The organism is Actinomycetota bacterium (assembly GCA_040754375.1).
In the GTDB taxonomy this organism is placed as follows: Bacteria; Actinomycetota; Acidimicrobiia; order Acidimicrobiales; family AC-14; genus JBFMCT01.
Map to the genome: position 1 here is coordinate 1 of JBFMCT010000007.1, position 57,671 is coordinate 57,671.

Here is a 57,671-nt window from a genome sequence, read left to right on the forward strand (position 1 = left end):
CCCGCCCGCCGGCCCGTCCCCAGCCCCGCCCGCCGGCCCGGGCCCGGCAGGCCCGTCGGGCGACACGGCTGCGGCGGCCTGGTGGGCCAGGTCGGCCAGGGCGTCGTCGAGGCCGGTGTGGTCGTCGGGGGTGGGCCACGTGCGGACGAGGTCCCGCTGGCGGGGACCGCCCAGCAGGCCGACGGCCGACAGCACACCAGCCCGGGGCGGCACGACCACGGCTCGCATGCCGAGGGCGGCGGCCACCGCGCAGGCGTGCAGCGGCCCCGCGCCCCCGAACGCCACCAGGGCGAGGCCGGTCGGGTCGACCCCCCGCTCGACCGTGACCCGGCGCACGGCCCGTTCCATGCTGGCGTCGACCACGTCCACCACCCCCGAGGCGGTGACGCCCGCCCGGGCCAGGGCCCGTTCGGCGGCGGCCACGTCGAGCCGGCCCAGGCCGGCGAAGGCGGCGCCTGCCGGCACCCGGCCGAGCACGAGGTCGGCGTCGGTGACGGTGGCGTCTGTGCCACCGCGCCCGTAGCAGGCGGGGCCGGGGTCGGCTCCCGCGCTCTGGGGCCCGACGGCCAGCGCGCCACCGGGGTCGATGCGGGCGATCGACCCGCCGCCCGCCCCGATAATGTGGATGTCGAGGGCGGGCAGGCGCAGTGGGAACCCGGCGGCCAGGCGTCCCGGCGCGGGCTCCGGCACGCCGCCCTGCACGAGGCACACGTCGGTGCTCGTGCCGCCCATGTCGAAGGTGACGGCGTCGGGGAACCCGGCCGCGGACGCGGCCGCCGCCCCCGCCAGCACGCCGCCCGCCGGTCCGGAGAGCACCAGGGCCACCGGCAGGTCGGCGGCCTCGGCCGCCGGCACCAGCCCGCCGGCAGACGTCATGACCAGGACCTCGTCGGCCAGTTCCTCCAGGGACCGTACGTAGGCCCGGCACAGGGGCCGCAGGTAGGCGTTGACGACGGTCGTGACCGTCCGTTCGTACTCCCGGAACTCGGGGGCCACCTGGTGCGAGCACGTCACGTCGGACGCGCCGGCCGCGGCTAGGGCTGCGGCCACTGTCTTCTCATGGATAGGGACCAGGTCGGCGTGCAGCAGGCAGACGGCCACCGCGTCCACCCCCGGGGGCACGGGCGGCAGCGAGCCCAGGTCGACCGCCACGAGCTCGTGCCCGGCGGCGTCGAGCCGGCCCACCACTTCCAGCCGGTCGCGGCGGGCCACCAGCGGCTCGGGCCGGTCGGCGAACGGGTCGTAGAGCGAGGGCCTGTCCTGGCGGCCGATCTCGATCACGTCGGTCAACCCGGCGTTGGTGAACAGCGCCACCCGTGCCCCTCGCCGCTCGAGCAGGGCGTTGGTCGCCACCGTCGTGCCGTGGGCCACTACGGCCGGGCGGCCAGGCCCGGCCAGTTCGCCCAGGCCGGCGGCCACCGCCCGGGCCGGGGCTTCCGGGGTCGACAGCACCTTGGCCGTCCGGCCGTCCTCACCCACAAGGTCGGTGAAGGTGCCGCCCGTGTCCACTCCGCAACGCATCAGGAGGGGACACTATTGGTCGTGACCGACCCCGCCCCTGGTGGCCCCTCCCACGGCCCCCCCGGCGGCCGAGCTGGCGCCCACCGGGCGCCGCCGCCCACGCCCGTGGGCCCGTCGCGCTGGGCCCTGCCCAGCCCGGACCAGGCCTCCGAGGACGGGGTGGTCGGCGTGGGTGGGGACCTGGCCCCCGAGACGCTGGTGGACGCCTACCGGCGGGGCATGTTCCCGTGGCCCCACCCGGGCATGCCGCTGCCGTGGTTCTCGCCCGACCCCCGGGCCGTGGTCCGCCCCCACCGGGTGACGGTGGCCAAGTCCCTGCGCCAGCGCCTGCGCCGGTGCGGTTGGACGACGACCGTCGACGCCGACTTCGACGAGGTCGTAGCCGCCTGCGCACTGCGGCCGGGCGAGGGTACGTGGGTCAACCGGCCCATGCGCCAGGCCTACGGCCGCCTCCACCGTCTGGGGTGGGCCCACAGCCTCGAGGTCTGGGACGGGGAGCGCCTGGTGGGCGGCTTGTACGGGGTGCGGGTCGGCGCTTGCTTCACCGGCGAGTCGATGTTCCACCGGGCCACCGACGCCTCCAAGGCCGCGCTCGTCGACCTGTGCGCCCGCTGGGCCGAGGCCGGCGGTGAACTGGTCGACGTGCAACTGCCCACCGCTCACCTGGAGTCGATGGGCGCGGTCGCCGTCGACCGGGCGGACTTCCTGGCCGAGCTGGCCGAGGCCCGCCTGCGGACCGTGTGCATGGTCGTCGACCGGCTGGCGGTCGGCCGGCTGGTTCCTCCCCGGCCCGCGGGCTGACGACCATCACCTGGCCGTGGCCTGGCCCGTCGCCGCCTCGACGGGCTGGCCGTCCGCGGGCTGGTGCCTCCCCGGCCCGCGGGCTGGAGCCTCCCCGGCCCGCGGGCTGACGACCATCACCTGGCCGTGGCCTGGCCCGTCGCCGCCTCGACCGGCTGGCCGTCAGCGGGCTGGTTCCTCCCCGGCCCGTGGGCTGACGACCATCACCTGTTCCTCGCCTAGGGCGTCCTGGAGCGATCTCACCTGGCGGCCCACGACGGGGTCTTGGCCGTCCCACACCACCAGGGCCTCGTCGGAGTTGCGGGCCAGCCAGGCGTCGCGCCGGCGCAGGGCGGCACCCGCCTTCTCCCGGTCGGCGGGCGGGCGGGCCCCCAGCACGACCTGGCCCTTGGCCGCCCCCAGCAGGCCGGCGTAGCGCCGCCGGCTGGTAGCCGGCCAGGGCGAGTCGGGCTCGGGGTAGGGGAGGACAGCCACGTAGGGCACGCCCTCGCCGCCAGCGGCCTCGGCCGCCAGCTGTTCGGTGCCCAGGCCCAGGCCGGTCAGCACGACCAGGTCGGGGTGGACCTGCTGGTAGGCGGCCAGCAGCTCGGCCAGCCGGGCGCGGACGGCGCCCGCCACCGGGTTGTCGTCGCCCCAACCACCCAGCTCAGGAGGCTTGTGCCCGGTGACGACGAGCCGGAAGCCCTCGGGTACCCCGGCGTCTCGGCTCCCCCCGCCCGGCCCGGGCGCGTCGGCCGGGCCGAGGGTGGAGGGCGGCCCGTCACCGGTGCGACCCGCTTGCGCCCGGGCGGCCTCCACGGCCAGGCGGTCGACCAGGTCGTTGCCGGGGTCGCCGCCGTGGCCCTTGACCCACCGCCAACGGACGCGGCCCGGGTCGGCCCGCACGAGGCCCACCAGCGGTTCCCACAGGTCCCGGTTGGCCACGGGCTGGCGCGCCTTGTTGGTCCACCCGCGGGCCAGCCATCCCTCCCACCACCGGTCGCGGAAGCAGTTCACCACGTAAGTCGAGTCGCTCACGATCTCCAGGGGGCCGTCGAACGCCCTCACGGCCTCGAGCGCGGCCTTGATCTCCATGCGCTGGTTGGTGGTGTGGGGCTCGGCCCCGCTCTCGAACCGCCCCCCCGGCTCGGCCCACGCCCACCCCCCGGGCCCCGGGTTCCCCAGGCACGCGCCATCGGTGTAGACGGACCTCATCGCGCCCATCCTCCTACGCCATTCGAGCGGTGGCGCTCGCGTGAGCCTGGCTGTGGCGCAGGTGGTAGACGATGACCAGGCTCGAGACGGCGGCCCAGGCACACCACAGCGACACGAAGCCGGTGATGGTGGTGATCGCCAGCACGACCACGGCCACCAGGTTGACCGCCCCGTAGATCACCATCAGCCGGTGGCTGGAGGCCAGGAAGGTCCCCAAGGTCACGACCACGTAGACAGCGGTGAGCACGCCCCCGTGGAACAGGCGGGCCTCGTAGCTGAGGTGGTCACCGTGGTCCACGGCCGTCACCGGCCCCGTGAACACACCCCCCAGCAGGATCACGGCCACGAACGCCCCCACGATCCCCATGCGCTCCATCAGCCGCTGGCGGTCAGGGCGGGGCTCGATGGCTCTCACCGCGCGCGGGACGAGTAGGGGTAGCCCGAAGGCGATTACCAGGTAGGTGTAGACCGCGGCCTGGAACACCGACTCGGCCACCCGGCCCTCCACCCCCCACCACACGAAGACCTCGACGAGCTGGTGGAAGGCCAGGACGACGGGCAGCGACGCCAGGGCCAAGTGGGACGGCTCGCGCACGTGGCGCAGCCCGTCCACGGCGATGGCGCCGATGACGACGGCCATGGCCGCGTCGGCCTCGGCCGAGAAGCACACCTGCCGTCAGGCCTCCGCCAGCGGGCGGAACCGAAGGCTGGCCATCACCCCATCTTGCTACCCTTCGGGGCCGGCTCGGGCACTTGCCGCCGCCGGTGGTCACCAGCGGCGCGGCACACGCCGGCGGGAGTGCAAGCATGGAGCTGTGGAACCAGTGATCATCGACGGCTTCGCGCAGCAACTGCCCGACATCGACCCGGCCGAGACTGCGGAGTGGGTGGACTCGCTCGACGCCGTGATCGGGGCCCGGGGCCCCACGAGGGCCCGGTTCCTGCTCATGAAGCTCATGGAGCGGTCCCGGGAGGCGGGCGTTGGCTTCCCGGCGGCCGTGTCGACCCCTTATCTCAACTCCATCCCCCCCGAGCGGGAGGCGTGGTTCCCGGGCGACGAGGACACCGAGCGCCGCATCCGGGCCTTCATCCGCTGGAACGCGGCGGTCATGGTCACCCGGGCCAACAGCCGGGCCGAGGGGATCGGCGGCCACCTGGCCACGTACGCGTCGTCGGCGTCGCTCTACGAGGTCGGGTTCAACCACTTCTTCCGGGGCAAGGCCGACGGCCAGCCCGGTGACCAGGTCTTCTTCCAGGGCCATGCCGCTCCCGGGATCTACGCCCGTGCATTCCTCGAGCGCCGCCTCGACGAGGCCCAGCTCGACCACTTCCGCCAGGAGATCGCCGGGGCGCTGGCCGGGGTCGGGGGCCTGTCCAGCTACCCCCACCCGCGGCTCATGCCCGACTTCTGGGAGTTCCCGACGGTCTCGATGGGCCTGGGCCCGATCACCGCCATCTACCAGGCCCGGTTCAACCGCTACCTGCTCAACCGCCAGCTCGCCGACACCAGCCGCTCGCGGGTGTGGTGCTTCGTGGGCGACGGCGAGTGCGACGAACCCGAGACGCTGGGCGCGCTCACGCTGGCCTCGCGCGAGCAGCTCGACAACCTGATCTTCGTGGTGAACTGCAACCTCCAGCGCCTCGACGGCCCGGTGAGGGGCAACGGCAAGATCATCCAGGAGCTCGAGGCCGTGTTCCGGGGTGCAGGCTGGAACGTGCTCAAGGTCGTGTGGGGCTCGAAGTGGGACCAGCTCCTGGCCCAGGACGTCGACGGCGTCCTGCTCAACAAGATGAACACGACCCTCGACGGCGAGTACCAGAAGTACTCGGTCGAGTCCGGGGCCTACATCCGGGAGCACTTCTTCGGGCCCGACCCCCGCCTGCGGGCCATGGTCGAGGGGCTCACCGACGACGAGCTGCGCACCCTGCCTCGCGGCGGTCACGACTACCGCAAGCTCTACTCCGCCTACAAGGCGGCCGTCGCCCACCAGGGGGCCCCGACGGTCATCCTGGCCAAGACGATCAAGGGTTGGGCGCTCGGGCCCGATTTCGAGGCCCGCAACGCCACCCACCAGATCAAGAAGATGTCGAAGAAGGAGCTGTTGGTCTTCCGCGACCGTTTGTTCCTCCACGAGGAGATCCCCGACAACGCTCTCGACGCCGACCAGCCGCCTTACTACCGGCCGTCCCCGGGGTCCCCCGAGCACGAGTACATGATGGAGCGGCGCCAGGCCCTGGCCGGCTCCCTTCCCCACCGCGTCGTGCGGGCCAAGCCTCTGCCCCTGCCCAAGGCGACGGTGTTCGACGACTTGCGCAAGGGCTCGGGCAAGCGGCAGTTCTCGACCACGATGGCCTTCGCCAACCTCCTGCGCGGGCTGTTGCGCGACAAAGGGCTGGGGCCGCGGGTCGTGCCCATCATCCCCGACGAGGCCCGCACCTTCGGGATGGACGCCCTGTTCCCCGAGGTCAAGATCTACGCCCCGTTCGGCCAGCTCTACGACCCCGTCGACTCGCACCTGCCCCTCTCCTACAAGGAGTCGGCGATGGGCCAGATCCTCGAGGAGGGCATCACCGAGGCGGGCTCCATGGCCAGCTTCACGGCCGCCGGCACGGCCTACGCCACCCACGGGGTGACCATGGTGCCCTTCTACACGTTCTATTCGATGTTCGGGTTCCAGCGCATCGGCGACCTGATCTGGGCGTTCGGCGACATCCGGGGCAAGGGCTTCTTGTGCGGGGCCACGGCGGGGCGCACGACCCTCAAGGGCGAGGGCCTCCAGCACGCCGACGGCCACAGCCTGGTGCTGGCGTCCACCGTCCCCAACATCGCGGCCTACGACCCGGCCTTCGCCTATGAGCTGGCGACCATCGTGGAGGACGGCCTGCGCCGCATGTACGGCCCCGAGCCCGAGGACGTCTTCTACTACGTCACCCTCTACAACGAGAACTACACGATGCCGTCGATGCCCGAGGGCGCGGCCGAGGGGATCGTTAGGGGCCTCTACCGGTTCGCCCCGGCGCCTGAGGGGCCGTCGCGGCGGGCGACGGTCATCTTCTCGGGATCGGCCCAGGGGGCGGCCCGGGAGGCCCAACGCCTGCTGGCCGAGCGCCACGACGTGGCCGCCGAGCTGTGGAGCGCCACGTCGTTCAAGGCCCTGCGGGAGGACGCCCTGGCGGCCGAGCGATGGAACCGCCTGCACCCGTTGGAGGCCCCCCGGGTGCCCTACGTGACCGAGGTGCTGTCTTCCGCCGAGGGACCGTTCGTGGCCGTGACCGACTTCATGAAGGCGGTCCCCGACCAGGTGGCCCGCTGGGTCCCCGGCCCCTTCGTCCCCCTGGGCACCGACGGGTTCGGACGGTCCGACACCCGGACACAGCTGCGCCGCCACTTCGAGACCGACGCCCCCCACGTGGTGGTCGCTGTCCTCCAGTCGTTGGCCAACGCCCACGAGGCCAAGGCCGACGAAGTGGCCGACGCCATCGCCGCCTACGGTCTCGACCCCGAGGCCCCCGACCCCCGGGTGGCCTGACCGCGGCCGCCACGGTCGGCCTACGATCCTGGGGTGCCCGCACCGAAGAAGACCGCCGTAGTGCTCCCGCTGTCCGGTGACCCCGAGGCCGACGAACTGCTGTCGGCCGACCCGCTGGCCCTGCTGATCGGCATGCTGCTCGACCAGCAGGTCCCCATGGAACGGGCCTTCCACAGCCCCTACGACCTCAAGCGGAGGATGGGCGGCCGGCTCGACGTGAACGAGATCGCGTCAATGGCCCCCGACGAGCTCTCCGCGCTCTTTGCCGAGCGCCCGGCCCTGCACCGGTTCCCCGGTTCGATGGCGGGCCGCACCCAGGAGCTGGCCCGCCACCTGATCGAGCACCACGGAGGACAGGCGGCGGCGGTGTGGACCTCGGCGGCCACCGGCCAGGAGCTGTTGTCCAACGTCAAGGCCTTGCCCGGGTTCGGGGAGCAGAAGGCCCGGATATTCGTGGCCCTGCTGGCCAAACGGCTGGGCGTCAAGCCTCCGGGCTGGGAAGAGGTGGCCGGCCCGTTCGGCCAACCGGGCTGGTTCTCGGTGGCCGACATCGACGGCCCGGAGGCCCTGGCCCGGGTGCGCGAGCACAAGAAGGCCATGAAGGCCGAGGCCAAGGCCCGCAAATAGGCGTACCGGGCACGTGCCCCCGCCGCTCGATCGCCAGCGAGCCGGGTGGCGATGGGGGAGCAGCGCCCGGCGGCGCGCCCGGGGCGAGAGCTCCGAGCGGCAGCCGTTCGTGGCCCCACGGAGCCACGGGAGCGAGCCGAGTACGGTCTCGGCCATGTTGGTGACGGCCAACGGGGCGCCCGTCGAGCTGCCGCAGGGGGCGACGGTCGTCGATCTACTCCACCACCTGGGCCTGGGCCGGCGCTGGGTGGTCGTCGAACGCAACGGGGAGCCCGTGCCTCGGGCCGACATGGCTTCGACCGTCCTCGACGCCGGCGACCGCCTGGAGCTGGTGAGGGCCGTGGCCGGCGGTTGATGGCCAACGCCCTGCTGGCGGGCCGCCGCCTCTACCTCTGCACGTCCGACCGCCCCGACCTTGCCCAGTTCTTGGAGGCGTGCATCGACGGCGGGGTCGACGTCGTCCAGTTGCGGGACAAGCTCCTGGAGGCCCGGCCTCTGCTCCGGCGGGCCCGGCTGGCGGCCCTGGTATGTCGCGACCGGGGTGTGCCCTTCATCCTCAACGACCGTCCCGACCTTGCGCTGGAGGCCGGCGCCGACGGCGTGCACGTCGGCCAGGACGACGCCCCGCCCGGGCTGGCTCGACGCATCCTGGGGACGGGCGCCATCGTCGGTCTGTCGACTCACGCGCCCGCCGAGCTCGACGCCGCCGGCCCCGAGCCCGTCGACTACGTGTCGGCCGGGCCGGTGGCGCCCACCCCGACCAAGCCGGGGCGCGACGGCACGGGCCTCGACTACCTGGCTTACGCGGCCGCCCGCTCCCGGCGCCCGTGGTTCGTCACCGGCGGGGTCACGCCCGAGACCGTCGGGGACATGGTGGCGGTCGGGGCCGAACGCTTCGTGGTCGTCCGGTGGCTGACCCAGGCCCACGACCCGCGCCGGGCGGCCTCGGCCCTGCGTGCCGCCATCGACGAGGCCCTCGCCGCCGCCCACTGACCCCAGGCCGTGTGCGGCCGCCCGCCGCGCACCGCTGCCCATCCCCGCCGGCCGCCGGCCCAGCCCTCGCCGCCGCCCGACCCAGGCCAGCCGCCGGCGCAGCCGCCCGACCCAGGCCGCCGGCCGCCGGCCCAGCCCTCGCCGCCGCCCACTGACCCCAGGCCGTGTGCGGCCGCCCGCCGCGCACCGCTGCTCATCCCCGCCGGCCGCCGCCCCAGCCCTCGCCGCCGCCCGACCCAGGCCGTGTGCAGCCGCCCGCCGCTGGCTGACTGCCGGCCCACCCAGCGACCACCCGTCGCCTTCAGGTGGCCCGCTGGCGGTCCATCCACCCGATCACGAAGGCCACCGCCCGGGGGTCGTGGCGCAGGCGATGGCCGGCCCCGTAGACGAGGCGCAACTCGGCGCTGGGACCGGCGGCCGTGGCCAGGGTGCGGGCGTCCTGGGATGGGACCCGGTCGTCGTCGGTGCCGTGCACGAGCAGGAGGGGCCGCGGCGGCACCTGGTCGACCACGTCGAGGGCCCGGACCTCGGCCAGTTCCCGGCCCCAGGCGTCCACGTCGGGTGGGAAGGCCCGGTTGGGGATGACCCCGATCTGGCGGGCCTGGTCCAGGAACCGGCGGGGGTGGGCGGCCCACACGTCGAAGGTGGCGGGCGCGGCCAAGGCGGCCACCCCCCGCACCCTCTCGTCCTCGGCGGCCTGGACGATGGCCAGCGCCCCCCCGGTGCTCGATCCCGCCAGCCAGATGCCGCTGACCTCCTCTGCCTGCAGGTGGTCGATCGCCGCCGCCAGGTCGGCCAGCCAGCCCCGCAGGGAGAAGTTGCCGGCCGAGCGGCCCGCGCCTCGGAAGTTGAAGGTCAGCACCGCCCAGCCCGTCTCGGCCGACAGGTGTTCGGCGAACGACGGGTAGGTCTTGCCCGAGGTGGCCGCTCCGCCCGGCCCGCTGGGGAAGCCGTGGCATAGCACCAGCCCGGGCGGCCGCCGCCCGCCTCCGGCCGAGGGCATCACCAGGTGGCCAGCCAGGGGCAGGCCCTCGGAGTCGATCGTCACCTCAGTCAACGCCGCCCTACCCCTCATGATCGGTGTGACGCGACGAAGGGGCGCGCCACGCGCCCCTTCGTCGTCAAGAGCTGGATAAGGAACCCAAGGGCCGAGGACTGCTCCGGGCGGGACCATCTCCCGGCTCGCTTCCCTTGGTGGTGGCTGGCGGGATTCACCAGCCCGGCCCAGCTGCCAGCTAGTGGTCAGCCACCTCCGGGGTCCCAGGACAACTATCGATCAGCTGGACCACCTCCTTTCTCCGGTACCGGATATGAAAGCACAACCGGCGGGCGAAGTGGGGTGATTTCCGGCTTAGCGAGAGCTGGTGGAGGGCCGGTCAGGGCTCCGGGCCGGGGTCGGTGAGGGGGCCGACGGCGCCGATGTCGGTGAGGTAGCCCATCTGGGCCTCCAGCACGGCGTTGACCTGGGCGGCCGTGTAGCCCGTGCCCGCGTCGGCTGACCGCTTCATCACGAAGCTGGCCGACTCCGCCCCGGTCACGACCACGGGGCCGTCGAGGTGGGGCCCGCTGCCGTTGCCGGCCACGCCCTTGAGCCGGAAGTACTCCAGGTGCCAGTCGATGATCTGGCGCACGTCGTCGGGGGAGAGCACGGCCGCCACATCGTCGCTCACGTGGTCGCAGACCCAGGCCACGGCGTCATCGAAGTTGAAGGTGCGCTCTACGGGCACGGCCGCCAGCCGGCGGGCTTCGCGCCCGATGACCACGGCGGCGATGGCGAACACGGCCAGGGCGGCCACGACGACCAGCAGGATCCCCACGGCCCGAGACTACCGAGGGCGTGAGCGCGGGCAATACTCGGGCCATGGCTGACGGTCTGCACTACGAGGACGAGAACCTGGCGGTGACCAAGGTGGTGGTCGGGCCCATGGACAACAACGTCTTCGTTGCCCGGTGCCGGCACACCGGCGAGTCGGTGCTGATCGACGCGGCCAACGAGGCCGACCGGGTGCTCGAGCTGTGCCGGCGCCTGAACGTGGGCAAGGTGCTCGAGACCCATGGCCACGCCGACCACATCGGGGCCGTACCCGCCGTCCGGGAGGCGGGCTACGACGTGTGGGTGATGGCCGGCGATGCGGCCATGCTGCCCGGCTACGACCACCTGATCGAGGACGGGCAGGTGATCGAGGCCGGCCGCCTACGTCTGCACTGCCTGCACACGCCGGGCCACACACCCGGGTCGGTCTGCTTCCTGGTCGAGGGCTCGCCGGTGTTGTTCGCGGGCGACACGCTCTTCCCCGGGGGGCCGGGGGCGACGCGGGGACCGCTGGGCGACTTCCCGACGATCCTGCGCTCGATCGAGACGAGGCTCTTCACCCTGCCGGACGACACGGTCGTCATGCCCGGCCATGGGCTCGACACCACGATCGGTAAGGAAAAGCCGCACCTTCAGGAGTGGGCCGAGCGCGGTTGGTGACAACTCGGTGCCGTGGCTCTCAATAGGTGTGACGAACACCTATTGAGAGCTGCCCACCAGGGTGGGAGCATCTGAACGCCCGGGGGGGCAAGGCTGTGCCAATCGGCGCCCGACGCGCCGGCGGGGCTCTCGTGGGCTGGTCCGATCGACCACCGAGGGGAGAAGGCGTGGATCGTGTTACGGCACCGGCCACCCGTTCAGGCGGGCAGGCTCCGAAGAAGAGGTCCTGGCGGGCCCAGCTGGCTGTGGGGGTGACAGCCTGTGCCGTGTTGGCGCAGGGCTCCGTCTCGGGGGCGCAGTCCCAGACGGCGGAAGCCCCGACGACCCCCGTGCACGCCACGTGGGCCGATCTGTCGCCTGGGCGCATGTACTCCAGCCCGGCCTTCGCGGTCGACCCCAAGGACCCCAAGCGGGTCGTGGCCGGCTTCGCCGACCTGTTCACCCGCCGGTGCGGGCTGCTGCGCTCGACCGACGGCGCCGCCACATGGAGGTTGGCCGAAGGCTCCCCGGCCCTGGCCTCGTACCCGTTCTGCTCGCAGTCCCAGGGCAGCCAGATCCAGGCCCCAGTGGCCTTCGGCCGCAGCGGCACGCTCTACATGGCCCTTGGCGGCTGGGACGACCCCGACGGGGCACGCACGGGCGGTGCCATCCTGCTGGCCCGGTCCGACGACTTGGGCGACACCTGGGAGACCGTCGAGGTGTACTCGGCCCGGGGCAAGACGGGTGAGGATGCCGAGAACGTGAGGCCCATCCACAGCCTGGCCGTCGACACCCGCACCGGGGGCGACGATCTCATCTACGTCACCTACAACCTGGCCCGGCCTGGACGAACGGCGCCTAACCAGTCGCCCACCGTCCCGATCGTGGCCGTGTCGCGCGACGGCGGCCGCACCTTCGGCACGCCGGTCGACCTGTCCAGCGGGGTGTTCGAGGCTCAGGCCCTGCGCGACCAGGCCTTCACGGCCATCACGACTACGACCCTGGCCCCCAACGCGTCGACCACGACCACCACGGCCCCGGCCGCCGGTTCGCTGCGGGCCACGCCCAACCAGGCCGCCAACTTCGGTGGCAGCACCAGCCGGTTCCACGTCCAGGCCCGGGTCGACGGCCAGGGCAACGCCTACGTCCACTGGATGTCGGGCAGCGCCAACCTGACGCCGGCGCCGCCCACGGCCCACTTCATCTCCCGCTCGAGCGACGGGGGCCAGACGTGGACCACCGAGATGGCCATCCCGTTCGACTACGAGAACGCCGCGCCGCGCTTCGAGGTCAGCCCCGGCGGGGTGCTCCACATGGTGTACCACCGCAACCCCGACGGGATTAACAGCAACGGCGAGGTGTTCCACCGTGCTTCCAGCGACGGTGGCCGCACGTGGACCGAGCCCAAGGTCCTGACCGACGACAACCCGGCCGACTACTTCGGCCAGTACTTCCCCAACATCAGCGTGGCCCCCAACGGCCGGGTCGACGTGGTGTGGTGGGACACGCGCGACGACGTCGGGATCCGGTCCAACGACGTGTACTACACGTACTCCAACGACGACGGGGCCACGTGGAGCGCCAACCGGCGCATCACCGACCGCAGTGTCGACCGGCGCTACGGCGTGTGGGGCATCAACTACGACATCAACTCCCCGCCGGGCGTGGGATCGGTGAACCAGTACGCCATCTTCGGATGGGACGACACCCGCAACACCGACGTGTCCAACCCCGAGTACGCCTCCGGCTTCGGGGCGGGCACCCAGGACATCTACATCTCGGCCGTCCAGTTCGAGACCCTGGGCGGGGGGACATCGAGCACGGCCCAGATCGTCCTGGCGGCTACCGCCGGCCTCGTGGCCGTCGGGCTTGCCCTCCTGCTGGTCACCATGGCCGGCAAGCGCAAGTCGGGCCCGTCTCCGGCCCGCAAGACGGCCCCGAAGGAGGAGGCGGCGCCGGTCACCTGACGGGGGCCCCAGGAGCGGGAACCGCCAACAGCCGGCCGGGAGATCTCCCGGCCGGCTGTTGCGCGCCTGGCCTCGTCGGGCGCGACTGTCAACGAAGCGTCACGCGAGGGACGGCTCGATGTCGCATGACGACGCGACGATGACCCCACGTGGCTCCCGGCCGCGCAACCAGCCCTCCCAAGGGCCGCTCTCAAAGGGGGAGACGTTGAAGACTCGTAGATGGGCGCTGGTGACCATCGGTGCCGTGGGGACCATGGTGGCTTTCGCAGCAACAGCCTGGGCGTGCGTATCGGGCCCGGCGGTGAACCTCTCCACGGTCAACGCCCAGCCCGGCCAGGAGGTGACGGTCTCGGGCACCAACTTCCGCCAGCCCAACCCGGTGACCGTGCGCTGGAACGCGCTCGACGGGCCGGTGCTGGCCACATTCGACGAGCCCAGCAACCGCCTCATCGGCGGCACCTTCACCGTGCCCGCCGACGCTCGGGCCGGCAACTACGTCGTGATCTTCTCGCAGACCGACGAGCAGGGCTCGCTGACCCAGCTCCCGATCCGGGCCCTGCTGACGGTCACGCCTGACGGCAGCGCAGCCCCGGTCCTGGGCGGCGGCCTGGTCGCCGCGGATGTCGACCGGCCGGCGGGCCTGGTCATCGAGGACAACTCGGTCAGTGGCGCCACCCTCGCCCTGGTCGGCCTCGGGGTCGCCGGTATCGGCATGTTCGTCGCCGGTATGGCTGCCCTGTTCGCCGGCCGCGGCTCCAAGGCCCCCGTGGCGGTCCCCGCCCGGAGGTAGCAGCACCCGAGCTCACGCTCGCTCCTTGCACGGCTCTCCGGCCGGTCCCCGCTGTCGGGGGCCGGCCGGAGGTCGTTGGGCGCTTGCGGCCCCCGCATCGACAACAAGCTGTCGATGGCCAGCGCCGCCCGACCGAGCGAGCGCCAGCGACCCGGGTGCTCAGGCGGTCAGCGGTCGCCGGGGTTCGCGGAGGAGCTCGATGTCGTCGGTCAGGCCCTCCACGTGGAGGTCGTCACCGTCGACCTCGACGGTCACCCGGCGGCCGCCCAGGGGGACCCGGTCGATGCGCAGGCGGTTCATCCAACTGGGGAGAGCGGGCGCCATCCACACCTTGTGGTGGGGCATCCAGGGGTCGAGGCGCAGGACGGTCCGCAGGCACAGGAGGGGGGAGGCCGCGGCCCAGGCCTGGGGCGAGCACGACGACGGGTAGCTGACCGGGAACGGCAGGTCGCGCCGGCTGGTACCGCCGAACAGCTCGGGCAGGCGATGGCCCTGGTGGACGGCGGCGTCGATGATGCCGCCGATGACCCGGTGGGCCTCCTCGACGAACCCGTAGCGCATGAGCCCGGCGGCGCACAGGGCGTTGTCGTGGGGCCAGACCGATCCGTTGTGATAGCTGATCGGGTTGTAGCCGACCATCGACTCGGCCAGCGTACGGATCCCCCAACCGCTGAACATCTCGTCGGACAGCAGGCTCTTGGCCACCAGCGGTGCCCTCTCCTGGTCGACGATCCCCGTCCACAGGCAGTGGCCGATGTTGGAGGCCATGGCATCGATGGGCACCTTGTCGGCGTCTAGGCCCATTGCGAACCAACCCCGGTCCTCGATCCAGAAGTCGCGGTTGAAGCTGTCCTTCAAGGTGGCCGCCTTGGCCCGGTAGCGGGCGGCCGTCGAAGGGTCGTCCATCTCGTCGGCGAAGTAGGCCCGGGCCAGGTAGGCGGCGTAGGTGTACCCCTGGACCTCGGCCAGGGCGATGGGTGCCCGCGCCAGCCGGCCGTCGGCGAAGCGGATGGCGTTCCACGAGTCTTTCCAGCCCTGGTTCTGCAGGCCCCGGTCGGAGTAGCGCTTGTACTCGACGTAGCCGTCGCCGTCGCGGTCGCCGAACTTCTCGATCCACTCCATGGCCCGCTCCACGTGGGGGAGAAGGCTGTCGACCAACTCGGGGGCGAGGCCCCAGCGCCGCAGCTCGCCGAGCAGCATGACGAACAGGGGGGTGGCGTCGGCCGTGCCGTAGTAGACGCGGCCCCCGCCGAGCGACAGCGAAGGAGCTTCGCCGAAGCGCATCTCGTGGAGGATGCGGCCCGGCTCCTCCTCGCTGCGGGGGTCAACCTTGCGGCCTTGGAAGCGGGCCAGGGTCTGGAGCACCCCGAGGGCCAGGTCGGGGTCGAGGATCAGCGCCATGTAGGACGTGAGCAGCGAGTCTCGGCCGAAGAGGGTCATGAACCAGGGGGCGCCGGCCGCGATCACCGTGCGCTCGGGGAAGTCGGGGTCGAAGATGCGCAGGGCGCCCAGGTCCTCGGCGCTCTGGTCGACCGAGGCCTGGAGGGGGGCGTAGTCGGTCTGCACGGCCGGAACCTCCCGGCGCCACTTCTCCAGCCGGGCCTGGGGCATGGCCTGCTCAACGGGGATCCCGCAGCGGTAGCGGGGCTCGATCTCCTCCTGATCGATGATGGGCGTGAACAGCAGGCACGTGCTCCACTCGCCGCGGGCGGGCACGATCAGCTCGAAGGAGGCGATGTTGTCCGACAGGTGGGGCGAGCCGACGATCGACACTCTCAGGCCCTTGTGGACCCCTCCTCGGCGGTAACGGAACAGCAGGTGGTGGAGCCCGTCGCGACCCTCCACCGTGTCGACCTGCACGTCGCCGTCGGTACGGGGCCGGCCCTCCTTGACCTCGAACAGGTCGGCGAAGTCGGCGTTGAGGGTCAGCTCCAGCGAGCAGTACGCCGCTTCTTCGCCGTAGTTGTGGACGGCGACGTCCTCGCGCATGCCCCGGCCCACGTAGCGGCGCCGGAAGACGAGCAGAGAGCTGTCGGCCTGCCCCGACCGGGGATGGGACCGCTGCACGAAGGTGGCCGAGAACGGGGTGGTCCGTTCGGCCGAGAGAGGCTCGGGCCGCTGGTCGTTGACCCTGACCTCGAAGCGTGAGAGGAACCGGGTGTCGCGGAAGAACAGGCCCTGGGGCGTGTCCGGCAGCATGTCACCCGAACGCCCCGAGATCGAGAAGGCCGGCCCCTCCACCAGGGTCACCGCTCCGCCCAGCAATCCCAGAGAGGCGCTCGTCCCTGAAAAAGTCCACGGGTCGGCCACAGCCATCGGAGGATGGTAGTGGCGATGGGCCCGTCCGCCTGACGGGCGCCCCGCATTTCCACTACGCCGATAGGGGTAATAAGATCGGCCTAGCATGGACGACCCTGGCACGGACGAAACAGTGGCGCCGCTGTTCGCCATCGAGGGCCTGCACGTCTCGGCCGGGGGCACCGAGATCCTGCGGGGCGTCGACCTCTCGGTCCGGGCCGGCGAGGTGCATGCCCTGATGGGCCCGAACGGGTCGGGCAAGTCGACGCTGGCCAACGCCCTTCTCGGCCATCCCGACTACGAGGTCACCGCCGGGTCCGTACGCCTGCGAGGCGAGGACATCACCGGGTGGTCGACCGACGCCCGGGGCAAGGCCGGGATCTTCCTGGGCTTCCAGTACCCCGAGGAGATCCCCGGGGTGTCGGTCGTGCAGTTCCTGCGCCAGGCCCTCTCGGCCCGCAAGGGGATCGACCTGTCGGTCCTGGAGCTGCGGGTGGCGATCATGGACTGGATGGCCCGGCTGGGCATCGACCCGTCGTTCGGCGACCGCTACCTCAACGAGGGCTTCTCGGGAGGGGAGAAGAAGCGCAACGAGGTCCTGCAGATGGCCCTGCTCGAACCCGAGTTCGCGGTGCTCGACGAGACCGACTCGGGCCTCGACATCGACGCCCTCAAGGTCGTGTCCCGGGGCGTGCAGGAGGTACGCACCGACCGTCCCGAGCTGGGCGTGCTGCTCATCACCCACTACCAGCGGATCTTGCAGTACCTCGAGCCCGACGTGGTCCACATCCTGGTCAGTGGCCGGGTGGTCGAGAGCGGTGGCCCCGAGCTGGCCCGCCGCCTCGAGCGCGGGGGCTACGACTCGTGGCGATGAGCCCGCCGGTGGCCACGGGCCTCGACGGCCGGGCCGTACGCCGTGACTTCCCGATCTTCTCGGCCGACCACGGTGGCCGCCCCCTCGTCTATCTCGACTCGGCCGCCAGCTCCCAGAAGCCGCTGGCCGTGCTCGAGGCCATGGACCGTTATTACGCCACGACCCACGCCAACGTCCACCGGGGGGTCTACGCCATCGCCGAGGAGGCCACCGCCGAGTTCGAGGCGGCCCGGGCGGCCGTGGCCCGGTTCATCGGGGCACCCTCGCCGCGCGGGGTGGTGTTCACCAAGAACGCCACCGAGGCCGTCAACCTGGTGGCCCACAGCTGGGCCCGGGCCAACCTCGGTCCTGGCCACGCCGTGCTGTTGAGCGAGATCGAGCACCACGCCAACTTGGTGCCCTGGCTCATGCTCCGGGAGCGTACGGGTGTCGAGCTGCGGTTCCTGCCCCTGGGTGACGACGGCTACCTCGTGCTCGACGACCTCGAGCGCCTGCTCGACGGCGTGGGGCTGGTGGCCCTCACCGCCATGTCCAACGTGCTGGGCGTGATACCCCCGGTCCGCCGCATCGCCGACGCCGCTCACTCGGCCGGGGCCCTGGTGCTCGTCGACGGCGCCCAGTACGTGCCCCACCTGACCACCCGGGTGGCCGAGCTGGGCTGTGACTTCCTGGTGTTCTCGGGCCACAAGATGTGCGGGCCCACGGGGATCGGCGCGCTGTGGGGTCGCGAGGACCTGCTCGAAGCCATGCCGCCCTTCCTGGGCGGGGGTGAGATGATCCGCGACGTGCGCCTCGACGGGTTCCTGCCTAACGAGCTGCCGTGGAAGTTCGAGGCCGGCACCCCGCCGATCGCCGAGGCCATCGGGTTGTCGGCCGCCATCTCCTACCTCGACGGCCTGGGCATGGAGGCGGTCCGCGACCACGAGCTGGCCCTGACCGGTTACGCCCTGCGCACCCTCAAGGAGCGCCATGGCGACGACTTCACCGTCCACGGCCCGGCCGCGCTGGAGGAGCGGGGCGGCGTCCTGTCCTTCGACTACAAAGGGATCCACCCCCACGACCTCTCCCAGGTCCTCGACCAGTCGGGCGTGTGCGTGCGGGCCGGCCACCACTGCGCCAAGCCCCTGATGCGCCGCCTGGGCGTGGCCGCTACCGCCCGGGCCTCGTTCTACGTCTACAACGACGAGGACGACGTCGACGCCCTCTCCGAGGCGCTGGTGTCGGCGTCCGACCTCTTCTCGGTCTAGGTTCGGCGCTCTCGATGGCCGGGCTCGAAGACCTCTACCGGGAGATCATCCTCGACCACTACCGCAACCCCCGTAACCGGGGGGACCTGCCCGTGCCGCCCGCCCACCGGGTCGAGGGCTTCAACCCCCTGTGCGGCGACGAGGTGGTCGTGTACCTCTATACCGATGCCGACGGCAACGTGGCCGACGTCAAGATCTCGGGGCACGGGTGCTCCATCAGCCAGTCGTCGGCTTCGATGATGTCAGGTGCGGTCAAAGGCAAGACCATGGCCGAGGTCCGCTCGGTCATCAGGGCATTCAAGGCCATGATGTCGATCCACGAGAACCGCCTCGACGGTGACGGCCAGGAGGTGGAAGAGGCCGTGCTGCCTGACCCATCGGTGGCCCTGGGTGACCTGGAGGCCCTGCGAGGCGTGGTCAAGTTCCCCGTCCGCATCAAGTGCGCCACCTTGTCGTGGAACACGCTGGCTCAGGCCCTCGACGAGGCCGAGGCCGGTCCCGTCGCCGGTTGAGCCCATGTCCGGGGGGCGGGTTCGGGGGCTGGCGTTTGCGGTCGCCGGGCTGGCGCTGGTCATGGTTGGGTGTTCGACCGGAGGGCGGGCAGCAGCCCCGGCGGCTGCACCCACGGTCGTGACCGGTCCCGCCACGGCCGCCGGTGGTGCCACTGACTACTGCGACCTGGCCCGCAGCTACGCCAAGGCGTTCGAGCGCTTCGGCCAGCCGGCCACGGCCGACGACCACCGTTCCTACTACCGCAACGCCCTGGCCGCGGCCCGCCGGGCGCCGGCTGTGGCCCCGGCCGAGTTGCGGGCCGACGTGGTGGTCGTGGCCGACGGGTTGCAGGCCCTGGTGGCCGGCCTCGAGGGGATCGACTACGACTTCGCCCGGGTGTCCTACCTGCCTGCCCAGGTCATCACCAAGCTCATGTCCGGCCCGTTCGTGGAGTCCTCGCGCAAGGTCGCCGACCATGCCCGCCAGTCGTGTGGGGCCGGGTGAACGGAGACCGCATACGGGACCTGCTGGCCGCCGGCCACAGCGTCCTCATGCCGGGCGTGTGGGACGCCCTGTCGGGCCGGCTGGTGGCTCAGGCCGGCTTCGAGGCCTGCTTCCTGTCGGGTTACGCCACGGCCGCCACCCTGCTGGGCATGCCTGACTTCGGGTACCTGACGCAGGTGGAGATGGCCGAGGTGGCCCGCCGGGTGTGCGCGGCCGCCCCCGGCGTAGCCGTGGTCGTCGACGGCGACACCGGCCATGGCAACGCCCTGAACACGATCCGTACGGTCGAGCTGTGGGAGGCGGCCGGGGCGGCCGGCATCTTCTTGGAGGACCAGGTGTGGCCCAAGAAGTGCGGCCACATGGCGGGCAAGCGGGTGGTCCCCCGGGAGGAGTGGCTGACCAAGCTCCGAGCGGCCGTCGACCACCGCGACCGGCTGTTCGTGGTCGCCCGTACCGACGCCCGTGCCGCCGTGGGGCTCGACGAGGCCTGCCTGCGGGCGCGGATGGCGGCCGACCTGGGGGTCGACGCCGTCTTCGTGGAGGCGCCCGAGTCGGTCGAGGAGATGGAGGCCATCGCGGCCGCCACCCCCGGCCTGGTGAGGGTGGCCAACATGATCGAAGCCGGCCGTACGCCCCTGCTGACCCCGGCCGAGCTGAGCGAGCTCGGCTACCGGCTGGTGGTCTCCCCCCTGACCGGCCTGTTCGCCACGGCCCGGGCCCTGGCCGGGGCCTACGGCGTGCTGCGGGAGAAGGGTTCCCTGCGTGACGACCTCGACCTGGTGACCGACTTCGCAGCCTTCAACCGGCTCGTCGACCTCGACCGCCACTACGAGCTCGAGTCGCGCTACGCCGACGGCCCTTGAACCAGCCCGAGCCTGGGCCGATCGGGCCGGCCAAGGTGCGGTTCGCCTCGCTCCAGCCCCTCCGCCACCGCGACTACTCCCTCATCTGGTTCGCGGCCCTCGTCAGCAACTTCGGGACGTGGATGCAGACGGTGGCCGTCGGCGTACTCGTCACCCAACTGACGGGCCAGGCGGGCTGGACGGGCCTCGTGGGGGCGGCCGCCTTCCTGCCCATCGGGGTGCTCTCGCCCGTCGGGGGGGCCATGGCCGACCGGGTCGACCGCCGGAAGTGGCTGGCTTGGACCACGATGGGCGAGATCTTCTTCGCGGTGGCCCTCACCGTGCTCACGGCCACGGGCAACATCAACGCCCCGGTGCTCACACTGCTGGTGCTCGGGGGCGGGTCGATGGCCGCCCTGGGCCTGCCCGCCTTCCAGGCCATCCTGCCCGACCTCGTCCCCCGCGAGCAGCTCCTGGCCGCCAGTTCCCTGGGCCTCATGCAGTACAACCTGGGACGGGTGGTGGGCCCGGCCCTGGCCGGTCTGGTGCTCGCCTTCGGGTCTTACACGTGGGCCTTCGCCATCAATGCGGCGTCGTTCGGGGCCGTCCTGGTGGCCGTCCTGGCCGTACGCCTGCCCGCCGCTCAGCCCTCGGACGAGGCCGGGGGTCTGTGGGCCCGCATCGTCACCGGGGCCCGGGCCGCCCGGGCCGAGCCCGGGTGCCGGCTGGCCATCATCTCCATCGCCGTCATCGCCTTTCTGCTCTCGCCGTTCATCGCCCTGGTGCCGGCTGTGGCCCTCAAGCTGTTCGGGAGCGCCGGCACGGGCACCTCGGTGCTCATCACCGCCCAGGGGGTCGGGGCGGTGGCCGGCGCGCTGGTCCTGGCCAACCTGGCGGCCCGCTTCGGCCGGCGCCGCGTCCTGACGGCCGACATGGCCGTGCTGCCCCTCCTGCTGGTCGTCTACGCCTTGGCGCCCACCCTGGCGGCGGCCACGGTCGCCATCGCGTTGGTCGGCGGCGCCTACGTCGGCCTGCTGTCGGGGCTGGGCACGGTCGTCCAGCTGCGGGCCCCGGCGGCGCTGCGGGCGCGGGTGCTGAGCCTCTACATGGTTTCCCTGGGTGTCGTGTACCCGCTCGGCGCCGTGGTCCAGGGCGTCCTGGGTGACCTGTTCGGGCTACGGGCCGTGACGGTGGCCACCGCGCTGATGTTCCTGGCAGGCCTGGCGGCCGTACGGACGCTGCGCCCGGGCCTGGCCGACGCCCTCGAAGACCCGGTGGACGGTCCCGGGCCGGGCCCCGGCCCCGCCCCGGCTCCCTCGGGCCCCCTCCTCGAACGCTGACGCTGAACTGGCCCGACCGGGTCAGTGACGGTTGCGGCTACCTCAGCCGGGCCGGAAGACGGGCAGGCCGTCGCCTTCGGCCGAGATCGGGGCCACGCCCGCGGCGGCCGCCAGGGCGTTCCACCCCTCGCGGTCCCAGCCGGGCACGGCGGCCTGGACGTCCCCGTCGCCGTCGACCAGGAACAAGGTGGGGACGGACCTGACCCCGTAGGCTGTGGATACCCGGTAGGGCGGGGGTTCGGTGACGGTCTGGACCCTCTGCCCGTAGCGTTCGGCGTAGGCCCGCAGGGCAGGGGCGGGGTCCTCGCCGATGGCCACGACCCGAGCGCCGGCGCGGGCCAGTGCATCGACCTTGGGGGCCACCAGCTGGCAGACGGGGCAGGTGACCTTGAAGAAGGCGAGCACGACAGGCCCTTGCTCCCATGGGTCCGTCACTTGTTCGCCGGTCTCGGCGTCGTCGAGGATGAACGTGGGCGCTGGGTCTCCGGGGGACAGCATCGGGGCGATCGTAGACATGACGCGGCGCCCGGGTTGAACCTTGGTACGGTCGGGCCGAAAGCGGGGATGAACATGGCGATGCGAGACAGATCTGTTCCAGTGACGGCCCGGCGGGTGGGGAGGGTGCCCGCTGTCCCGGCCCTCGCACTGGCGGCCCTGCTCCTGTCGGCCTGCGGCCAAGGGGCGGGGGCCGATCTCTCGGCCCGCCCGGTGGCCGCCGCGGTTGCCGCCGAGGAGACGACGACCACCTCGGTGCCGCCCACCACGGCCGCCCCCTCGACCACGACCACCACCACGACGTCTTCTGCTCAAGCTCCGGCGCCACCGCCTCCGCCCGGGCTCACGGTCGGCTCCGAGGGCCCTGCTGTCCTGGCCCTCGAGGAGAAGCTGGCCGCCCTCCACTACTACGTAGGCCAGGTCGACGAGGGTTACGACGGAGACACCCGCGACGCCGTGCTCGCCTTCCAGAAGGTCACGGGCATGGAGCGCACGGGCCGGGCCACAGACGACGTGGTGGCCGCCGTGGCCGCGGCCAGCGGCCGCCCCACCCCGCTCGTGCCCGGGGGCGGGTTCAAGCGGGTGGAGGTCGACCTCGACCGCCAGGTGCTGTTCCTCTACGAGGGAAACAACCTGGCCACCATCCTCAACGTCTCGACCGGGAACAACGAGCGTTTCTGCTCCCAGGGTTGGTGCCGCCGGGCGGTGACCCCGACGGGGGCCTACACGGTCTACTCCCGGGCCTACGGCTGGGAGACGGGGCCGCTGGGCTCGCTCTACAACTCGCTCTACTTCAACGGTGGCATCGCCATCCACGGTTCCCGGTCGGTGCCCGCCTACCCCGCCTCCCACGGCTGCGTGCGGATCTCCATGAGCGCGGCCGAATGGATGCCCGAGCGGGTCACGATCGGCACCCCGGTCTACGTGGTAGCCGCCGGCGAACCCACGCCCGCCCCCGTCGGCCTCTCGGCCCCCCCGACCAGCACCCCGACCACGGTCGTGCCCGACACCACCACGACCACCACCCGGCCCGACCTGCTCAGCCAACTGCTCGGGCCCCGCACCTGATCCCGGCGGGTCGAGCCGGTCCGCCGGGCGGGCGTCAGGCCCGGGTCGGGGGCTCCGCCGCGGGCTCGTCGTCGTCGGTGTAGCCCGCGTAACCCGTCGTCTCCAGTTCCTCGGCCAGCTCGGGACCACCGCTGGCCACGATGCGGCCTTTACGCAGCACCGACACCTTGTCGGCGTGCAGTTCGTGGAGCAGGCGGCTGTAGTGGGTGATCACCAACACGCCGATCCCCAGCTCCTCGGTCATCTCCTGTACCCGGCGGCTGACCTCCCGCAGCGCGTCGACGTCGAGACCGGAGTCGATCTCGTCGAGAACGGCGATCTTGGGCCGCAAGGTGCCGAGCTGCACGACCTCGTTGCGCTTCTTCTCCCCGCCCGAGAACTCCACGTTGAGGGCCCGGCTGAGCAGGGCGACGCTCATGCCCACCTTGGCCGCCTCGGTCGCGATCCGGTCGCTCACCCCGAGGGCGTCGTCGCCGCGTGCCCGGAGGGCCTCGGCCAGCGCTTCCTCCAGGGCCACACCCGGCACCTCGGTGGGGTACTGCATGGCCAGGAAGAGGCCGGCTTGCGCTCGCTGCCAGGTGGCCAGGGCGGTCAGATCGGCGCCGTCGAGGGTGATCGACCCACCCGTCACGTGGTAGCCGGCCTTGCCCATGATCACGTGGGCCAGAGTCGACTTGCCTGACCCGTTGGGCCCCATGACGGCGTGCACCTCGCCGCTGGATACCGAGATGTCGACGCCATGGAGGATGTCCTGGCCGTCGACCCCGGCCCTGAGGCCCGAGACGATCAGGGAGGAGCCGGTGCTCGGGCCTGTCAATGTGCCTCCACGAAGATCTGGTCGTCCTCGAGGACCACCCGGTAGACCGGGACGGGCCGGGTGGCGGGCAGGCTCTGGGGCTCACCCGTCTCCAGGGAGAACGTGCTCCCGTGCTTGGGGCACTCGATCTCGCGCTCGTCGGCCCACACCTCGCCTTCGGCCAATGAGTAGTCGGCGTGGCTGCAACGGTCCCCGAGGGCGTAGAAGTCGTCGCCGATGCGGACCACGGCGATGCGGTGCTGGCCGTCGTCGAACTTCACGGCCGTGCCCGGCTTCACGTCGTCGACCCGGCCCACGAGCTTGCGCACCGTCTTCATCGCGTTGCCCGTCCCACCCGGCTGGCCACGTTGGCCTTGACGGACGCCACCATCTCGGGCATGGGCAGGCTGTCGAGCACCTCACCGAAGAACCCGAGGACGATGAGGCGCTCGGCCGCGTCGGGCGGCAGGCCCCTCGACTCCAGGTAGTAGAGCTGCTCCTCGTCGATGGGGCCGACGGCGGTGGCGTGGCTGCAGCGCACGTCGTTGTTCTCGATCTCCAGGTTGGGGACCGACATGGCGCCTGCCCCGTCGCTGAGCACGAGGTTGCGGTTGGTCTGGAAGGCGTTGGTGCCGGGGGCGTCCTTGCGCACACGGATGAGCCCCGAGTAGACGGCCTGGGCCCGGTCGGACACGGCCCCTTTGAACAACAGGTCGCTGGTGGATGCCGGGGCGGCATGGTCCTGGAGGGTGCGGAAGTCGTGCATCCGGTCGCCGTCGGCGAAGTAGACGGCCGTAAGCCGGCTGGTGGCCCCCTTGCCGGTGATGGTCGAGTCGGCCCGCACCCGGGCGTAGTCGCCGCCCAGGGCCACGGTGGCCGATCGGAGGGTGGCGTCGGCCCCCACCCGGCTGGCCTGGTAGCCGATCTGCCAGATCCGGGGGCCGAGGTCCTGCACACCCAGGTAGGTCACCCGGGCGGCCGGGCCCACGTCGAGCTCGACCACCGGGGCCGTCATGGCGACCACGTCGGCCGAGCCCAGGTGTTCGACGACGGTCACCTCGCTGTCGGGGCCGGCGTGCACGATCGTGTGGGGGAACGTGGCCAGGCCCTCGCCGTCCAGCCATTGGAGCACCAGGACCGGACGCTCGACGGTCATCCCGGCCGGCACGCGTACCACGGCCACGCCCGGGAGGAAGGCCCCGTTGAGCTCGCAGAAGGCGTCGGTGGACGCGGGCGCCACTGCCCCGAGGAGGTCATCGCCCTCGGCCAGGTCGGCGATGTCGCCTACGAACAGGCCCCGGGCGGCCAGCGTGGGGTCGAGCTCCACGTGGGTCACCGACCCGTTCCTCACGACCACCAGGGCGGCCACGTCTCCGGCCGCGGCAACCACGGACGCCAGCTCGGCCGGGGCCCGGCGGTCGCCACCGCCGCCATCGGGACCGGCGGGCCGGAAGCGATCGAGGTCGAGCTGGGAGATGCGGCTGTAGCGCCAGATCTCCTCGGCTTCAGTGGGCAGGGCCAAGGCCGAGAACCGTTCGGCGGCGGCCGACCGCCGCGCTCCCAGCCACTGCGGCCCCGCCAGGGCGGCGGCGGCATCGGCCGTAAAGGTGGTCAGCGGGCTCTCCTCCTCGGCTTGGCGGCGGGGGGCGGTCGGTGAAAGGGGGCCGCTCGCGCGGCCCCACTGCCAGCCATCCTACTCCTGGTGCTTCAACGGCCCCGGCGGCCGGGCGCGATCTCCTCGGTCGAGCCTTCGGAGCGGCCCTCCTGGGGCCGGGCGTCGCCTTCCGTGGCGCCGCTGGTCCGGCCTTCGGCGCCGTCGTGCGGACGGGCGCCGTTGCCGTCCTGGCTGGTGTCCCCCTTGAGGGCACGAGGCTCGGGTTTGCGCATGACCACCCGGCCCGCGGCCTGGTCGACCAGTGCCCCCACCTCGGCGCCGTCGATCGTCTCCTTCTCCAGCAGGTTGCGGGCCACCAGGTCGAGGCCACCCCGGTGTTCCCGGAGAGTGGCCCGGGCCCTGTCCTCCTGCTCGCGCAGGATGCGCCCGACCTCCTCGTCGATGACTCTGGCCGTCTCGTCGGAGTAGTCACGGGAGTGCATGAGGTCGTCACCCAGGAACACCATCCCTTGGGAACCCCACGCCATAGGGCCCACGCGCTCGCTCATGCCCCACTCCCGCACCATCTTGCGGGCCAGCTCGGTGCAGCCCACCAGGTCGTTGTTGGCCCCGGTGGAGATGATGCCGTAGACGAGCTCCTCGGCGATGCGCCCGCCCAAGCGGACGACCAGGGAGTCCTCGATGTAGGTGCGCTGGTAGATGTGGCGCTCCTCGACGGGAAGCTGCTGGGTGACGCCCAGGGCCATGCCCGCGGGCAGGATCGTCACCTTGTGGACGGGGTCGGCGAACTCCATCACGTAGGCCAGCACGGCGTGGCCGCCCTCGTGGTAGGCGATGATCTCCTTCTCCTTGTCCGAGAGCACCATCGACTCCCGGCGCTGGCCCATCAGCACCCGGTCACGGGCCGACTCGAAGTCCTCCATGAACACTTCCTGGGCGCCCCGGCGGACGGCGAAGAGGGCGGCCTCGTTGACCAGGTTGGCCAGGTCGGCCCCGCTCATGCCGGGCGTGCCCCGGGCCACGGTGGCCAGCTCGACGTCGGGGGCGATCTTCTTGTCGCGGCAGTGGACCTGGAGGATCAGCAGGCGCTCGTCGACGTCGGGCAGGGGGACGACGACCTGGCGGTCGAAGCGGCCCGGGCGCAGCAGGGCGGGGTCCAAGATGTCGGGGCGGTTGGTGGCCGCCATCATCACGATCCCCTCGGTGGTCTCGAAGCCGTCCATCTCCGAGAGCATCTGGTTGAGGGTCTGCTCGCGCTCGTCGTGGCCCCCGCCCAGGCCCGCCCCCCGCTTACGGCCGATGGAGTCGATCTCGTCCACGAAGATGATGCACGGGGCCTGCTTGCGGGCCGTCTGGAAGAGGTCGCGCACCCGGGCCGCGCCCACGCCCACGAACATCTCCATGAAGTCCGAGCCGGTGATCGACATGAACGGCACGCCCGCCTCGCCGGCCACGGCCCGGGCGATGAGGGTCTTGCCCGTGCCCGGGGGGCCGACGAGCAGCACGCCCTTGGGGATGCGGGCACCGATCTCTTTGAACTTGGCGGGCAGCTTGAGGAAGTCGACGACCTCCTTGATCTCCTGCTTGACGCCGTCGTAGCCGGCCACGTCGGCGAAGGTCGTCTTGGGCTTCTCGGTGGAGTACACCTTGGCCTTCGACCGCCCGATCGACATGAGCCCGGCCATCTGGCCCTGGGCCCGCCTTCCCATCCACACCCAGAAGGCGATGAGCAGGCCGATGGGCAGCACCCAGATGAGGATCGACCCGAGCAGGTTGGAGCTGGGCGGCCGGAACTTGACCACCACGCCCTTCTCTCGCATGAGGGCCAGGTCTTCGTCGGGGATCTGGACGGGGCCGGTCGTGGTGAACTCGCGCTCGGCACCGGTGTTCAGCTCACCGTTGATGCGCGAGGACTCGTTGGCGATCTCGACCTCGGCGACCTCGCCGGCCACCACCTTCTCCCGGAACTCGCTGTAGGTGAGCTCCTGGCCCGACGAGCCGCTGAGCCAGGGTGAGAGGAGGACGACCAGGACTGCGACGGTCACCAGTCCCCACACGACGGGTCGCGGCCAGCCCGCGGGGCCACCGCCAGGCGGCGACGTGGAACCGGGACGGTCTTTCCGCGAACCCCGGGGGGCCGGGGGCGGGGCGCTCATGTGGTCATGCTAAACGGCCTTGGCCACTTGCATGGACGCACCAGCGACATGCCGTCGATCCGCGAGCGGCTCCGGGCCAGCGCGACCGGGGGGCGCCCACAGCTCCCAGCGCCGGCGGTGATCGCCCGACTATCGGCCCCCATCCCCCTAGAACGGGCGCTACTTGGGTACGGTTGGCCCGATGGAACGTGCCCGTCTCTGTAGCCGGCCGGGTTGCGCCGAGCCCGCGGGGGCCGCTCTCGCATTCCAGTACGCGAGCCGTACGGTTTGGCTCGAAGACCTGGGCGAGCCCGACCCGCACACGATCGACCTGTGCACCATGCACGCCGACCGCCTCAGCCCTCCCCGGGGCTGGACGGGTGAAGACCGGCGCCGCTCCGCCGGCCCGGCAGCCCGCGTCGCTTCATAACTCTTCTTGGGCGGCAGACCGGACACTCCCCGGTGGGGGCTGGGTGACGCGGCCGCCGGCTTCTTCGTGGGCCTGGTGCTCTCGAGCGCAGTGGCTGCCGCCTTCCTGCCCGATGCTCCCGGGGAGACCGACATCAGCCTCACAGGCCAGGCCTTGTCCCAGATCGGGCTGTGGACGGGCCTGGTCGGGGCGGCCGTGCTGGCCTCCCGCCGCAAGGGTACGGGCCGTCTGGCGGCCGACTTCGGCTTGCGGGCCCGCCCGGTGGACGTGCCCGTGGGCATGCTCGCCGGGGCCCTGGGCCAGCTCGTGCTCGTCCCCCTGGTCGCCTTCCTGCTGCGGCCGCTACTGGGCGAACCCGAAGTGTCGGGACCGGTGCAGGACCTCGTCGACTCGGCCACCGGCTCGGCGGTCATCGGGCTGTTCGTTTTCGTAGTCCTCGGAGCGGCGGTGGTGGAGGAGTTGTTCTTCCGGGGCCTGGTGATGGGAGCGCTCAGGAGGAGGATGGGTGCCGTCGCGGCCGTCGTGATCACCGGTGTGGTCTTCGGGATCGCCCACCCCCAGGACCTGCCGGCCGACGCCCTGGCCCTGGTGATGATCAGCCTGGCCGCCCTCGGCATGATGTGGGGCGCCCTCGTGGTGCGTACCGGGCGCCTGGGCCCGGCCATCGTGGCCCACGCCACGTTCAACGCCTGGACGCTCACCGTGCTTCTCACCCGATGAGCCCGATCTGGCGCGGCCCGGCCGGGATGACAACATAAGGGGATGCGCCAGCTCCTAAGCCGGCGGCCGGGACTGTCCGTGCTGCAGTCGCGAAGCCCCGAACAGCTCATCACCTTCGGGATCGTGGCCGCCGCCGCCGTGTTCGTCTTCAGCCAGCTCCATCCCGAGCTGATCCTGGCCGACACCACCGCCGCGGGCGGTGACATGGGGGCCCACGTGTGGGGCCCGGCCCACCTGCGCGACCACCTGCTGCCCAACTTCCGGATCACGGGCTGGGCCAACGACTGGTACGCCGGGTTCCCGGCCCTGTGGTTCTACTTCCCCCTGCCGTCGCTGATGATCGTCATCCTCGACGTGGTCCTGCCTTACAACGTGGCCTTCAAGCTGGTGACGGTGGCCGGCGTGGTGGCCATGCCGGTGTGCGCCTGGGCCTTCGGCAAGCTGATGGGGATGCGGTTCCCCGGCCCTCCGCTGCTGGCCCTGGCCACCCTGCCGTTCCTGTTCGACCGCTACTTCACGATCTACGGCGGCAACATCCCCTCCACCTTGGCCGGGGAGTTCTCGTTCTCGATCAGCCTGTCCATGGCCCTGCTGTTCCTGGGGTTCGTGGGCCGGGGCCTCGATACCGGCAAGCACCGGGGCACGGCCGCCGTGCTGCTGGCCGTCACCGGCCTGTGCCACCTGCTGCCCACGATCTTCGCGGTGGTCGGGGCGCTGCTGCTCCTGCTGCTGCGGCCCGGCAAGGTGCGGGCCCAGTTCCTGGGCATGATCCTCGGGGTCGGGGCGTTGCTGGCCGCCTTCTGGTCGTTCCCGTTCCTCGTCCGCCTGCCGTATGTGAACGACATGGGGTGGGAGCGCCTCAGCGAGTACTCCGCCAACCTGTTCCGCTGGGACGGCCCCCACAGCCTGAGGCTGGTCCTGATGCTGGCCCTGGCCGGGGCCATCGTCTCGGTCCTCTTCCGCCGCCGCACCGGCCTGTTCTGGTTCGGGATGGCCGCCATCGCGGCCGCCGTGTTCGTCATGGCTCCCCAGGGGCGCCTGTGGAACGCCCGCGTGCTGCCCTTCTGGTACTTCTCGCTCTACATGCTGGCCGCCGTAGCCGTCTCCGAAGCGAGCATCGCCGTCGCCCAGCTGTTCGCCAAAGACCCCAGCTACCCGTCCAAGAGGATGCTGCGGGCCGCCCCCCTGATGGCCGCGGTGGCCGTGTGGATGGGCGTCGGGGTGCCCCTGGGGGCGGTGCCGAGCTGGGTGCCGGCCCCCCAGACCACCGACCAGAGCTTCATCCCGTCGTGGGCGCGGTGGAACTACTCGGGCTACGAGCGCAAGGACGCCTGGCCGGAGCACGAGGGGATCATCCAGACGATGACCGAGGTGGGCATCACCAACGGCTGCGGGCGCGCCCACTGGGAGTACGAGTCGGCCCTCGACCGCTTCGGCACGCCCATGGCCCTCATGCTGCTGCCCTACTGGACCGACGGCTGCATCGGGTCGATGGAGGGCCTCTACTTCGAGTCCTCCCCGACGACCCCGTTCCACTTCCTCAACGCCGGGGAGCTCTCGAAGGCGCCGTCCAACCCTCAGCGCGACCTGCCCTACCGACCCCTCGACATCGCCGCCGGGGTCGAGCACCTCAAGATCGTCGGCGCCCGCTATTACATGGCCTTCTCCGAGGAGGCGGTCACCGCCGCCAACCAGCACCCTGACCTGCGCCTCGTGGCCCAGACGGGCAAGTGGCAGGTGTACGAGGTCGCCGGGTCCGAGCTGGTGGTGCCCCTGGCCTTCGAGCCGGCCGTCGTCAAGGGCGCCCAGACGCGGGGCGAGAGGCCCTGGCTGGACGTCGCCGTCAACTGGTACATGGACCCCGCGGCCCACGACGTCTACCTGGCGGCCGACGGGCCCTCGCAGTGGCCCCGGATCGAGATGCACGAGGTCTCGGGTGGGACCACGATCATCGGTTCGGGGGTGGCCGTCGACAACCCGCCCCGCAAGCCCGTGCCGGGCACGGGGGTGAGGAACATCACGACGACCGACAACTCGATCTCCTTCGAGGTCGACCGTCCCGGATCGCCGGTGCTCGTCAAGGCGTCCTACTTCCCCAACTGGAAGGCGTCGGGGGCCGACGGCCCGTGGCGGGTGAGCCCCAACCTGATGGTGGTCGTCCCCACGTCCAACGAGGTGCGCCTGCACTTCGGGTGGACAGCCGTGGACATCATGGGCTGGTTGCTCACGTTCGCGGGTATAGCGGCCGTCGTGTTCTTCGTGCGGCGCGGGCCGGTGGACCTCGATCCCGGTGAGCCGGTCGACGGCCCGGTCGCGGCCGGGGGCCCGCCGAGCGGCGAGGCCGAGCAGCCCGCCCTGAGCGGAGTGGGCCGCCTGCGGGCGGTCGGCGGGCGCGCCCGGGCGCGCTCGTAGTCGCCGGGCGCGGCGTCAGTGGGCATTAGACCGGTTGCCGGTCCCGAGGCGCTCCCCGAGGACGTTCCCATCGGCGAAGTCCCACCCGGTGAAGCCGGGGCTGCGGTCGCGGCTGGGTCGCGCTGGCGGGTGGCGGCGGGGGTGGTCATCGCCGTCGGTGTCGTGCTGCGGTTCGCCACCGTCTCGCACCTGTGGCTCGACGAGGCCCTGACCGTCAACATCGCCCGCCTTCCGGTGAGCGAGATGTTCGAGGCGCTGCGCAACGACGGGTCGCCGCCCGTCTACTACCTGCTGCTCCACGGTTGGATGTCGGTCTTCGGCGAGAGCAACCTGGCCGTCAGGGCGCTGCCCGGGCTGTTCGGCGTGGCCGCCCTGCCCCTCGCCTTCGTGGCTGCCCGCCGGATCGGGGGTCCCAGGGTGGCCTGGGCCGCCATCGTCTTGATGGCCGCGGGGCCGTTCGCCATCCGGTACTCCACCGAGGGTCGGATGTACTCACTGCTCACGGTGCTGGTGCTGGCCGGCCTGTTGGCCGTCCTCTCCCTCCTGGAGGGGGGCGGTGCCCGTCCGGCGGCCGCCCTGGCTGTGGTCACCGCTCTCGTCCTGCTCACGCACTACTGGAGCTTCTACCTGGTGGCCGTGGCCGTGGTCGCCCTGGCCCTGGTCGCCCGCCGGGCCCAGGGCCCGGCCCGGGCCGGCGCTCGGCGAGCGCTGGTGGCCATGGCCGGCGGGGGTGTGCTGTTCCTGCCGTGGGCACCGGCGTTCCTGTTCCAGCTGGCCAACACGGGGACGCCCTGGGGCCGGCCCGGCAACGTCCGGTCGCTGTTCGACACCGTGACTCACTTCGCGGGGGGCTACTGGGACCCGGGGATCGCCCTGGGGCTCGTCTACTTCGGCCTCATCGGCCTGGCTCTCTTCGGCTCGTCGGCCGGGCCCCGCCGGGTGGTGCTCGACTTCCGTTCCCGCGCTCCCGGCAACTGGCTGGCGGCCGTGGCCTTCGGCACGTTGGTGGTGGCCATAGTGGCCGGCCAGCTCGGCCGGTCGGCCTTCGCCGTCCGCTACGCGGCCGTCATCTACCCCCTGTTCGTCATCGTCGTCGCCCTGGGGGCCAACGCCCTGGCCGACGTGCGGGTGTTCAACTGGGTGTTGGGCGTGGCCGTGGTGCTCGGCTTGTGGGCGACGGTCCCCAACGTCATCGGTGACCGCACGAGCGCCGGGCGGGTGGCGGCCGCCATCGACGCCGGCGCCCGTCCCGGCGACGTGGTGGCCTACTGCCCCGACCAGCTCGGGCCGTCGGTCAGCCGGGAGGTCACGGCCACCGGCCTGGTGCACCTCACCTTTCCCCGGGCGGGCTCGCCCGAGCTGGTCGACTGGGTGGGCTACGAGGCCGTGAACCGGGCCGCGCAGACGCGCCCGTTCGCCCAGATGCTGATAGACCGGGCCGGGCCGGACAACGATGTGTGGCTGGTGTGGTCACCTGGGTACCGGACCTTCGGCACCAAGTGCGCCAACCTCATCGAGCAGCTCGACGATGTCCGTCCGGTGAACGAGCGGGTGATAACGGTGTCCACCAAGTACTTCGAGCGGCCCGGTCTCGTCAGGTTCAGGGCTACCAGCGCAGGGTGAGGGAGACATGAGCAGTTCACAGGACGACCGCCGCGAGCTGGACGTGGTGGTGATCGGGGCCGGACCGGCCGGGCTGACGGCCGCCTACGAACTGGGGAAGAAGGGGTACCCGTCGACGGTCCTCGAGGCCGACACGGTGGTCGGCGGCATCAGCCGCACGGTCGAGCGCGACGGTTGGCGCTTCGACATCGGCGGCCACCGGTTCTTCACCAAGGTGAAGGCCGTGGAGGAGCTGTGGCACGAGATCCTGCCCGACGAGGAGTTCCTGCTGCGTCCCCGGATGAGCCGCATCTACTACAACGGGAGCTTCTTCGACTACCCGCTCAAGCCTATGAACGCCCTCAAGGGGCTGGGCGTGGTGGAGGCCGTCAAGTGCGTGGCTTCCTACGGGTGGGCCCGGGTGCGCAAGCCCAAGGACGAGACCTCCTTCGAAGGCTGGGTGTCGGCCCGCTTCGGCTACCGCCTCTACCGCATCTTCTTCAAGACCTACACCGAGAAGGTCTGGGGCGTGCCGGCCACCACCATCAAGGCCGACTGGGCGGCCCAGCGCATCAAGAACCTGTCCCTGGCCAAGGCGGTCATGAACGCCGTGCTCCCCAAGCGCAACCAGAAGGACATCACCTCGCTGATCGAGGAGTTCCAGTACCCCAAGCACGGCCCGGGCATGATGTGGGAGCGCTGCCGGGAGCTGGTCGAGGGCCAGGGCAGCCAGGTCGTCATGGAGGCGGCCGTGACCCAGGTGCACCACGAAGGGGGCCGGGCGGTGGCCGTCACCGCCACCCGAGGGGGCGAGAGCACCCGCTACCCGGCCACCCACGTGATCTCGTCGATGCCGATCAGCACCCTGCTGCGGATCATGAGCCCGCCCCCGCCGCCCGAGGTGATGGCTGCGGCCGACGGCCTGACCTACCGGGACTTCCTGACGGTGGCCCTCGTCGTGCCCGAGGCCGACGGGTTCCCCGACAACTGGATCTACGTCCACTCGCCCGACGTCCGCCTGGGCCGCATCCAGAACTTTGGCTCCTGGTCGCCCTACATGGTCAAAGAGGGCAAGACGTGCCTCGGCCTCGAGTACTTCGTGTTCGAGGGCGACGACCTGTGGACCAGTCCCGACGACCAGCTCGTCGAGCTCGGCAAGCGGGAGCTGGCGGCCCTCGGCCTCGTTCAGCCTGAGCGGGTCGAGGCCGGCTACGTGGTGCGGATGCCGAAGGCCTACCCGATGTACGACGGGACCTACAAGGCCAACGTGGCCGCCCTACGGGCGTGGCTCGAGGCCAACACGCCCAACGTCTATCCCGTGGGCCGCAACGGCATGCACAAGTACAACAACCAGGACCACTCCATGTACACCGCCATGCTGTCGGTCGAGAACATCCTGGGGGCCAGTCACGACATCTGGACGGTCAACGTGGAGGCGGCCTACCACGAGGAGAAGTCGGGCGACGAGGGGGCGGCCGAGGCGGCTGCGGGGAAGCCCTGAACCAGTGACCGCTTCCCGCCGGCTCCTGGTGTTCGTGCTCCCTCTGTTGGCCGCGGTGGCCGGCGGGACGGTCATCTGGGCTCTGGCCGGGCGGGGGGGCGGTGAGGCCTCGGTCGTGGGCACCGGACCGGGGCCCGGGCCCAAGGGCACGGCGGGAGGCCACCCTCCAGGTGGGGAACGCGAGGGCGCCGAGGGAGCTCCTTCGACGACCGCGGCCGCCGGCCAGCCGGTGCCCACAACTGCCGCCCGCGACGCCCCGCCCACCTCGGCATCGCCCACCCCGTCCACCACCGTGGCCGGGCCCCAGGTCACGACGCCCACCGGGGAGGGTGAGCGCCTCCACGTGAAGTTCGCCACCGGGACCGGGGCCCGCTGGCGCGAGGGCCGGTTCGTCAGCCTGAGCGGCCACGACCTGTCGGCCGTGGACGCCGTCCTGGCCCGGTCCCCGGTGGTGCGGGTGGAGCGGTTGTTCACCCGCCCCGAGCAGGACATCGAAGCCGATCGCCTGGCCGCCGAAGCACGCACCGGGTTGGCCCAGCCCGACCTCAACCTGTACTTCCGAGTGGTCCTGGCCTCCGGAGCCCCGGCGGGGCCACTGGTCGCGGACCTGCGGGCACTCTCCGTGATCGAGGACGCCTACCCCGAGCCCGCCGCCGCCCCCCCACCCGGGGGGCCCTTGACACCGCCACCGCCCCCCGCCTAGACCAGCGCCCGCTGGCACAAGCGGGAGGGGCAAGGGACTTGAACAGGTTCAGTACGGCCGCGTCCGGGCGTCCGAAGCGGCGGGCGGTCTTCGCCCTCGTCTCGCTCGTGGCGGGTCTCACCGTGTTCTCCTCCACGGGCACGACGTCGGCCCAGACGAGCGTGCCCGTCGATCGCCCCTTCCAGGCGCGCGTCGGGGGCAACAAGGCCCTGGTGGCGGCCCAGCCCGTCGACCCCTCCAACCTCCGGGTGCTGCTGAAGTTCCAGGAGGGCACCGGGGTGCGCCTGCGGGACGGGGCCTTCACCGCTCCCGCCGGGGTCGACCTGAGCGGGCTGGAGGCCGTGCTCGCGGACCACCCGGGCACCGCGGTCAGCCGCCTGTTCAGCCGCCCGGAGGGCGAGATCGAAGAGCAGAAGGAGCAGGTCGAGGCCCGGTCGCGCCGCCAGCAGGCCGACCTGAACCTGTACTACCGGCTGGTGGCCCCTGAGGGCACCGACGTCGGGGCCCTGATCGCCGCCCTCAACTCGCTGGCCGTCGTCGAGCTGGCGTCCCAGGAGCCCGAGCCCGCCCGCCCGCCCGTAACCCCCGACTTCGAGCCCCAGCAGGGCTACCGCCAGGCGGCTCCCGGAGGGATCGACGCCGACTTTACCCGGACCATCCCCGGTGGCCGGGGCGAGAACATAACCATCGTCGACATCGAGTATTCGTGGAACGTCAACCACGAGGACCTGACCAAGGCCGCCCTGCCCGGTGCCCTCATCGCCAACGGCACGCCCGAGGACCCGTTCAACGACGACAACCACGGCACGGCCGTGCTCGGGCAGATCATCGCCGACGACAACGGGTTCGGCGTCACCGGGATCGTCAGCGAGGCCACCCTGCGGATGGTCAACGCCAGCACCGACATGGGCTACGCCCTGGCCAACGCCATCGACCTGGCCACCGCCGCCCTGGCCCCCGGCGACGTCATCCTCATCGAGCAGCAGACGACCGGGCCCAACGGGGGTTGCGATGCGATGAGCCAGGTGGGCTGCGCCCCTGTCGAGTGGGTGCAGGCGTTCTACGACGCCATCGTGCTGGCCACCTCGGCGGGGATCATCGTGGTCGAGGCCGCCGGCAACGGCAGCCAGGACCTCGACGGCGCCGAGTACGGTTCGCCCTTCCCGGCCGGCCGCCCCGACTCGGGGGCCATCATCGTGGGGGCGGGGGCCGCGCCCGGGTGTACCAACCCGGCCCGGGGACGGCTCGGCTTCTCCAACTTCGGCGCCCGGGTCGACCTCCAGGGTTGGGGCCAGTGCGTGACGACCACCGGCTACGGCGGCCTGCAGAACGAGGTCAACGCCACCTACACCAGCTCGTTCAGCGGCACCTCCAGTGCATCGCCCATCGTGGCGGGAGCGGCCGGCATCCTGTCGAGCATCGCCCAGGAGCGGGGCGTGACCCTCACCCCCCAGCAGGTCCGTTCGATGCTGCGGGCCACGGGCACGCCCCAGCAGTTCGGCGCCACCGGCCAGATCGGCCCCCTGCCCAACCTGTTCGCGGCCATCGCCGCCTTCACGTGCACCAACCCGCCGCCAGCCACCATCACCGCCGTGCCCGGGGTCATCACCGTGGGGACGCCGGGCGACGACGTGATCTACGGCACTGCTGGTGACGATCGCATCTTCGGTGGTGGCGGCAACGACATCATCATCGGGTTCGGGGGCAACGACATGCTCTCGGGGGGCGACGGGAACGACATCCTGTGCGGTGGTGACGGCAACGACTCGCTGGCCGGTGGTGCAGGCAACGACTTCCTGAGCGGCGACGCCGGGAACGACGACCTGTCGGGCGGCGCGGGTGACGACACCCTCGTCGGTGGTACGGGAGCCGACCGGCTGGTCGGCGGCCTGGGCACCGACCACTGCACACCCGGTGGCGACCTAGGCGACGCCGCGGTCCAGTGCGAGACGGTGTTATAGGGGAGCGTCAGCCCCCCTGGCCCGTCTCTCCTCGTTCCACAGGGCGAAGCGCAGGCGGGCGAGGGCCAGCAGGGTGCGGGGGATGCGCCGGGCGATCGAGCTGCGCGACGGCCGGCGTTCCTCCACGGTCACGGGTACGGACGTGACCGAGAGCCCGGCCCGTTCGGCCCTCAGGATCAGCTCGGTGTCGTAGATGTCGGTGCCGTAGCGGCACTGGGCCGCGAGGTCGCGCAGCGGGGCCCTCCGCAGGACCTTCACCCCGTGAGTGTCGGCCACCTTGAGCCCGAACCCGTAGCGCAGCACAGTGGTGAACACGGCCGTGACCAGCCGGCGGGGCCAGCCCCGCGTGTCGACGGCCCCCGAGCCCCGCTTGCTGCCCACCACCACGTCGGGGCCGCCGCCGGCGTTCATCAGGGCCAGGGCACGGTCCAAGAACCCGAAGTCGTAGTAGTCGACGTCGAAGATGGCCACCAGGTCGCCGGCGGCCTCGAGGAACCCGGCCCGCAGGGCCCCGCCGTAGTCGGCGACAGGCCGTGACAGGGCCCGAACCTCGTGGAAGTCGACGGCCAGCTTTCCGGCCACCTCGACGGTGCGGTCGGTCGAACCGTTCTCCACCACCACGATCTCGAAGTCTCCGGGGCGGGACCGCATCTCGCCCACGACCTCGGCGACGGCATTGGCGAGGAACGCCTCCTCGTTGTGGGCGGGCATGACCACCGAGATCATCGGACGGTGAGCGTAGGCGCCCCGGCCTCCGGACCGGTGCCCGGTGCCCCACTACTGTGGGTGCCTCGATGTCTCTCGACTCCATCTTCAAGGCCTACGACGTGCGCGGCCTCGTCCCCGACCAGTTCGACGCCCAGGCGGCCCGGGCCATCGGATGGGCGTTCGCCCGGTTTGCCGGGGAGCCTCGGGTCCTCGTGGCGCGTGACATGAGACCGTCAGGCGAGGAGCTGGCGGCCGCCTTCGCCGAGGGCGCCAACCGGGCGGGGGCCGACGTGGTCGACCTGGGCCTGGCCTCGACCGACCTGCTCTACTACGCGGCCGGCAAGCTATCGGCCCCGGGGGCCATGTTCACCGCATCGCACAACCCGGCCCGCTACAACGGGGTCAAGTTCTGCCTGGCCGGCGCCCGGCCCGTCGGCCAGGACACGGGCCTGGCCGACATCAAGGCCGGGGCCGCGGCCGTCCTGGCCGGCGAGCAGGCAGTGGAGAGCTCGGGGCCAGCCGGGACGGTGTCCCACCTCGACCTGCTCGACGACTTCGCGGTCCATGTCCGCTCGTTCGTCGACGTGGGGGCGCTGCGACCCCTCAGGGTGGTAGCGGACACAGCCAACGGCATGGGGGGCCTGGTGGTACCCCGGGTGTTCGACGGGTTGCCCTTCGACCTCGAGGTCTTGTTCCCCGAGCTCGACGGCAACTTCCCGAACCACCCGGCCGACCCCATCCAACCCGAGAACCTCAAGGCGCTCCAGGCCCGGGTGCTGGAGAGCGGGGCCGACATCGGACTGGCCTTCGACGGCGACGCCGACCGGGTCTTCCTGGTCGACGACGAGGCCCAGCCCATCTCCGGGTCCACGACCACCGCCCTGGTGGCCAAGGTCGTCCTGGCCAAGAACCCCGGGGCCACGATCATCTACAACCTCATCTGCTCCAAGGCCGTGCCCGAGGTGATCCTGGAGAACGGGGGTGTCCCGGTGCGCACCCGGGTGGGCCACTCGTTCATCAAGGCCGTCATGGCCGAGCACGACGCCCTGTTCGGTGGCGAGCACTCGGGCCACTACTACTTCCGGGACAACTACCGGGCCGATTCGGGGCTCATCGCCGCCGTCCTCGTGCTCGAGGAGCTTTCCCGGTCGGGCCAGCGCCTGTCGGAGCTACGCAAGCCGTTCGAGCGGTACGCCGCCTCGGGTGAGGTCAACGTCGAAGTCGACGACCCACCGGCGGTGATAGAGAAGGTGGCAGCCGGGTTCCCGGCGGCCGAGGCCGACCGCACGGACGGCCTGACCCTCGACTCGGGCGACTGGTGGGTCAACCTGCGCCCGTCCAACACCGAGCCCCTCCTGCGCATCAACTTGGAGGCGCCCGACCCTTCGTCCTGCAAGGAGCACCTCGACCAGGTGCTCGCGCTCGTGAGAGGTGGCTGAAGATGGCCCTGGACCCGCTCCTGCTCGAGATCCTGGCGTGCCCCGAGGACAAGGGCCCGCTCTATTACCTGGAGGACGAGCAGTCCCTGTACAACCCTCGCCTCAAGCGCCGCTACGCCATCCGCGACGACATCCCCATCATGATGATCGACGAAGCTGAGACGGTGGCCGAGGACGAGCACGACCGGATCATGGCCAAGGTCGAGGCCGGCGGCCTCCAGCCGACCTTCGAGCCTGCCCCGTGAAGACCGGGGAGGCCCTCGACACCGAGGGCATGCTCGACGCCGCGGCGCGGCTGCCCGAGCAGATAACCGAGGCCGCCGAACGGGCGCGAGGGCTCGACAACCTGCCCGAGCACGACGACGTGGAGAACGTGGTCGTGATCGGCATGGGCGGGTCGGCCATCGCCGGGGAGGTGCTGCAGGCGGCCGCCGGGCCTTACCTCCCGGTCCCCGTGCTGGTGTTCCGCAGCTACCACGTGCCCGCCTTCGTGGGCGAGGGCTCGCTGGTCTTCGCCATGTCGTTCTCGGGCGACACCGAGGAGACCGTCGAGGCCGTGACCGAGGCCGCCCTCCAGGGGGCGCGGGTCGTGGCCGTCACCCGGGGCGGCGAGCTGGGTTACCGGGCCTCGTCGTGGGACGCACCAGTGGTCGAGATCCCCGAGGGGATCCCCCAACCCCGGGCCGGCCTGGGCGCCCTGGCCATCCCCCCGCTCGTCGTCCTCGAGGAGATCGGACTGTTCCCCGGGGCGGGCCACTGGATCGAGCTGGCCGCCGACCAGGTCATGACCCGGCGGGACCGTCTGTCCCGGCCTGGCAACCAGGCCGAGGACCTGGCCCAGCGCATCGGCCGCACGATCCCGCTCATCTACGGCGGGGGAGGGCTGGGGTCGGTGGCTGCCCACCGCTGGAAGACCCAGGTCAACGAGAACGCCAAAGCCCCCGCCTTCTGGAACAGCCACCCCGAGCTGTGCCACAACGAGGTCGTGGGTTGGGGCCAGCACGGCGACCTGACCCGCCAGGTGATCACCGGGGTCAACCTGCGCCACGACTTCGAGCACCCCCAGGTCATGGAGCGCTTCCGGGTGGTGTCCGAGATCATGAGCGAGGTCGTGGCGGACATCTGCGAGGTGCAGGCCGAGGGGGAGGGTGAGCTGGCCCAGCTCCTCGACCTGGTCCTGATCGGCGACTTCGTATCGGTCCACATGGCGCTGCAAGAAGGGGTCGACCCCGGCCCCGTACCCGTCCTGAACGAGATCAAGACCGCCCTGCAGGGGACGCGGTTGGAGGGAGAACACCCGTGAGCAACGGCGCCGAGTACGACATCGCCGACCCTGGCCTGCTGGAGCTGGGCCGCCAGCGCATCGCCTGGGCGGACACCCACATGCCGGTGCTGGCCAGCATCCGGGAGCGTTTCGCCAAGGAGCGGCCGCTCGACGGCGTGACCATCGCCGCCTGCCTGCACATCACCACCGAGACGGCCAACCTGCTGCGCACCCTGGCCGCGGGCGGGGCCAAGGTGGTGGCCTGTGCCTCCAACCCGCTGTCCACCCAGGACGACGTGGCTGCCGCCCTCGCTCTCGACGAGGGCATGGCCGTCTATGCCATCAAGGGAGAGGACACCGAGACCTACTTCCGCCACATCGACGCCGCCCTCGACGCCCACCCCCAGATGACGATGGACGACGGCTGTGACCTCGTCTCGCGCCTGCACCAGCAGCGGCCCGACCAGGTTCCCGAGGTGCTGGCCGGCACCGAGGAGACGACTACCGGGGTCATCCGCCTGCGGGCCATGGAGGCCGACGGGGCCCTGAGGTTCCCGATCGTGGCCGTCAACGACGCCGACACCAAGCACATGTTCGACAACCGCTACGGCACGGGCCAGTCGACCCTCGACGGGATCATCCGGGCCACCAACGTGCTACTTGCCGGCAAGGTCGTCGTGGTGGCCGGCTACGGCTACTGCGGCAAGGGCGTGGCCAGCCGGGCCCGGGGCCTGGGCGCCCAGGTCGTAGTGACCGAGATCGACCCCCTGCGGGGCCTCGAGGCGGCTATGGACGGGTTCCGGGTGGAGGCCATGGGCGACGCAGCGCGCGAGGGTGACATCTTCATCACCGTCACCGGCAACCGTGACGTGCTGCGTTCCGAGCACTTCACAGCCATGAAGGACGGCGCCATCCTGGCCAACTCCGGCCACTTCGACATCGAGATCGACCTGGCCGCCCTGGCCACCCTGGCCGAGGGCCGCCGTCGCCACGTAAGGCCCTTCGTCGAGGAGTTCGTCGTCGGTGACCGGCGTGTGCTGGTGGTGGCCGAGGGCCGGCTGGTGAACCTGGGAGCGGCCGAGGGCCACCCCGCGGCCGTCATGGACATGAGCTTCGCCAACCAGGCCCTGTGCGCCGAGTGGGTCATGGCCCAGAAGGGCTCGCTGGAGCCCAAGGTCTACGACGTGCCCGGTGACATCGACCGCGAGATCGCCAAGGTCAAGCTGGAGACCATGGGGGTCGAGCTCGACGTGCTCACCCCGGCCCAGGCCGAGTACCTCTCCTCCTGGACGGTCGGAACCTAACCTCCGACGCGGTCTCAGTATATTTGTTGCCGCCTAGCGGCAACAAATCTACCGAGACGTGATCATCATGGTTGTCACACCCTCTCGTTATCCTGAGGGCTGTGATGGAGGTCGACCGGGCCCTAGCGTCACTGGCCGAGCGCCAGCACGGACTGGTGAGCCGGCGCCAGGCCTTGGCCATGGGCACGTCGGCCAGCGGCTGGCAGCGGCGGGTCAAGGCGGGGCTTTGGTTGCCCGCGGGACCGCCCGCCGTCTACCGCCACGCCAGCAGCTCGCCGTCGTGGCAACAGCGGGTCATGGCCGCCGTCCTCTCGGGCCCGCCCGCAACCGTTGCGTCGCACCGCTCGGCCGCCGCCCTGCACGGCATCTGGGCACCGGACCACGTCGAGGCGACGATGCCGCGCCGCGCCGGCTCGAGGGGCGGGGCCGCCTTCCACCGCGAGGAGCTCGACCAGGTCGACGTGACGGCCGTGGCCGGGGTCCCGGTGACCGCGGTCGAGCGCACCCTCGTCGACCTGGCGGCCGTCGTGGGCGACAGCGGGGTCGAGCGGGCGGCCGAGGCCGCGTTCCGCCTCGGCCTCACGACCTCCGAGAGGGTCGCCCGGCGCCTCGAGGAGCTGGCCGGTCCCGGGCGGACCGGCGTGCGGCGGCTGCGGCGGGTGCTCGGGCACCGCCACCGCGGGCGTCCGGCGGGCAGCGAGCTCGAGGTACGGGCCATCCAACTCCTGTGGGCGGCCGGGCTGGACACGTTGGTCCGCCAGTTCGAGGTGATCATCGGTGGCAACCGGTACCTCATCGACCTGGCCGACCCGGTGCGGCGGGTGGCCATCGAGCTCGACGGGTTCGCGAGCCATAGCGATGCCATCGCCTTTCAGCGCGACCGTGCCCGGCAGAACGCGCTGGTCCTGGCGGGGTGGACGGTGCTGCGGTTCACGTGGGCCGACGTGGTCCACCGTCCTGGGCAGGTGGTGGCTGCGGTGGCCGCCGCGCTGGCCGCGTGACGTGCTGTTCCCGGCCCGTTGCCCGGTGTGCGGTGCCCACGGCCCGGCGCCGTGCGGGGCCTGCCGGGCGGCCCTGCGCCCGGCGCCGCCCCTGCCGCCCCCGCCCGGTGTCGACTCGTGCCGATCGTTCGTCGCTTACGCGGGAGTGGGCCGCGAGCTGGTGGCCCGGTTCAAGTACCGCAACGCCCGGGCATCGATCGGGTTCCTGGCCGACGGCATGGCCGCCCTCGTCGACGCGTCGACCGTCGATGCGGTGACGTGGGTGCCGACCACGCCCGCCCGTCGCCGCCAGCGGGGGTTCGACCAGGGCCAGTTGCTGGCCCGGGCCGTCGCCCGCCGGCTGGGCCATCGCTGCCGCCGGCTGCTGGTCCGGGGCCCGGGCCCGGCCCAGACGGGCCAGGCGCAGGCCGAGCGCCACCGGGGCCCGACGATCGCAGCCGCCCGCCGGCGCCCGCCCGCCCGGGTGCTGGTCGTGGATGACGTGGTCACGACCGGGGCGTCCCTGGCGGCTGCCGCCCGCGCCCTGCGGTCCGCCGGTGTTCGGGAGGTCACGGCCGTCACCGCCGCCCGAACGTCGCTGCGGCGCCTACACTCAGGTATGGCCGAGTGCGGGTCTGTGGTTGAAAGTCGACGCCAGCCGCAGGCGAAACGACCCACGTAAGGCAACCATTGGTTGCCGATCATGGTGCGGCTTAGAGGTAAGACCTGCTCGACCGGGCCCGAATGGCGGGCACCGGTGGGAGAGGGAGGGAAGCGTCACACGTACGGTTGTGAGGGGCACTCGCCGCCACGGCCGTGGGCGCGAGCTCTCCAGCAGGCGAGTGTGGGGTCAAAGACCAGGTCAGCCGCACGCGGCCTGTCCCGTCCGAGAAGACTGCCTAGGCAGAGCGGAGGTCGGTATGGAGTTCATGGTTACCGGGCGTCACATGGAGGTGCCCGAGCGGTTGAAGGCGGCTGCTGAGGAGAAGGTCATGCGGGTCGTCCGCCACTACGACGGGTGGGACGAGGCCGAGGTCCGCTTCCTGGAGGAGCGCAACCCGCGGATCACCGACAAGGAGGTCTGCGAGGTCACGCTGAGGGGCCACGGGCACATCCTGCGGGCCAAGGCGGCGGCCACCGACTCGTTCACGGCGGTCGACCGGGTGGTCGACAAGCTCTCGCACCAGGTCGAGAAGCTCAAGACCCGCCAGAGCCGCAAGGCCCCGCACAAGCGCCAGCCGGTAGACTCCAACGGCCCGGTGCTCGACGAAGAGGGCGAGGATGAGCAGGGTTTCGGCAGGATCGTCAAAGTCAAACGTTTCGACCTCAAGCCCATGACGCCTGAGGAAGCCGCGCTTCAGATGGAGATGCTGGGCCACACCTTCTTCTTCTTCACCAACGCCGACTCGGGGTCGGCGGCGGTCGTCTACCGCCGCGACGACGGCTACGTCGGCCTCATCGACGCCAGCGCGTGACCCGGCCGGGCCCTCGTGGGTGACCCCATCCGTGTCCTGATCGCCGACGACCACGAGCGGTTCCGGCGCGGGCTACGGATGGTGCTCGAGGCTGAGGACGGGATCGACGTGGTGGCCGAGGCGGCCAACGGTTCCGAGGCGGTGGCCAAGGTCGAGGAGCTGGCGCCCGACGTCGTGCTGATGGACGTCAGGATGCCCACCGTCAACGGCATCGAGGCGACCAGGACCATCCGTCAAGTCTTCCCGTCCACCCGCATCATCATGCTCACCGTGAGCGACGAGGAGGACGACCTCTTCGACGCCGTGAAGGCGGGCGCCAACGGCTACCTCCTCAAAGAGGTCTCCATCGAGGAGGTGGCCGAGGCGGTGCACGCCGTCGTGCAGGGCCAGAGCCTCATCTCGCCGTCGATGGCGGCCAAGCTCATCAGCGAGTTCGGGACTCTCGCCCGCCGTGTCACCACCGGCGACGAGCCCAGCTCCAAGCTGTCCGACCGCGAGCTCGAGGTGCTCAAGCGGGTGGCCAAGGGACTGGCCAACGAGGACATCGCAGCCGAGCTGGAGATCTCTCCGGCGGCCGTCCGCAACCACGTCGCCAACATCCTCGTCAAGCTCCAGCTCCGGTCCCGCATCGAGGCCGCCCTCATGGGCGTGGAGCCCCGCCTGATCGAGAAGCCCTGACCGCCGGCCCGGTCACCGGGCGGGTGAGGGCCTGGGTGCCGGAGGGGGCGGCGCCGTCCGTTCGGCCACCAAGACGCCGTCCTGGTCGCTTCGTACCGTGAACTCGGCCCCCAGCAGGTTGTCGACCAACCGCCGGTCGTTGTCGCTCAGGAGCCAGCGGTCGACCACCAGCCACTTCACCAGGCCGGGGTCGTGCAGGTTCTCCCCGGCCACACCCCAGTCGACCCGCACCCACGGTTCAGGGAAGTTGTAGATGCGCTCCCGGTGGGACAGGTGGGGGACAAGGTTGTAGATGGCCGAGACGGCCTCCCCTTCGGGCACCGACGCGACCGCCGCCTGCTGGACCTCCAGCCGAGGCCCGGTGGCCAACGGCCAGTAGCCCTGGTCGTACTTGACACTGATGGGGGAGATGCCCCAGGCGATGCTCGAGGTCAGGGCCGAGGCCCCGACCACACCCACGAGGATGCGGCGCACCTTGACCGTGCGCCCCAGCCGGGCGATCCCCTCGACGGTGGCCAGCATGATCCCCGCCAAGACCAACGCGCTGTAGTGGAACATGTAGTCACGGGCGTAGGGGAAGGTGGTCAAGGCGTTGACGGCCAGCATGGGCAGGGAGATGAGCAGGGTCAACGGGGACGCCAGCGCCATGAAGCCCACCGGCGCGAACATCGCCACGTAGTACGACAGCCGATCGGGCCGGGTCAGCAGGTCGAGGGTCACGCCCGGCTTCAGGAAGACGTTGCGGGCCACCTCACCGGCACTGGCCCCCAGGTCCCCGAAGAAGGTGTCGTAGAACGGCGCGTCGGTCGGCAGGAGCGCGGGCATCATCACCCGGGTGGCCAGCACGTACCAGGCGCCGGCGGCCGCCATCACGACCAGGCCCCGCTTCTCCTTGTCCCGCACCAGCATGACCAGGCCGAGGGCGGCCACGGCCAGGGCCACGTCCTCCTTGCAGGCCACGGCCAGCACGGCCGATACCGTGAACCAACGCCACCGGCGGGCCCGGGCCGCCCAGTAGGCGAACAGCAGGGGGGCGATGGCCAGCGTGTCGGGATGGAAGAACTCCCACACCAGGAACTGGTAGGTGGGGTTGAGCAGCAGCACGGCGGCCATGGCAACCCCCAGCCAGCGGTCGGCCAGCCGGTCGCGCGCCAGCAGGTAGATGGCGACGGCCCCCGAGGCCATGGCCGCGACCTGCACGCCCTGCAGGAACATGGGCCCGGCCCCGAGCCGGTAGAACGGGGCGAGCAGCAGTAGGACGACGTTCATGTGGTGGCCGAGGATGTTGAGCCCCCGCACGGTCACGAACTGCTTGAAGTTGGACAGCAGCCACACGCCCTGGTCGTAGGTCCCCAGGTCGAATGCGAACGTGCCGAACCGGTAGTGGCGGGCCCACGAGAGTGCGAAGAACGTCACCACCCACAGCCCGATGAGCCCCCCCAGCACCCACCACACCGGGCCCCGCCAGCCCATCGGTTCCCCACCCGCCGTCGCCGGCTCTCCCAGGACCGTCGGCTCGGTGGCGGTCCCTCCGGCGCGCAGGACCGAGGTGGTGGCGTCTTCCTCGCGTCCGCTCACGCTGGTTCCCGGGAGTAGGGCATATGGGGGTTACGTGCGCCGGTGAGGCCCGTGTCGCTCAAGGCCTCCTGTGACAACATATGTCGTGGGTGACGAGCCTTCCAAGGCGGGCCGCAAGGGGGCTCCAGAACCTGACTCGGTCGACCTGAGCTGGTTGGCGCCCGTCGCCGTCCGGTTCAATCGCCTCCTGGAGCGGGGCCGTGCCCTGAGGGAGGCGGGGGCCGACGTCGTTCCTGGCCAGGGCACCCCACCCCCGACCGCCCCGGCCCCGGCCAGCCCCTCGGCGCCCTCGGCCGCCCCCACAGGCGAGGGCCCGCCACCGGCCGCCACCAAAGGGGAGGGCCCGCCACCGGCCGCCACCAAAGGGGAGGGCCCGCCACCGGCCGACGTCGACGGCCCCGACGGCCTCCCCGGTCCCGAGCAGCCCACCTCCCCAGCCTCGTCGCAAATGGCCGACGTGGTCGCTCTGATCTCCCACCAGCGCTACCGCGTGCTGTGCGGCGCCCTGCTGCTGATGATCGTCTCCTACCTGCTGAAGTTCACCTGGCCGAGCGGCCTCGACCTGTGGGAGCACTCGGCCGCGGCGCGCGAGTTCTCTGCTCGCCCCTTCTCGCCCCGTCACCCGCTCTTGTCGACCGACGCGCCCCACCAGTTCATGAACCCCTACGCGTGGGTCATCGGAGTCTTCTCGCGGTTGACCACCCTGAGCGTCGTCACCGTCTTCAACATCGTCGGGGTGGCCAACCTGGTACTGCTGTTCGTGGGCCTGCGGCTGTTCGTGCGTCGTGTTGTGAACCGCCCCCACGCCGACTTCTACGCCCTGCTGTTCATGGTCCTGCTATGGGGCCCGGGGGCTTGGTTCTTCAGCGGGTTCCTACATCTCAACGTGCTTGCCTCGGTCATGGCGTACCCGTCCACGCTGGCCAAGGGCCTTGCCTTTCTGTGCCTGTGGGCGCACACCCGCTTCCTTGACACCGGGGAGAACAAGTGGCTGGTCTGGTCCGTAGCCGTGCCGGCCCTGCTCTGGCTGGTCCACCCGGTCGACGGCATCTTCCTGGCCATCGGTCTGTTGGCCCTGAGCGTCACGTTGCCTACGCCCGGGGTCGACCGGCGAGCGTTAGTGACGTTGGCGGCGTTGGCCGCGTCGGGGCTCGTCGCGCTGACCTGGCCGTTCTTCTCCCTCTGGGACCTGCTCGTGGGCGAAGGCGTTGAGCCCTACCGGGTGGCCATCGCCGGGGCCGACCGGGACATGTACACCAACGTACTGGCGCGGTTGGGGCCGGCCCTGATCGTGCTCCCGTTCCTCGCCTATCGCCTCCGGGGCTGGCGGTCCGACCCGCTGCTGATCATGTTGGCGGGCACTCTGGCCGCTTACTGGTACGGCTGGCTGGCTCAGAACTGGTCTTACGGCCGCCTGATCTCGTCGGCCCACGTGGTGGCCGCCATCATCCTGGCCGACGAGAGGTCCCAGGTCGACGAGGCCGCTGGGACGGCAGGCCGGCCCGGCTCAACGCGCCATCTGCCCTGGCTGCGCTGGGCACAGGTGACCACCCTGGGACTGGTGCTCATCGGCGCCTACCACGTGCGCAACGGGTTCTCGATGCTGCCTGATGCGATCGTCAAGGACCGCCCCTACCACTGGGTCCGCCCCGAGGTCGACCTGGCCAGGATCTCCGACTACGAGTTCCTGGAGGAGAACCGGGCGACCTACCCCATCGCGATATCCGACGTCTACACCAGCCTGGAGCCACCCACCTTCGGGGTGAAGGTCGTGGCCTACGCGCGTGCCCAGGCGTTCGCGGACACTTCCCAGCGGGGCCCCGACCTCAACCGCTTCTTCGAAGCGGCCACGACCAACGAGGCGCGCGAGGAGATCATCCGTCGGTACGACGTGGCCCTCGTCGTGCTCAAGCAGGAGCGCCTCGTCGCCGAACCGGGCACGTTCGTTCCCATGCTGGGCCTTGGCCCACCCGTGGGGCAGAACGACCGGTTCGTGTTCGTCGACGTCCGGGCCGTGCGGGACGGCTGAACTGCCGGCCGTGGTCAGGAAGGCCCCCGGTAGACTGGCGGCCATGTCGATCCTGACCAAGGTGCTACGTGCGGGCGAGGGCAAGAAGCAGAAGGCCCTCCAGACGCTCGTGCCCGACATCAACGCGCTGGAGCCGGAGATCAAGGCGCTCTCCGACGACGAGCTGCGTCACAAGACCGTGGAGTTCCGTGAAAGGCTCGATGGTCTCAGCGGCGCGGCCCTCGACGACGCCCTCAACGACCTGCTGCTCGAGGCGTTCGCCGTCACCCGGGAAGCGTCGTGGCGGGTGATCGGCCAGCGCCACTTCGACGTCCAGCTCATGGGCGGGGCCGCGCTGCACTTCGGGTGGATCGCCGAGATGAAGACCGGTGAGGGCAAGACCCTGGTCTCCACCCTGCCGGCCTACCTCAACGGGCTCAGCGGCCGGGGCATGCACATCATCACGGTCAACGACTACCTGGCCAAGCGCGACTCGGAGTGGATGGGCCGCATCCACCGGTGGCTGGGCCTCGAGGTCGGCCTGGTGCTGTCGGGCGAGTTCGAGGACCCCGACGCCAAGCGCCGCAACTACGGCTGCGACATCACCTACGGCACCAACAACGAGTTCGGCTTCGACTACCTGCGCGACAACATGGCCATGACCAGGTCTCAGATGGTCCAGCGGGGCCACGCCTACGCCATCGTCGACGAGGTCGACTCCATCCTCATCGACGAGGCCCGCACGCCCCTGATCATCAGCGGCCAGGTGTCCGACGCGGCGGCCCTCTACTACAAGTTCGCGGGCATCGTCCGCACCCTCCGGCGCGACGAGGACTACGAGGTGGACGAGGAGAAGCGGGCCGTGGTCCCCCTCGAGGAGGGGATCGAGAAAGTCGAGCGAGCGCTGGGAGTGGAGAACATCTACGCCGAGCTCTCGGCCAACTACGTCCACCACCTCCAGGCCTCGCTGCGGGCCAAGGAGCTCTACAAGCGCGACGTGGACTATGTGGTGCGGGGCGGCGAGGTCAAGATCGTCGACGAGTTCACGGGCCGCATCCTCGAGGGGCGGCGCTGGTCGGAGGGCCTGCACCAGGCCGTCGAGGCCAAGGAGCGGGTCAAGATCAAGCACGAGAACCAGACCCTGGCCACGATCACCCTCCAGAACTACTTCCGCATGTACGACAAGTTGGCGGGCATGACGGGTACGGCCACCACCGAGGCTGCCGAGTTCGCCCACACCTACGACCTGCCGGTCGTCCCCATCCCCACCAACCGGCCCATGGTCCGCCTCGACCAGCCCGACCTCATCTACAAGAGCGAGGAGGCCAAGTTCAACGCGGTCGTCGAAGACCTCTACGAGCGCCACTCCAAGGGCCAGCCCGTGCTGGTGGGCACCGTCTCGGTCGAGAAGTCCGAGCGGCTGTCGCGGATGCTCGACAAGCGGGGCGTCCGCCACGAGGTCCTCAACGCCAAGCAGCACGAGCGGGAGGCCATCGTGGTCGCCCAGGCGGGCCAGCTCGGCAAGGTGACCGTGGCCACCAACATGGCGGGCCGAGGCGTCGACATCATCCTGGGGGGCAACGCCGAGGGCATGGCCCGCCTCGACACGCTGGCCGAGGGGATCGAGCTGGACACCGAGGAGGGCCGGGCGCGGGTCGAGGAGCTCACGGCCCAGTACTCCGAGGAGTGCGCGGCCGAAGGCGAGAAGATCCGCGAGCTCGGGGGCCTCTACGTGCTCGGCACCGAGCGCCACGAGAGCCGGCGCATCGACAACCAGCTCCGGGGCCGCGCCGGCCGCCAGGGTGACCCGGGCGAGAGCCGGTTCTACCTGTCGCTGGAAGACGACCTGATGCGCCTGTTCGCCACCGGCGTCATGAACTGGGTGATGGGAAAGACCTTGCCCGACGACGTGCCCATCGAGGCCAAGATGGTCACCAAGGCCATCGAGAAGGCCCAGTCGACCGTCGAGGCCCGCAACGCCGAGCGCCGCAAGGACGTCCTCAAGTACGACGAGGTGATGAACCAGCAGCGCAAGGTCGTCTACCGCCGCCGCCAGGCCATCCTCGACGGCGCCGACCTGCGTGACGAGGCCATGGAGACGCTCACGTCGACCATGGAGCGGGTGGTCAACACCTTCTGCCCCACCAACTTCCACGAGGACTGGGACCTGCCTGGCCTGGCCCACGAGGTGCAGAACTACTTCCCGTCCAAGCTCACGGTCGAGGAGCTGGGGGAGCTGTCCCACCCCGAGGCGGTCAAGGACCGGCTGGTCGAGGAGGCCGTCGGTTACTACGAACAGCGCGAGGTGCAGCTCGGCCTCGAGAACATGCGCGAGATCGAGCGCCGGGTGATGCTCTCGATCATCGACCAGCGCTGGCGCGAGCACCTCTACGAGATGGACTACCTCCAGGAGGGCATCAACCTGCGGGCCATGGGCCAGAAGGACCCGCTCGTCGAGTGGCAGCGGGAGGGCTACGACATGTTCAGCCAGATGACCGAGGCCATCGCCGACGACTTCGTGCGCTACGTCATGCACCTCGAGGTCGTGGTCCAGCCTGCGGCCCGGCCGGCCGTGCACAACGTGCAGTACTCGGCTGCCGATGGCCCGGTCCAGGGGAGCGCGGCCATCCGCCCGGCCGTGGCCGACGCCCAGGCGGCCGCCGGGGACGGCGGCGGAACGGCCGTGGCAGTCGACGACGCGCCTCCGCCAGCCCAGGTCGTGAAGACGGCCGAGCAGAAGCTGGGCCGCAACGAGCCCTGCTACTGCGGGTCGGGCAAGAAGTTCAAGCTCTGCCACGGTAAGTGAACCGGCCCGGAAGGGGCGATGAGAGACTTCTCTGACGACCTGGCCGCGTTGCGGCGGCGGCTCGGCGAGGCGGGGCGCGACCTCGACCTCGCCAGCAAGCGCGAGCGCCTGCTCAAGCTCGAGGAACAGGCCTCCGACCCCGAGCTGTGGAACGACGCCGAGCGGGCCCGGGCCGTCACCACCGAGATGTCACGAGCGCGCGACGACGTCGAGATGATCGACCGCTTGGAGGCCAGGCTCTCCGACCTCGAGGTGCTCCACGAGCTGGGCCGGGAGGAGGACGACGAGTCGGTCGAGGGCGAGCTGGTCGAGGGCATGGCTGCTCTCGACCGGGAGCTGGGCGCGCTCGAGCTCCGCTCGCTGTTCTCGGGCGAGCACGACGAGCGTGACGCCCTGTGCGAGGTCCATTCCGGTGCGGGTGGGACCGACGCCCAGGACTGGGCCGAGATGCTGCTGCGCATGTACCTGCGCTGGGCCGAGCAGCGGGGGTTCGCGGTCGAGCTCGACGAGGTGACCGCGGGCGGGGAGGCGGGCATCTCCTCGGCCACCTTCATCGTCAAGGGCCGCTTCGCCTACGGCTTGCTCCAGTCCGAGAAGGGCGTCCACCGCCTGGTGCGCATCTCGCCGTTCGACTCCCAGGCCCGGCGCCACACGGCCTTCGCCTCCTTCGACGCCGTCCCGTTCCTCGAGGACGTGAGCGACGAGGTGCAGATCGACGAGAAGGACCTGCGCATCGACACCTATCGCTCGTCGGGCGCCGGGGGCCAGCACGTCAACGTCACGGACTCGGCCGTGCGCATCACCCACGAGCCGTCGGGGATCGTGGTCGCCGTCCAGAACGAGCGCAGCCAGCACCAGAACAAGGCCAAGGCCCTCCAGATCCTGGCCGCCAAGCTGGCCGAGCGGGCCCGGGAGGAGCGCCGCAAGGAGATGGAGGCCTTCTCGGGCGAGCAGCGCGAGGTCGCCTGGGGCAGCCAGATCCGGTCCTACGTCCTGCAGCCCTACCAGCTGGTCAAAGACCTGCGTACCGACCACGAGGTGGGCAACGTCGGGGCCGTGCTCGACGGTGCCATCGACCCCTTCATCGAGGCCTACCTGCACTGGCGCCGTCGCGGCCGGGACTGAAACCTGTGAAGGGCTCCCTTGATCGCCCAGGTCAGCCTGTTATCCTTCGCCGTCGGCCCGGCTCGAGGTCGGCCGCCAATTTGCCCTACGAGACCGCCCCCTCGGAGAGCCCTTGATCCGCCTCGAGAACGTCCAGAAGACGTACAAGGGAAACGTCGTCGCTCTGCGTGACGTCTCCATCGACATCCAGAAGCAGGAGTTCGTGTTCCTCGTGGGACCGACGGGCTCCGGCAAGTCGACGCTGATCCGTCTTCTGATCAAAGAAGACACCCCCGACGCCGGCCGTATCTGGGTCGCGGGCAAAGACATCGGCCGGCTGAGCTCGTGGAAGGTCCCGCTCCTGCGGCGCAACATCGGCTGCGTCTTCCAGGACTTCAAGCTCCTGCCCAACAAGACGGCCTACGAGAACGTGGCTTTCGCCCTCGAGGTGATCGGTCGCCCCCACCACGTCATCGCCGCCCAGGTGCCCCAGGTCCTCGACCTGGTGGGCCTGTCCAAGAAGGCCAACCACCTGCCCGGGGAGCTCTCCGGCGGTGAGCAGCAGAGGGTGTCGATCGCCCGGGCGTTCGTCAACCGCCCCCTGATCCTTCTGGCCGACGAGCCCACCGGCAACCTCGACCCCTCCACCTCGGTGGGCATCATGCGCCTGCTCGACCGCATCAACCGCACGGGCACCACGGTGGTGATGGCTACCCACGACTCCGGGATCGTCGACACCATGCGCCGCCGGGTGATCGAGCTCGACCGCGGGCACCTGGTCCGTGACCAGGCGCGCGGGGTCTACGGGGCGTTCACCTAGTGGCTGGCGCGGCGCGAATCACACCGGTCGCCTAGATATGGCGATCAAGCTCGACTACATCACCAAAGAGACGGTCACCAACCTCCGTCGCAACCTCTCGATGGCGTCGGCCGCCCTGCTCACCGTGGCCGTGTCGCTCACGCTCGTGGGCGGTGCCCTGCTCGTCAAGCGGGGGGTGGAGAGGGCCACCATCCAGTGGCGGGGCAACGTCGAGCTGTCGATCTTCATGAAACCGGAGGCGACCCAGCAGGAGCTGGAGGCCGTCAACCGCCAGCTCGAGGCCATGCCCGAGGTCAACCGGTTCCGCTACGTCGACAAGGCCCAGGCCTACGACGAGTTCAAGCTGATCTTCGCCAACGAGCCCGACCTGCGCGACAGCCTCACCGTCGACCAGGTCCCGCCTTCCTACCGGGTGGTGCCCAAGCAGGCCGAGCAGACCAAGCTCATCGGGGGCCGCTTCGACAACACCGCGGGCGTGCTCCGGGTGAGCTATGCCGCCGAGGAGGTCGATGCCCTCGTTTCGGTCACCAACTTCCTGCAGATCATGCTGTGGGCCGTGGCCCTGGTGCTGCTCCTGGCCGCCTCTTTGCTGATCCTGAACACCATCCGCATGGCCATCTTCGCCCGGCGGCGGGAGGTCTCGATCATGAAGTTGGTGGGGGCCACCAACTGGTTCATACGCCTCCCGTTCATGTTCGAGGGCCTCTTACAGGGGTTAGCCGGAGCGGCCATGGCCTTCGGGGTGGTGTGGGTGGGCCGCGGCGTGATCGAGAGCCGGGTGGCCAGCGCCAACAACGACATCCAGCTGTTCAAGCAGTTCCTGGTGACCAACAACGACGTGATGGGGACGGGGATCTTCCTTCTGCTGGTGGGGGTGATCGTCGGGACCGTGGGTTCGGCCTTGGCCGTGAGCCGCTTCCTCGACGTCTGACCCGGGTGGTGGACGGCCCGCGCCCGCGGGCCGGCCCTTCTATCGAGTGCCTGATGTTGCTACCGTGCACAAAGTGATTCATGGGGGACGCCGGGGAGGCCCGGCGGGGGCGGTGCTGGCGGCTCTCGCCGTCGTCGTGGCCACGATGACGCCGACGCTCACCGCGTCCGCCCAGAGTGAGGCCGACAAGCGGCGGGTGGACGAGCAGATCTCGTCCACCCGGGCGCAGGCCCAGGAGGCCTCCGAGGCCGAGGCCAAGCTTCTCACCGAGCTGGATGCGGCATCGGCCGCCAAGCGCGAGCTCGACGCCAAGGTGGGGGCCATCGACGCCCAGATCAGCGCCGTGCAGCGCAACCTCAACGCCGCCGAGGCCCACCTGGCCGAGGCCGAGGGGGAGCAGCGGGGGGCCGAGGAGCGGCTGTCGAGGACGCACGAGGAGCTGGAGGAGTCCCGCCGCCGGCTGGCCCTCTACGCGATCGCCGCCTACACCGGCCAGTCCCAGGCCACCCAGTTCATCCAGACGGCCCTCAAGGCGGGCTCCATGGACGAGCTGGTGGCCAAGCGCAGCTACCTCAAGGCGGTGGGCAACACCCAGGCCGAGGTGATCGCCAACGACGAGCGACTGCGTGACCAGGTCAAGGACCAGGCCAAGGAACTGGCCAAGCTGACCGAGGAGGCCGCCGGCCAGCGCGACGCGGTGGCCACCGAACGGGCCAAGCTCCAGGTCACCCGCGACGCCGAGGCGGCCGTGCAGTCGGAGATGGCCGTGGCCGTGGCCCGCATCGACTCGCTCCACGACGAGGCGGTGGCCCGCAAGACCGAGTTCGAGACCCAGGTCCGGGAGCTGGAGGCCCAGTCGGCGGCCATCGAGGCGACCCTGCGCCGGCGAGCCGAGGAGCAACGGGCCGCAGCCGCGGCGGCGGCCGCGGCCGGGCCGGCATCGGCGGCCGCCCCCACGGCGGCCGCCGTGCCCGGGGCCGGCGGGCTCGTCAACCCTGTACCCGGGGCACCCATCACCTCGCCCTTCGGCTACCGGGTGCACCCCATCTACGGGGACTCCCGGCTGCATACCGGCATCGACATCGGGGCCTCCGAGGGCACCCCCATCCGGGCCTCGGGCGGCGGGGTGGTCGTGAGTGCCGGGTGGATCAGCGGTTACGGCAACGCCACCATCGTCGATCACGGTGGCGGGCTGGCCACCCTCTACGCCCACCAGAGCTCCATGGCCGTGTCCGCCGGCCAGCAGGTCTCCCAAGGCCAGGTCATCGGCCGGGTGGGCTGCACGGGTTCCTGTACCGGCCCCCACCTCCACTTCGAGGTCCGGGTGAACGGGGCCCCCGTGAACCCGATGTCCTACATCTGACCCGGTCCCGGGTCTACGGGCGGCGGCGGGCCGAGGTGGGGGGTGCCCAGGTGGCCAGGAGGTCGGCCCGCCGTTCGAGCCACTCCTCGGCGGTGATGGCGTAGCGGACGTGGTCCTCCCAAACGCCGTTGATGGCGAGGTAGCGCAGGGCCACGCCCTCGTCGCGAAGCCCGAGCTTCTCGACGACGCGGCGGCTGGCGTGGTTGCGGGGGATGATGGCGACCTGGAGCCGGTGAAGGCCGATCTCGTCGAAGGCGAAGCGGGCGGCCACGATCAGCGCCTCGGGCACGTAACCGTTGCCGGCCCGGGCCTGGTCGATCCAGTACCCCACGTAGGCGTTCTGGAACGGGCCTCGTTGCACGCCCGAGAGGTTCATCTCGCCCGCGAAGCGGCCCTCGACGAAGATCCCGAACCCGTACCCGGTGCCCAGTTGCCACTCCCGCTCCCGGGCGCCGCAGCGGGCGCCGAAGGCGGTCCGGTCGATGGCCTCGTTGGGGAACCCCTCCGGGGGTCGAGGCTCCCACTTGGTGAGCCAGTCGACGTTGCGGTGCCGCACCTCGCGCCACTGCTCGAAATCGTGGGACACGAGGGGCCGCAGGACGACTCGCCGCCCCCGCAGTTCGACCCGGGGCATCAGCCGGGGGCGGCCGGGCCGCCCGTCCGTACCTCCAGCAGGCTGGCCACCAGCCCGTCGAGGATGTCGGACTCGCTGACCAGGCACTCGGCCAACTCGAAGTAGCGCATGACGGCCGCCAGCACCAGCACGCCACCGACGATCACGTCGGCCCGCTCGGGTTCCAGGCCGGGGTTGTGCACCCGATCGGCCCGGCGCTCGGTGGCCAGGGTGCGGAACACGTCCTCGACCGCTTCGCGGGTCAGCACGAAATGGTGGATGCGGGCCCGGTCATAGGTGGCCAGCCCCTGCTCGATGGCGGCCACGGTCGTGACGGTGCCGGCCAGGCCCACGAAGCGGCGGGCCTCGACGGCCGCCGGCAAGTCACGGGCCACGTCGTCGAGGTAGTCGCGCACGACCGACAGGGCCTGGCTCAGCTCCACGGGCGTCGGGGGGTCGTGGTGGAGGAACTTCTCGGTGAGCCGGACGCAGCCGATGTCGACCGACACCCCGCCCTCGGGCTCGGTCGCGGTGCCGGCCGAGAACTCGGTGGACCCGCCTCCGATGTCGGCGACCAGGAACGGCCCGTCCCCTGGGTCGAGCTCGGCCGTGGCGCCCCGGAACGACAGGCGGGCCTCCTCGGCCCCGGTGAGAAGTTCGGGCCGGTACCCGGTGGCCTGCTCGGCGGCGTCGAAGAGCTCGTCGCAGTTGGCCGCGTCCCGGGCGGCCGACGTGGCCACCACCCGAGCCCGGGTGACGCCCGCGGCGGCCATGGCCGCGCCGTAGTCTTCGAGGACGGCGACCGTGCGGGCCACGGCCGCGGGGGCCAGCCGACCGGCGGCGTCGACCCCCTGGCCGAGTCGGGTGATGGTCATGCGCCGGTCGATTGCCCGCCCGTCGGCGCCCGCGATCAGAAGCCGCGTCGAGTTCGTGCCACAGTCGATGGCCGCTACCGGCCCCCGGTCATCGCCGGGCCCTGGGGAGGTCATGGTTGGGCCTCGGGGTGCAGGCGGGCGGCTACCCACCGGCCCACCGGGTCGTCGCCCCCGGCCAAGTGCCAGGCCAGGTGAGCATGAAGGCACTTCACGCCCTTGCGTGTGCCCCCGACCCCTCCTGCGGGCCGCGGACCGGCGTAGCCGGTGGGCAGGGCGGCGTCGCGTTCGGCCGCGTAGCGGGCATGGGCACCCGCGAGCTCGTCGGGGTCGACCTCGTCGGCCGCGGCCCGCACGCCGCCTGCCGCCTCGATCCCGCTCACCGCCTTGCGCAGGTCGGAGCCCACCAGCCAGTAACGGGTGGGCATCGGGGTGCCGTCGTCGAGCAGAGGGTCATTGCGGATGACCACCGGGGCGCCCGTGCCGTCGCGCACGACGACCTCGTAGGCTCCCTGCGGTTCCCGGCCCAGGAGGGCGGCCACCTCCGCCCGGTCCGGTGCCGCGCTCACACTCCCTCCAGCCTGCTCACAAGCCCATGAGCGTACCGGGGGCCGTCGCCGTGCTCGTCGTGCTTGACGAAGGCGTACACGTCGCGACCGCCCGCGGCCTCGTTGGCCAACCTCTCGGCCCAGCGGTCGAGGCCGGCCTCGTCGTAGGCGGCCCGCCGGAGGCGGAAGTAGGCGACCGCCCCCGGGGCGGGCCGGCGGAGGGCGGGCTGGTCGAGAGCGGGGCCGCCGCCGGTCCCAGGGTCGTCGCGG

General features: G+C 71.3%; 53 protein-coding genes (1 of these 53 running past the window's edge). 36 read left to right on the forward strand and 17 right to left on the reverse strand.

Annotation, left to right across the window (positions count from 1 at the left end):
* Positions 1-1,521: hydantoinase/oxoprolinase family protein (locus tag AB1673_04720; GenBank protein ID MEW6153281.1), on the reverse strand; the 1,521-nt coding region annotated here is incomplete at its 3' end.
* A gap of 21 nt (positions 1,522-1,542) precedes the next feature.
* On the opposite strand from AB1673_04720, the gene aat reads away from it, so the two are divergent.
* A complete protein-coding gene (gene aat / locus AB1673_04725) occupies positions 1,543-2,322 on the forward strand; it encodes a leucyl/phenylalanyl-tRNA--protein transferase (GenBank protein MEW6153282.1) in 780 nt (259 codons plus the stop codon).
* Between the two features lie 162 nt (positions 2,323-2,484).
* Here aat and AB1673_04730 read toward each other — a convergent pair whose 3' ends face one another.
* Positions 2,485-3,516: an SLOG family protein gene (locus AB1673_04730; GenBank protein MEW6153283.1), complete on the reverse strand. Its 1,032-nt coding sequence runs from the start codon at positions 3,514-3,516 to the stop codon at positions 2,485-2,487.
* A 13-nt stretch (positions 3,517-3,529) separates the two neighbouring features.
* Entirely contained in the window at positions 3,530-4,186 is a 657-nt protein-coding gene (locus AB1673_04735; GenBank protein ID MEW6153284.1) for a DUF6629 family protein, read from the reverse strand.
* A gap of 154 nt (positions 4,187-4,340) precedes the next feature.
* Here AB1673_04735 and aceE point away from each other — a divergent pair, with 154 nt between their 5' ends.
* The 4 genes from aceE (at position 4,341) to thiE (ending at position 8,666) form a co-directional block, all read left to right on the forward strand.
* Positions 4,341-7,046 carry a pyruvate dehydrogenase (acetyl-transferring), homodimeric type gene (aceE, locus tag AB1673_04740; GenBank protein MEW6153285.1) on the forward strand — a complete coding sequence of 902 codons (2,706 nt, stop codon included), beginning with the start codon at positions 4,341-4,343 and terminating at the stop codon, positions 7,044-7,046.
* 33 nt (positions 7,047-7,079) lie between these two features.
* The gene (locus tag AB1673_04745) at positions 7,080-7,673 is read left to right on the forward strand and encodes an HhH-GPD-type base excision DNA repair protein (GenBank protein MEW6153286.1); all 594 of its coding nucleotides are present in this window, start codon (positions 7,080-7,082) and stop codon (positions 7,671-7,673) included.
* A 154-nt stretch (positions 7,674-7,827) separates the two neighbouring features.
* Positions 7,828-8,028, forward strand: coding sequence for a sulfur carrier protein ThiS (gene thiS / locus AB1673_04750; protein MEW6153287.1), 201 nt, complete (start codon positions 7,828-7,830; stop codon positions 8,026-8,028).
* A complete protein-coding gene (thiE, locus tag AB1673_04755; protein ID MEW6153288.1) occupies positions 8,028-8,666 on the forward strand; it encodes a thiamine phosphate synthase in 639 nt (212 codons plus the stop codon). The genes thiS and thiE overlap by 1 nt, the downstream gene beginning before the upstream one ends.
* A 301-nt stretch (positions 8,667-8,967) precedes the next feature.
* On the opposite strand, the gene AB1673_04760 is transcribed toward thiE, so the two are convergent.
* Positions 8,968-9,714, reverse strand: coding sequence for an alpha/beta fold hydrolase (locus AB1673_04760; GenBank protein MEW6153289.1), 747 nt, complete (start codon positions 9,712-9,714; stop codon positions 8,968-8,970).
* Between the two features lie 328 nt (positions 9,715-10,042).
* Positions 10,043-10,483 (reverse strand): hypothetical protein, encoded by a 441-nt coding sequence (locus AB1673_04765; protein MEW6153290.1) that lies wholly within the window; start codon positions 10,481-10,483, stop codon positions 10,043-10,045.
* Positions 10,484-10,527: 44 nt separating this feature from the next.
* Between AB1673_04765 and AB1673_04770 the strand changes: the two genes are divergently transcribed.
* From AB1673_04770 to AB1673_04780, 3 genes are all read left to right on the forward strand, one after another.
* Positions 10,528-11,139, forward strand: a complete 612-nt coding sequence (locus AB1673_04770; GenBank protein ID MEW6153291.1) for an MBL fold metallo-hydrolase — start codon at positions 10,528-10,530, stop codon at positions 11,137-11,139.
* Between the two features lie 269 nt (positions 11,140-11,408).
* Positions 11,409-13,085, forward strand: a complete 1,677-nt coding sequence (locus AB1673_04775) for a sialidase family protein (protein ID MEW6153292.1) — start codon at positions 11,409-11,411, stop codon at positions 13,083-13,085.
* Positions 13,086-13,290: 205 nt separating this feature from the next.
* Positions 13,291-13,875 (forward strand): hypothetical protein, encoded by a 585-nt coding sequence (locus AB1673_04780; GenBank protein ID MEW6153293.1) that lies wholly within the window; start codon positions 13,291-13,293, stop codon positions 13,873-13,875.
* A 159-nt stretch (positions 13,876-14,034) separates the two neighbouring features.
* Here AB1673_04780 and AB1673_04785 read toward each other — a convergent pair whose 3' ends face one another.
* Positions 14,035-16,191, reverse strand: a complete 2,157-nt coding sequence (locus AB1673_04785; protein MEW6153294.1) for a glycogen debranching N-terminal domain-containing protein — start codon at positions 16,189-16,191, stop codon at positions 14,035-14,037.
* An 88-nt stretch (positions 16,192-16,279) separates the two neighbouring features.
* Here AB1673_04785 and sufC (AB1673_04790) point away from each other — a divergent pair, with 88 nt between their 5' ends.
* The 6 genes from sufC (AB1673_04790) to AB1673_04815 all read left to right on the forward strand — a co-directional run bounded on the left by sufC (AB1673_04790) (position 16,280) and on the right by AB1673_04815 (position 21,472).
* Positions 16,280-17,047: a Fe-S cluster assembly ATPase SufC gene (gene sufC, locus AB1673_04790; GenBank protein ID MEW6153295.1), complete on the forward strand. Its 768-nt coding sequence runs from the start codon at positions 16,280-16,282 to the stop codon at positions 17,045-17,047.
* Positions 17,044-18,294, forward strand: a complete 1,251-nt coding sequence (locus AB1673_04795; protein MEW6153296.1) for a SufS family cysteine desulfurase — start codon at positions 17,044-17,046, stop codon at positions 18,292-18,294. The genes sufC (AB1673_04790) and AB1673_04795 overlap by 4 nt, the downstream gene beginning before the upstream one ends.
* A 14-nt stretch (positions 18,295-18,308) precedes the next feature.
* Positions 18,309-18,806 (forward strand): Fe-S cluster assembly sulfur transfer protein SufU, encoded by a 498-nt coding sequence (gene sufU, locus AB1673_04800; protein MEW6153297.1) that lies wholly within the window; start codon positions 18,309-18,311, stop codon positions 18,804-18,806.
* 118 nt (positions 18,807-18,924) lie between these two features.
* Complete coding sequence (locus AB1673_04805; protein MEW6153298.1) at positions 18,925-19,290, forward strand: hypothetical protein; 366 nt, start codon at positions 18,925-18,927, stop codon at positions 19,288-19,290.
* Positions 19,287-20,153 (forward strand): isocitrate lyase/PEP mutase family protein, encoded by an 867-nt coding sequence (locus AB1673_04810; GenBank protein ID MEW6153299.1) that lies wholly within the window; start codon positions 19,287-19,289, stop codon positions 20,151-20,153. Before AB1673_04805 ends, AB1673_04810 begins: the two co-directional genes overlap by 4 nt.
* Positions 20,150-21,472 (forward strand): MFS transporter, encoded by a 1,323-nt coding sequence (locus tag AB1673_04815; GenBank protein ID MEW6153300.1) that lies wholly within the window; start codon positions 20,150-20,152, stop codon positions 21,470-21,472. The genes AB1673_04810 and AB1673_04815 overlap by 4 nt, the downstream gene beginning before the upstream one ends.
* 42 nt (positions 21,473-21,514) lie before the next feature.
* Here AB1673_04815 and AB1673_04820 read toward each other — a convergent pair whose 3' ends face one another.
* Positions 21,515-21,970 (reverse strand): TlpA disulfide reductase family protein, encoded by a 456-nt coding sequence (locus tag AB1673_04820; protein ID MEW6153301.1) that lies wholly within the window; start codon positions 21,968-21,970, stop codon positions 21,515-21,517.
* Between the two features lie 123 nt (positions 21,971-22,093).
* On the opposite strand from AB1673_04820, the gene AB1673_04825 reads away from it, so the two are divergent.
* Positions 22,094-23,035, forward strand: coding sequence for a L,D-transpeptidase family protein (locus AB1673_04825; GenBank protein MEW6153302.1), 942 nt, complete (start codon positions 22,094-22,096; stop codon positions 23,033-23,035).
* A gap of 34 nt (positions 23,036-23,069) precedes the next feature.
* Here AB1673_04825 and sufC (AB1673_04830) read toward each other — a convergent pair whose 3' ends face one another.
* The 4 genes from sufC (AB1673_04830) to ftsH all read right to left on the reverse strand — a co-directional run bounded on the left by sufC (AB1673_04830) (position 23,070) and on the right by ftsH (position 27,602).
* Positions 23,070-23,852, reverse strand: coding sequence for a Fe-S cluster assembly ATPase SufC (sufC, locus tag AB1673_04830; GenBank protein ID MEW6153303.1), 783 nt, complete (start codon positions 23,850-23,852; stop codon positions 23,070-23,072).
* On the reverse strand, positions 23,849-24,169 hold the full coding sequence (locus AB1673_04835; GenBank protein ID MEW6153304.1) for a non-heme iron oxygenase ferredoxin subunit: 321 nt from the start codon (positions 24,167-24,169) through the stop codon (positions 23,849-23,851). Before AB1673_04835 ends, sufC (AB1673_04830) begins: the two co-directional genes overlap by 4 nt.
* Entirely contained in the window at positions 24,166-25,353 is a 1,188-nt protein-coding gene (gene sufD / locus AB1673_04840) for a Fe-S cluster assembly protein SufD (protein ID MEW6153305.1), read from the reverse strand. The genes AB1673_04835 and sufD overlap by 4 nt, the downstream gene beginning before the upstream one ends.
* A gap of 185 nt (positions 25,354-25,538) precedes the next feature.
* Positions 25,539-27,602, reverse strand: coding sequence for an ATP-dependent zinc metalloprotease FtsH (gene ftsH / locus AB1673_04845; GenBank protein MEW6153306.1), 2,064 nt, complete (start codon positions 27,600-27,602; stop codon positions 25,539-25,541).
* 181 nt (positions 27,603-27,783) lie between these two features.
* On the opposite strand from ftsH, the gene AB1673_04850 reads away from it, so the two are divergent.
* From AB1673_04850 to AB1673_04880, 7 genes are read left to right on the forward strand one after another with little or no spacing between them, the layout of a single operon-like run.
* Positions 27,784-28,011 (forward strand): DUF3499 family protein, encoded by a 228-nt coding sequence (locus AB1673_04850; protein MEW6153307.1) that lies wholly within the window; start codon positions 27,784-27,786, stop codon positions 28,009-28,011.
* Between the two features lie 6 nt (positions 28,012-28,017).
* The gene (locus AB1673_04855; protein MEW6153308.1) at positions 28,018-28,731 is read left to right on the forward strand and encodes a type II CAAX endopeptidase family protein; all 714 of its coding nucleotides are present in this window, start codon (positions 28,018-28,020) and stop codon (positions 28,729-28,731) included.
* Between the two features lie 42 nt (positions 28,732-28,773).
* Complete coding sequence (locus AB1673_04860) at positions 28,774-31,143, forward strand: hypothetical protein (protein ID MEW6153309.1); 2,370 nt, start codon at positions 28,774-28,776, stop codon at positions 31,141-31,143.
* Between the two features lie 18 nt (positions 31,144-31,161).
* On the forward strand, positions 31,162-32,766 hold the full coding sequence (locus AB1673_04865; protein MEW6153310.1) for a glycosyltransferase family 39 protein: 1,605 nt from the start codon (positions 31,162-31,164) through the stop codon (positions 32,764-32,766).
* 7 nt (positions 32,767-32,773) lie between these two features.
* Positions 32,774-34,246, forward strand: a complete 1,473-nt coding sequence (locus AB1673_04870; protein ID MEW6153311.1) for an NAD(P)/FAD-dependent oxidoreductase — start codon at positions 32,774-32,776, stop codon at positions 34,244-34,246.
* A 4-nt stretch (positions 34,247-34,250) separates the two neighbouring features.
* Positions 34,251-34,949: a hypothetical protein gene (locus tag AB1673_04875; protein ID MEW6153312.1), complete on the forward strand. Its 699-nt coding sequence runs from the start codon at positions 34,251-34,253 to the stop codon at positions 34,947-34,949.
* Between the two features lie 38 nt (positions 34,950-34,987).
* Complete coding sequence (locus AB1673_04880; GenBank protein ID MEW6153313.1) at positions 34,988-36,910, forward strand: S8 family serine peptidase; 1,923 nt, start codon at positions 34,988-34,990, stop codon at positions 36,908-36,910.
* Here the strand turns inward: AB1673_04880 and AB1673_04885 are convergent.
* A complete protein-coding gene (locus AB1673_04885) occupies positions 36,905-37,636 on the reverse strand; it encodes a glycosyltransferase family 2 protein (protein MEW6153314.1) in 732 nt (243 codons plus the stop codon). The genes AB1673_04880 and AB1673_04885 overlap by 6 nt on opposite strands.
* Positions 37,637-37,704: 68 nt before the next feature.
* Here AB1673_04885 and manB point away from each other — a divergent pair, with 68 nt between their 5' ends.
* The 8 genes from manB (at position 37,705) to AB1673_04925 (ending at position 44,758) form a co-directional block, all read left to right on the forward strand.
* A complete protein-coding gene (gene manB, locus AB1673_04890) occupies positions 37,705-39,057 on the forward strand; it encodes a phosphomannomutase/phosphoglucomutase (protein ID MEW6153315.1) in 1,353 nt (450 codons plus the stop codon).
* 2 nt (positions 39,058-39,059) lie between these two features.
* Positions 39,060-39,302 (forward strand): Trm112 family protein, encoded by a 243-nt coding sequence (locus AB1673_04895; protein ID MEW6153316.1) that lies wholly within the window; start codon positions 39,060-39,062, stop codon positions 39,300-39,302.
* Complete coding sequence (locus AB1673_04900; protein MEW6153317.1) at positions 39,299-40,360, forward strand: bifunctional phosphoglucose/phosphomannose isomerase; 1,062 nt, start codon at positions 39,299-39,301, stop codon at positions 40,358-40,360. The genes AB1673_04895 and AB1673_04900 overlap by 4 nt, the downstream gene beginning before the upstream one ends.
* Positions 40,357-41,625 (forward strand): adenosylhomocysteinase, encoded by a 1,269-nt coding sequence (gene ahcY, locus AB1673_04905; GenBank protein MEW6153318.1) that lies wholly within the window; start codon positions 40,357-40,359, stop codon positions 41,623-41,625. Before AB1673_04900 ends, ahcY begins: the two co-directional genes overlap by 4 nt.
* A 104-nt stretch (positions 41,626-41,729) precedes the next feature.
* Positions 41,730-42,626 carry a DUF559 domain-containing protein gene (locus AB1673_04910; GenBank protein ID MEW6153319.1) on the forward strand — a complete coding sequence of 299 codons (897 nt, stop codon included), beginning with the start codon at positions 41,730-41,732 and terminating at the stop codon, positions 42,624-42,626.
* Position 42,627: 1 nt separating this feature from the next.
* Complete coding sequence (locus tag AB1673_04915) at positions 42,628-43,287, forward strand: phosphoribosyltransferase family protein (GenBank protein MEW6153320.1); 660 nt, start codon at positions 42,628-42,630, stop codon at positions 43,285-43,287.
* A 238-nt stretch (positions 43,288-43,525) separates the two neighbouring features.
* Complete coding sequence (gene raiA / locus AB1673_04920) at positions 43,526-44,080, forward strand: ribosome-associated translation inhibitor RaiA (GenBank protein MEW6153321.1); 555 nt, start codon at positions 43,526-43,528, stop codon at positions 44,078-44,080.
* Positions 44,081-44,095: 15 nt separating this feature from the next.
* On the forward strand, positions 44,096-44,758 hold the full coding sequence (locus AB1673_04925) for a response regulator transcription factor (protein MEW6153322.1): 663 nt from the start codon (positions 44,096-44,098) through the stop codon (positions 44,756-44,758).
* Between the two features lie 12 nt (positions 44,759-44,770).
* On the opposite strand, the gene AB1673_04930 is transcribed toward AB1673_04925, so the two are convergent.
* The gene (locus AB1673_04930; protein MEW6153323.1) at positions 44,771-46,336 is read right to left on the reverse strand and encodes a DUF2079 domain-containing protein; all 1,566 of its coding nucleotides are present in this window, start codon (positions 46,334-46,336) and stop codon (positions 44,771-44,773) included.
* An 85-nt stretch (positions 46,337-46,421) separates the two neighbouring features.
* Here AB1673_04930 and AB1673_04935 point away from each other — a divergent pair, with 85 nt between their 5' ends.
* From AB1673_04935 to AB1673_04960, 6 genes are all read left to right on the forward strand, one after another.
* Complete coding sequence (locus AB1673_04935) at positions 46,422-48,365, forward strand: hypothetical protein (protein MEW6153324.1); 1,944 nt, start codon at positions 46,422-46,424, stop codon at positions 48,363-48,365.
* 43 nt (positions 48,366-48,408) lie between these two features.
* On the forward strand, positions 48,409-51,150 hold the full coding sequence (gene secA, locus AB1673_04940; protein MEW6153325.1) for a preprotein translocase subunit SecA: 2,742 nt from the start codon (positions 48,409-48,411) through the stop codon (positions 51,148-51,150).
* Positions 51,151-51,168: 18 nt separating this feature from the next.
* Positions 51,169-52,275 (forward strand): peptide chain release factor 2, encoded by a 1,107-nt coding sequence (gene prfB, locus AB1673_04945; protein MEW6153326.1) that lies wholly within the window; start codon positions 51,169-51,171, stop codon positions 52,273-52,275.
* 112 nt (positions 52,276-52,387) lie between these two features.
* Entirely contained in the window at positions 52,388-53,074 is a 687-nt protein-coding gene (ftsE, locus tag AB1673_04950; GenBank protein ID MEW6153327.1) for a cell division ATP-binding protein FtsE, read from the forward strand.
* A gap of 37 nt (positions 53,075-53,111) precedes the next feature.
* On the forward strand, positions 53,112-54,005 hold the full coding sequence (ftsX, locus tag AB1673_04955; protein MEW6153328.1) for a permease-like cell division protein FtsX: 894 nt from the start codon (positions 53,112-53,114) through the stop codon (positions 54,003-54,005).
* 64 nt (positions 54,006-54,069) lie between these two features.
* Positions 54,070-55,368 carry a peptidoglycan DD-metalloendopeptidase family protein gene (locus AB1673_04960; GenBank protein ID MEW6153329.1) on the forward strand — a complete coding sequence of 433 codons (1,299 nt, stop codon included), beginning with the start codon at positions 54,070-54,072 and terminating at the stop codon, positions 55,366-55,368.
* A 13-nt stretch (positions 55,369-55,381) separates the two neighbouring features.
* On the opposite strand, the gene AB1673_04965 is transcribed toward AB1673_04960, so the two are convergent.
* The 4 genes in view from AB1673_04965 to AB1673_04980 are tightly spaced (each overlapping or abutting the next) and all read right to left on the reverse strand, a layout consistent with a single transcriptional unit that may run on beyond the window.
* Positions 55,382-56,002 carry a GNAT family protein gene (locus AB1673_04965; GenBank protein MEW6153330.1) on the reverse strand — a complete coding sequence of 207 codons (621 nt, stop codon included), beginning with the start codon at positions 56,000-56,002 and terminating at the stop codon, positions 55,382-55,384.
* The gene (locus AB1673_04970; protein ID MEW6153331.1) at positions 56,002-56,970 is read right to left on the reverse strand and encodes a Ppx/GppA phosphatase family protein; all 969 of its coding nucleotides are present in this window, start codon (positions 56,968-56,970) and stop codon (positions 56,002-56,004) included. The genes AB1673_04965 and AB1673_04970 overlap by 1 nt, the downstream gene beginning before the upstream one ends.
* Entirely contained in the window at positions 56,967-57,422 is a 456-nt protein-coding gene (locus AB1673_04975; protein ID MEW6153332.1) for a DUF501 domain-containing protein, read from the reverse strand. The genes AB1673_04970 and AB1673_04975 overlap by 4 nt, the downstream gene beginning before the upstream one ends.
* Positions 57,419-57,671, reverse strand: the end of a protein-coding gene (locus tag AB1673_04980; protein ID MEW6153333.1) for a DUF72 domain-containing protein. 488 nt of this gene lie beyond the right edge of the window; 253 of the gene's 741 nt are visible here — the last part of the coding sequence; the start codon falls outside the window, past its right edge — the gene reads right to left on this strand; the stop codon is at positions 57,419-57,421. Before AB1673_04980 ends, AB1673_04975 begins: the two co-directional genes overlap by 4 nt.

Coding starts and splice junctions, on each gene's coding strand:
- raiA (MEW6153321.1), top strand. CDS start 43,526: ATGGAGTTCATGGTTACCGGGCGTCACATGGAGGTGCCCGAGCGGTTG.
- AB1673_04885 (MEW6153314.1), bottom strand. CDS start 37,636: ATGATCTCGGTGGTCATGCCCGCCCACAACGAGGAGGCGTTCCTCGCC.
- prfB (MEW6153326.1), top strand. CDS start 51,169: ATGAGAGACTTCTCTGACGACCTGGCCGCGTTGCGGCGGCGGCTCGGC.
- manB (MEW6153315.1), top strand. CDS start 37,705: ATGTCTCTCGACTCCATCTTCAAGGCCTACGACGTGCGCGGCCTCGTC.
- AB1673_04895 (MEW6153316.1), top strand. CDS start 39,060: ATGGCCCTGGACCCGCTCCTGCTCGAGATCCTGGCGTGCCCCGAGGAC.
- AB1673_04730 (MEW6153283.1), bottom strand. CDS start 3,516: ATGAGGTCCGTCTACACCGATGGCGCGTGCCTGGGGAACCCGGGGCCC.
- secA (MEW6153325.1), top strand. CDS start 48,409: ATGTCGATCCTGACCAAGGTGCTACGTGCGGGCGAGGGCAAGAAGCAG.
- sufC (MEW6153295.1), top strand. CDS start 16,280: ATGGACGACCCTGGCACGGACGAAACAGTGGCGCCGCTGTTCGCCATC.
- AB1673_04965 (MEW6153330.1), bottom strand. CDS start 56,002: ATGCCCCGGGTCGAACTGCGGGGGCGGCGAGTCGTCCTGCGGCCCCTC.
- AB1673_04835 (MEW6153304.1), bottom strand. CDS start 24,169: ATGAAGACGGTGCGCAAGCTCGTGGGCCGGGTCGACGACGTGAAGCCG.
- AB1673_04860 (MEW6153309.1), top strand. CDS start 28,774: ATGCGCCAGCTCCTAAGCCGGCGGCCGGGACTGTCCGTGCTGCAGTCG.
- AB1673_04785 (MEW6153294.1), bottom strand. CDS start 16,191: ATGGCTGTGGCCGACCCGTGGACTTTTTCAGGGACGAGCGCCTCTCTG.
- ftsH (MEW6153306.1), bottom strand. CDS start 27,602: ATGAGCGCCCCGCCCCCGGCCCCCCGGGGTTCGCGGAAAGACCGTCCC.
- AB1673_04820 (MEW6153301.1), bottom strand. CDS start 21,970: ATGCTGTCCCCCGGAGACCCAGCGCCCACGTTCATCCTCGACGACGCC.
- ftsX (MEW6153328.1), top strand. CDS start 53,112: ATGGCGATCAAGCTCGACTACATCACCAAAGAGACGGTCACCAACCTC.
- AB1673_04970 (MEW6153331.1), bottom strand. CDS start 56,970: ATGACCTCCCCAGGGCCCGGCGATGACCGGGGGCCGGTAGCGGCCATC.
- thiE (MEW6153288.1), top strand. CDS start 8,028: ATGGCCAACGCCCTGCTGGCGGGCCGCCGCCTCTACCTCTGCACGTCC.
- AB1673_04850 (MEW6153307.1), top strand. CDS start 27,784: ATGGAACGTGCCCGTCTCTGTAGCCGGCCGGGTTGCGCCGAGCCCGCG.
- AB1673_04770 (MEW6153291.1), top strand. CDS start 10,528: ATGGCTGACGGTCTGCACTACGAGGACGAGAACCTGGCGGTGACCAAG.
- thiS (MEW6153287.1), top strand. CDS start 7,828: ATGTTGGTGACGGCCAACGGGGCGCCCGTCGAGCTGCCGCAGGGGGCG.
- AB1673_04795 (MEW6153296.1), top strand. CDS start 17,044: ATGAGCCCGCCGGTGGCCACGGGCCTCGACGGCCGGGCCGTACGCCGT.
- sufU (MEW6153297.1), top strand. CDS start 18,309: ATGGCCGGGCTCGAAGACCTCTACCGGGAGATCATCCTCGACCACTAC.
- AB1673_04910 (MEW6153319.1), top strand. CDS start 41,730: ATGGAGGTCGACCGGGCCCTAGCGTCACTGGCCGAGCGCCAGCACGGA.
- AB1673_04870 (MEW6153311.1), top strand. CDS start 32,774: ATGAGCAGTTCACAGGACGACCGCCGCGAGCTGGACGTGGTGGTGATC.